Source organism: Halomonas sp. AOP5-B2-8, from assembly GCF_052376475.1.
Lineage (GTDB): Bacteria > Pseudomonadota > Gammaproteobacteria > Pseudomonadales > Halomonadaceae > Vreelandella > Vreelandella casei.
The window spans coordinates 517,185-574,855 of record NZ_JBQSVS010000002.1 but is presented as its reverse complement, the minus strand read 5'-3'; the positions used below and the strand labels follow the sequence as shown (position 1 = coordinate 574,855).

The window sequence follows — 57,671 nt, the reverse complement described above, 5'->3', positions numbered from 1 at the left end:
TTACTTTGCAGATTTCTCACGCAAGATTGAGCACGAGCATATGGTGCGTATTGTGCAAAAGACTTGGCGAAAAATGTCGCCCCGTGCCCACGCACTGGCCTTAACGCTGCCTATGTCAGACGCCTCGTTAGCACTGGTCAAAGAAGCATTGGGTGCCGAATAAGATGCCTGCAAGAAATTGGGTAAATCATCACGTTAAGATGCAGCTAGGCAGCCGCTGCGGTAAAGTAGCCGACTTCCTTTATTGCACCCCCGGCACTGACGGCTTAATCACCTATGATTGCACCCCTGGACACGCGTTCCGCTCCGTTTGAGCGTTTAGGTAACGCCTATGTACGTTTTCTCGAAGCTCTCAAAACACGCGGCTTTGAAGGCGACATTGCCCCTGATTACGCTCACCGCACGGTATTGGCAACCGACAACTCTATTTACCAGCGCCTGCCCCAGGCAGCGGTTTACCCCAAGCATGCCGAAGATCTAGAGCGCCTAGCCAAACTCGCCGCACAAACAACTCATCGAGGCGTTGTATTGACACCACGTGGGGGCGGCACCGGCACTAACGGCCAGTCACTGACCGACGGCATTGTGGTCGATGTCTCTCGCCACATGAATAAGATCCTTGAAATAGATACTGAGAACCGCCGGGTGCGCGTACAGGCCGGGGTGGTAAAAGACCAGCTCAATGCCGCTTTAAAACCTTACGGGCTGTTTTTCGCCCCGGAGCTTTCGACCTCCAACCGCGCCACCATCGGCGGTATGATTTCAACGGATGCCAGCGGCCAGGGCAGCTGCGAATACGGTAAAACCCGCCATCACGTATTGCAACTGGATACGGTCTTACTCGGCGGCCAGCACCTGCATAGCCGCCCGCTGAACTCGGACGAAGAGCACAGCGAACGCCAAAAAGAAGGTGTTTTAGGCCGCGTGCATACCATCGCCGCCGCGATTATCGACCAGCAGCGTGATTTGATAGAGGCAAAATTTCCGCCTCTCAATCGCTGCTTAACCGGCTACGACCTGGCCCACCTGCGCGATGACGAAGGCCAACTCAATCTCAACAGCCTGCTATGCGGCTCGGAAGGTTCGCTGGGCTTTCTAAACGAAGCGGTGCTGAACGTGCTGCCGATTCCCAAGCACTCCACCCTGGTCAACGTGCGCTATACAAGCTTTATGGATGCCCTGCGGGATGCTAAAGCACTGATGGCGAGTGCCGCACGGCCCACTTCGATTGAAACGGTCGATGATAAAGTGCTCCAGCTCGCCATGGAGGACTTTGTTTGGGATAGCGTGGCCGAGTTTTTCCCTGCCACCGGCAGCATGCCGATTCGCGGCATTAACCTGATTGAATTCAACGACGATGATGAGAAAACTCTCGCCGACCGCGTACGGTTATTTACCGACTATCTAAGCCAAGATCCAACGGTAGAAAGGCTAGGCTTTACCCTGGCAGAAGGACGCGCCCAGATTCAGAAAGTTTACGGCATGCGCAAACGCTCGGTGGGACTGCTGGGCAACGTCCAAGGTGAAAAACGGCCGATTCCGTTCGTGGAAGACACCGCCGTGCCGCCAGAACATTTGGCTGACTTTATCGCCGAATTTCGTGCCGCGCTGGATGCCCGCAATCTCACCTATGGCATGTTCGGCCATGTGGATGCAGGCGTACTTCACGTGCGCCCCGCCATCGACATGAAGGACCCGGAGCAGGAAACGCTGATTCGCGCCGTCTCCGACGAAGTAGCCGCTCTTACCCAAAAATATGGCGGCCTGCTATGGGGTGAACACGGCAAGGGCGTGCGCTCAGAGTACTCGCCTAAGTTCTTTGGCGAGCTCTACCCTAGCCTTCAGCGTGTAAAAGCTGCGTTTGATCCTTACAACCAGCTCAATCCGGGCAAAATCGCGACGCCGCTGTCCACGGCGTCTGAAGACGTGGAGGCAACGGCCACGCGTGAGCCTAGCCAGCTAATTGCCCGCGAGCGTGACCCAGAGCTGCTGACCATTGATGGCGTGACGACGCGTGGCCAGCTTGACCGCACCATCGATGAGCGAGCATGGCAGGCCTATGACGCCGCGGTATACTGCAACGGCAATGGCGCCTGCTATAACTACGACGTTGACGATCCTATGTGCCCTTCCTGGAAGGCCACTCGGGATCGCCGTCACTCGCCTAAAGGCCGCGCCAGCTTGATTCGCGAATGGCTGCGCTTACAGTCCCAGGCGGGCATTGACGTCGTGGAAGAGTCACGCAAGAAAAAGGCCGAAGGCGGCTGGGGATTTATCAAAAGCTTTCCGCGCCGGATGGCCAATAGCCTAAGCCGCAAACAACATCACGACTACTCTCATGAAGTTTACGATGCCATGGCAGGCTGCTTGGCCTGTAAATCGTGCGCAGGACAGTGCCCGATTAAGGTCAATGTTCCCCAGTTCCGCTCGCAGTTTTTAGAAGTTTATCACGGCCGCTATCTGCGCCCGTTGCGCGACTATGTCATCGGCGGCACCGAATTCATGCTGCCCTCTCTGGCCAAAGCCGCTCCGCTGTATAACGCCGTGATCGGACAGCGCTGGATCGAAAAGCTGATGGGCCAACAGCTGGGCATTAGCGATTCGCCAGCGCTTTCACCGTCAAGCGTTAAAAAGCAGCTACGGGCCTGGGGAGTGGCCGAAGCAACGCCCGCAGCGCTTGCCATCCTCACCGAGCAGCAGCGCGCCAACAGCGTGATCATTGTTCAAGATGCCTTTACCACCCATTTTGAAGCCACATTGGTCATGGATATCGTTGAGCTACTCTCGCGGCTTGATCTACGGGTATTCGTAATGCCCTTCTCTGCGAACGGAAAACCCCTTCATGTGCAGGGATTTCTGGGTGCCTTTGAGCGTACCGCAGCCAAACAGGCCAAACGGCTGCGTACATTGGCACGCTTTGACATTCCGATGGTGGGCATTGATCCAGCGATGACCCTGACGTACCGTCAAGAGTATGTGAAAACGTTTGGGGATCAGGCAGTGCCCGATGTAATGATGCTCCAAGAGTGGCTAGTGACTCGCCTTAACACCTTAGCGCCTAACCAGCTAACGCTCACCGACCCGGGCTTTAAGCTGCTATCCCACTGCACCGAGAAAACCAATGCGCCGGCCAGCCCCAAGGCCTGGCAGCAGGTGTTCGCGGCGTTTGGTTTAGAGCTTGAATTGATGGCCACCGGCTGCTGTGGCATGTCCGGCACCTATGGTCATGAAACCCGTAACGTGGCGACCTCAAAGGTTATTTATGCTCAGTCTTGGCAGCCGCAGGTGGAAGAACCGCACAATACAGGCAGGCTGTTAGCGACCGGCTACTCCTGTCGCAGCCAGGTGAAACGTTATTCCAGCCAAACCCTGCGCCACCCGCTTCAAGCGCTGCTTACGCTCTTACGCAGCGCTTAACGGATCGATAGCCAACAGGCTCGGCGCTGAAACTCAGAAGAAAAGAGTCTTCAGCGCCAGGCCTGGGTCACTTGCACGCATAAAAGCCTCACCGACCAAGAAGCCGTTAACGCTATGATCACGCATTAGCTTAACGTCATCGCGGGTATGAATACCCGACTCGGTGATCACCGTGACATGCTCAGGAATCCGCGATAGCAGATCAAGCGTGGTGTTCAGGCTAGTTTCAAACGTATGCAAATTACGATTATTAATGCCTATCAGTTTCAGGTCGAGCGCCAGGGCGCGCGTCAGCTCATCGGCATCATGCACTTCCACCAGCACATCCATCCCTAGCTTGTTGGCCTGCTGATGCAGATCGCGTAGCTGACTATCATCTAACGCAGCAACAATCAGCAAAATGCAGTCTGCACCAATTGAGCGAGCCTCTGACACCTGATAGCCGTGAGTAATAAAGTCTTTGCGAATCACCGGCAGTGAGCAGACATCACGAGCGGCAATCAGATAGTCTTCATGGCCCTGGAAAAAATCAGCATCGGTGAGCACGGAAAGGCATGCTGCACCCGCCTGCGCATAGCTTTTAGCAATATCCGAAGGATGAAATTCTTCACGAATCACGCCTTTTGAGGGCGAGGCTTTTTTCACCTCAGCGATAATGGCCGGGTCGCCTGTCGCAATGCGCGCATTGAGAGCGTTAATAAAACCGCGCGGTGCGCTTTGCTGCTCACCTAGCGCTAGCAGATCCTGTTCTGAAACTGCTTGACGGCGCTCAGCCACCTCTTGGTCTTTACGGGCCAGAATGCGCGTTAAAATAGTCGGCGTTGCCTGTTGAGTCATGGTGATCTCTTCGTGTTTAAAGCTTATCTTGTTTAAGAGCCTACGGCTTAAAAACGCTGGTAAAGTGCGAAAGCTCTTTAAGCTTCTCAAGCGGCAGTTTGGACGCTTGTGCATCCTGGGCCACCATTACGCCTTCTTTTAACGTGTCCGCCACCCCAGAACAATAAAGCGCTGCACCGGCGTTCAGCGCGACGATATCCGCAGCGGCGCCCTCACCGGCCAAGGCTGCTTTAACTAAGCGCAGGCTATCTTCTGCATTGTTGGCTTTAAGCGTGGCAAGGCTCTGACGCTCAATGCCCAGTTCTTCGGGTGTCACCGTATATTGGCTAATTTCGCCATCTTTGAGCTCCGCAACCAGAGTGGGGCTCGCCAGCGAAATCTCATCCAAGCCATCTTCTGAGTGCACCACCATAACGTGCCGGCTGCCCAGCGTTTTAAGCACTTCGGCCATTAGCGGCACAAGCTCCGGAGCGTAAACGCCTAGTACCTGATTAGGCGCACCGGCGGGGTTCGTTAACGGACCTAAAATATTAAACAACGTGCGAACGCCCATCTCGCGGCGAGGCCCAATAGCGTAACGCATAGCCGGATGATGGTTAGGCGCAAACATAAAGCCTACCCCCACCTGCTCGATGCAGCGCGCTACCTGCTGGGACTTAAGATCAAGATAAATGCCCGCCACGTCGAACAGATCAGCACTGCCAGACGATGATGAGACGCTGCGGTTACCGTGTTTGGCCACATGAGCACCCGCTGCGGCGGCGACAAAGCTAGCAGCGGTCGAAACGTTAAACAAATTGGCACCATCGCCGCCAGTCCCCACTATATCTACCACGTTATCAACGTTCAGCTCGACACGTTTCATTAGCTCGCGCATTACCTGGGCAGCGGCGCTAATCTCTAGCGCGCTTTCGCCTTTCATGGCTAACCCCATCAGCAAGGCGCCAATTTGCGCATCGCTGGCATCGCCGGTCATGATTTGGCGCATCAAAGCATGCATGGTGTCGAAAGAGAGGTTTTCGCGGCGCATTACCGCATTAATCGCATCGCGCATTTGCATGAGCAGAGGGGCCTCTAAAGCGTGTGAAACCGGCAATCAGCCGCGTTTTAAAAAATTGGCCAACAGCTCATGACCTTGGCGGGTAAGAATCGATTCGGGGTGAAACTGTACCCCCTCGATATCCAGCTCACGATGGCGCAGCCCCATGACTAAATCCGGCGTGACATCATCATCGCCTGTCCAGGCAGTCACTTCTAAACAATCGGGTAGGCTCGTTTTATCGACCACCAAAGAATGATAGCGAGTCACTTGCACGGGGTTCTCCAGCCCTTCAAAAACGCCGTGATTATCGTGCCATACGTCTGACGTTTTGCCGTGCATAACCTGCGGGGCACGAACCACTTTACCGCCATAGACTTGGCCAATGGCCTGATGTCCGAGGCAAACGCCTAAAATAGGCAGCTTGCCGGCAAAGTGTTCAATCGCCGCCATGGAAATACCTGCTTCATTGGGCGTACAGGGGCCGGGCGATACCACTAGGTGCGTAGGCGCCAGCGCTTCAATCTGCTCAATGCTGATTTCGTCATTACGATGGGTGATCACTTCAGCACCCAGCTCTCCCAAATACTGCACGATGTTAAACGTGAAGCTATCGTAATTATCGATCATTAAGACTTTTTGCACTGACTGTCCTTTCGCCATTGCCCCGCTTACTCCCTCGCCTTATGAAACTGCTAATAAAAACGTTGGACTCGATGATACCGCAACCAAGCACTTCCTTGCAGGGGTTAAGTGTGGCCCTTCATCAACAGTGCTTGAAAAGAATAAACCGTTCCGTTCAGTATAATGCACGCTATGCTTAGGAATGGACCATTTTTCAGACTAATGGCTCCTTTCTCTCTACATAGGCCGCTGCATTGGAACTGGCAACGGGCCACCGCAGTCTTTATTATCTGCCATCTTTTTTCGCTAGTTTTTAAGTTGGTTTTTCAAGTTCGTTCTTCAAGTTCGTTAGGAGCGTGGGATGTTAAAGCGGGTTACCTGGATGAGTGCGCTCTTATGCGCTGCGGTGTTAAGCGCTGCGCCAGCCTATGCCAACCCCACAATAAGCGTTATTGCCTCGTTTTCTGTCATGCAAGATCTGGTTAAACGAGTCGCCGGTGATACGGTTAGCGTCAACGTGATTGTACCTGCAGAAGAAGATGTTCACCGCTGGGAGCTAACGCCGCCCAACGTGCTCGATATGGAAGATATCGATATCGTGTTTTATAACGGACTGGGGTTAGAGCCCTGGATGCACCATGTTGAGGCGATGTCAGGTGACCGTCTCACGTTAATAGAGGTAGCCGCTCAAGCGGATTACGCGCCGATAACGATCTCTACCGGGCTGCATAAAGGCGAGCCAGACCCCCATATGTGGATGGACCCTCAAGGCGCTGCCGCCTACATTGATGTCATTGCTGACGTGCTGGCCGAACATCTGCCCGACCAGGCCGATGCGTTTTATGCGCGCGCCGAAGAAGCAAAGAAAGCGCTCTCGATCATTGATCAGGCGGTGAAAGAGCGCCTTGATGGGATTCCGCAGATTAATCGCACGCTGGTTACTAGCGAGGCGGGCTTTGGCTACTTTGCACGCGCTTACGCATTTCAGGCGTTTGGGGTATGGGGAGTGAATCATGAGACTCAAGGCAGCGCGCTGGCGATGGCTAAGATGAGCGAGTATCTTGCCGAAAAACGTCCCTTAGCGCTGTTCTACGAGAGCACCACCCCGCAGATACACATGGATGCCTTGTCACGCGAAACATCACTCCCTCTAGCAGGCCCCTTGTACGTCGATGCACTAAGCAATACCGATGGCCCGGCAGCTAACTACTCAGCCATGCTGCGCCACAATGCGGAAGTGCTGCATACCGCGTTAGGAGGCGCAACGGCCGAGTAATCGGCCAAGAGTTAAAGGTTGTCTAAACCACGCTCAGCCATGGCCACTGCACTGAAAATCGCGCGTCCCTTATTAAGCGTCTCCTGCCACTCCATTTCAGGAACTGAGTCAGCCACAATGCCCGCCCCGGCCTGAACATGCAGCTGGCCGTCTTTAATCACCGCGGTACGGATGGCGATCGCAGTATCCATATTGCCATGCCAAGACAAATATCCTACCGCTCCGGAATAAATACCCCGTTTAACCGGCTCAACCTCATCGATAATTTCTAATGCGCGAATTTTAGGCGCCCCGGAAACCGTGCCAGCGGGGAAAGTGGCACGCAGCGCGTCCATCGCCGTCAGGCCCGGCTTCAGCTGTCCGGTCACGTTGGAAACGATATGCATCACGTGAGAATAACGTTCTACAACCATCTGGTCGGTGACTTCAACGCTACCGGTTTGGCAAATTCTACCGACGTCATTGCGCCCTAGATCAATCAGCATGAGGTGTTCTGCGAGTTCTTTAGGGTCCGCCAGTAGCTCTGCTTCTAAGGCATCGTCCTCTTCCTCATTTTTGCCACGCTTGCGAGTACCGGCAATCGGTCGTACGGTCACCTCACCGTCTTCCATCCGGGTTAGGATTTCCGGTGACGAGCCCACTACGTGATGATCGCCCAAGTTAAAGAAAAACATGTAGGGCGATGGATTCAGGCTGCGCAGCGCGCGATATAGATCGAGCGGTGATGCCTGATAAGGAATCGACATACGCTGGGAAGGCACGCACTGCATGATGTCCCCTGCCAGCACGTACTCTTTGATTTTATCAACAGCGGCTTTAAAGCCGTCTTCGGTAAAGCCTGAGTTAAAGTCGCTCTCCTGCACGGGCTGTCGGTCGCTGCCGGCATTGTTGGGGCTGATGTGCGCTTCGCGCAGGCGGATCTCAACATGTTTCAAATGCACTTGAGCCCGCTCTAGGGCATCTGGCTTGGCAGGATCAACGTGGGTCCAGATCGTTAGTCGACCGGAAAGATTGTCGAATACCACAAAGTCATTGCACACCATGAGCAGAATATCTGGCACGTTCAGCGGGTCAGGCTTATCTGCGCCGCCGCGCAGGCGCGGTTCGATATAGCGAATAGTGTCGTAGCCAAAGTAACCGACTAGCCCGCCGTCGAAACGCGGCTGATCGTCTAATTTGGGGACTTTGAAACGACTCTGGAATGTTTCAATCCACGCGAGGGGATCGTCCACTTCAGTGACCCCAGCGGCTTCACCCTCTTTAATATGGTGCACCGTAAAACCACGTACTTCGATACGCTCATGGCTAGGCAGCCCAATCATGGAGTAGCGGCCCCACTTTTCACCACCTTGCACGGACTCAAATAAGAACGTCCAGGGCGTATTGGCGAGCTTTAAATAGGTCGATAGCGGCGTATCTAAATCTGCCAGCACATCACGCGAAACAGGGATTCGGTTGTAGCCTGCCTGGCTAAGCTCTTGAAAACGTTCCGGGGTCATCATTAAGCGGTCCTTGTCGCATGGGGTGCAGTCATCAGCAATTCGGTTAGCGAACTGACTATCAGATCGGGGTGACTGTGTTCAATCGGCTCGCCATGATTATAACCATAGGGCAGCGCAAGCGTCGTAAAGCCCGCTGCTTTACCAGCAGCCACATCATGGCGCGAGTCGCCAACCATCACACACTCAGAAGGGGATATTTGACACCTATCAGCAGCGTGCAGCAGCGGCAACGGGTGAGGTTTCTTTTCTGCCAGCGAATCACCGCCAATCCAAAGCGTGAAATAATCGATTAGCTTGAAATGGTTGAGTAACGGTTCAATAAAGCGCTCAGGCTTATTAGTGATTAATACCAGTGTCATGCCGTGCTGATGCAGCGCCTGGAGCGTTTGGACAACTCCCGTATAAAGCGTCGTGAGGGCATTGGGCGCGGCGCCATAATGCTTCATAAAAGCCTCATACGCGCACGTTTCAAGCGCTGGCTCTGCCGCCTCTTCCCGCGCCCAGGCCAAAGCTCGCTGCACTAATACAGGCGCCCCGTTACCCACCCAGTTGCGCACCTGGTCTTCACTCGGTTCACGCAGCCCTAACTCACGTAAGGTAAGCATGACAGCGACAGCAAGATCCGGCACGGAATCAATCAACGTGCCATCCAGGTCGAACGCAATCAGTCGCTTGCCCTGTAGCACTGAATGTAATGCCGAGTGTCGTATTGAATGCACCTTGATTGCCCTCTCACTTCATTCGCTGCTGAAAAATCTTTCGTTAGCCACCCATCTTACCCGCTCTAGGCCAACTTTCGCATTAGTCAGAAGCTGAAGAAACTTCTATGCTATGGCTAATTTAGCCATGGAGGTAATAATGACCACTCCCACCATTGTGATTGTCGGCGGCGGCGCGGGCGGCTTAGCCCTCGCCACACGCTTAGGACGTACCTTAGGTAAGCGAAAACGCGCAGAAATTGTGTTGCTAGATCGCGATACCACACATGTTTGGAAGCCGCTGCTCCATGAGCTGGCTACCGGCGTGCTTAATTCCAGCATGGACGAGGTGGACTATCGCGGGCATTCGTCTGCCCACTTTTATCGCTATCAACGGGGCTCATTAACGGGCATAAACCGAGAGGAACGACGGCTGCAGCTAGCGCCGATTCAGGATGAGCACGGCCTTGAAGTATTGCCCGCCAGGGAGCTCTCGTATGACTATTTAGTGATGGCGCTGGGCAGCATTTCAAACGACTTCGGCACCCCCGGCGTTGCTGAGCACTGCCACTTTATCGATTCGCCGCAGCAGGCTAAAGCCTTCCAGCGCGACATGATCAACACCTTTTTGCGCTACACCGACCCGACGCTGCGCCAGCATACTCAGCTAACCATCGGCATCGTCGGCGGTGGCGCAACCGGGGTTGAACTCGCAGCGGAGCTGTTTGATGCCTCGCGCATGTTGAATGCCTACGGCGTCACGTCATTAGATCATCAGACAATCAGCGTTCACTTATTGGAAGCGGCGCCGCGCTTGCTGCCAGGCCTTGCTGAGCGAATCAGCCAGACGGTTAAAACTGAGCTTGAAAGCATGGGGGTGACCGTTCACACCAACACCGCCATTAAAGAAGCCCAGGCGCACCAGCTGGTAACCAATGACGGCGAAGTGATCGAAACGGATATCAATGTGTGGGCAGCCGGCATCAAAGCACCGCCCTTCCTGGCGGAGCTAGGATTAACGACCAACACTAAAAACCAAATCAACGTAGCCACCACGTTACAAAGCGTCGATGACGAGAGAATCTTTGCTCTGGGCGACTGCGCAAGCTGCCCGATGGGTGAAAGCGGTACCGTGCCACCCCGTGCACAGGCGGCCCACCAGCAGGCAACGCTACTTGCCAAAAATCTGGCCAATCACTTAGCGGGCAAGCCGCTTGCTGACTTCCGCTACCGTGACCATGGCTCGCTGGTATCACTTGCGCGCTACGACGCGGTGGGCAATTTAATGCGCAGTTCGGCCTCCAAAGGATTGTTTTTAGAAGGCTGGCTGGCTCGTCAGGCATACGCCTCGCTGTACCGCATGCACCAGCTGTCTATTCACGGGGCGCCGAAAACAGGACTGTCTTGGCTAGTAGACAAACTCAATCGCTATTTAAAACCGCGCATGAAGCTGCACTAAACACCCCGCTATTTTGTCGATTACGCCTTTGCCAGCGCTGCGCGCAGCTGTTTGATAACCGTATTGTAGCCGTGCGGATCGCTGGCCTGGTGAGCACTGAAGATAGCTGATCCGGCAACAAAGGTATCGGCGCCGGCGGCGGCAATATCGGCAATGTTGTCTACCTTCACACCACCATCGATCTCCAAACGCATAGCATAAGGAGAGGCATCGATGCGCGCCCGCGCTTCGCGCAGCTTATCCAGCGTTCCAGGGATAAAGGACTGGCCACCAAAGCCTGGATTGACGCTCATTAGCAGCACCATATCGACTTTATCCATCACGTAATCGAGGTAGGAAAGCGGCGTGGCCGGATTAAATACCAGACCCGCCTTACATCCACCGTCACGGATTAGCTGCAGCGAGCGGTCCACGTGCTCAGAAGCTTCCGGATGAAAGGTAATGTAGCTGGCACCCGCTTCGATAAAATCATTAATCATACGATCGACCGGCTTGACCATTAAATGCACATCAATAGGTGCCGTCACGCCGTGCTTACGCAGCGCTTTACACACCATGGGCCCAATGGTCAGATTGGGCACGTAGTGATTGTCCATCACGTCAAAGTGAACCACATCCGCACCGGCAGCCAGTACGTTATCCACTTCCTCACCCAGCCGGGCAAAATTAGCCGATAAAATAGAAGGGGCAATTAAAAAATCCTGCGCAGCGGTCATATTCCAATCCTGCTTATTAATCAGTAGACGAGATTAGCTCCCGAATGCCTGTGGGCACAGGCAAGAAAGCATAGCCAGCGACCTATCTTACCAGAGCCAAACCCAAGCCACTTACTAAGCAGCAGCATAGGCCGCCAGGCATATATTCTTAAATAGAATATAAAGCATGATTGTAATTCCACATTGATAGATTTAATCTTGCCAATATTGCGCTGCTAAGCGCCTACCGCTCGAAGGAGTTTGTCCATGTCAATGCCAACCATTTTCAGCCGCAGCCTGATTGCCATCGCGCTAGGCGTTACCGTGAGTGGTGTTGCGGCAGCGCAAGAGCGTGAACTGCTTAACTCATCGTTCGATGTGGCTCGAGAACTGTTTGCCGCCATCAATCCAGAGTTTCAAGCGAAGTGGCAAGAAGAGCACGGCGAAGAAATTGAGATTAGCCAGTCGCACGGCGGCTCTTCTGCCCAGGCTCGTGCCATTCTGCAAGGTTTACGCGCCGATGTGGTCACATTTAACCAAGTAACCGATGTTCAGGTGCTCGCGGATGCCGGGCTCGTTGCAGAAGATTGGCAGCAGGCCTTCGAAAACAATGCGTCGCCCTATTACTCAACGACGGCTTTCCTGGTCCGCAAAGGCAATCCAAAAGGTATTGAAAGCTGGGACGATTTGGTAAAAGAAGACGTATCAATGGTCTTTCCGAACCCCAAAACGTCTGGCAATGGTCGCTACACTTATTTAGCGGCATGGGGTTTTGCCGATAAAGAGTTTGATGGCGATGAAGAACAGATCGAAGATTTCATGCGCACGTTCTTAGCCAATGTCGCCGTATTTGATACCGGCGGTCGTGGCGCAACCACTAGCTTTATCGAACGCGACATTGGCGATGTGCTAATTAGCTTCGAGTCTGAGGTCAACAATATTCGGCGTGAATATGGCAGCGACGATTACGAAGTGATCGTACCGCCGATCAGCGTTTTAGCTGAATTTCCTGTCGCCGTGGTAGAAGAAAACGCCGAGCGTAATGGCAACAGCGACTTAGCGCAAAGCTACTTGGACTATCTTTACACTGAAGAGGCTCAGCGCCTGCTAGCGGGCTTCAATTACCGCGTGCATAACGAGACCGTGGTAGAAGAATTCGCTGATCAATTCCCAGAAATTGAGTTATTAAAAGTAGAAGACGTGTTTGGTAGCTGGGATGACGTTATGGGCACTCACTTTGGTAGTGGTGGCATTCTTGACCAGTTACAGCGTCGCTAATAACTCTCTATGAGTAAGCCTCAACTATGAGTCAACTCGCATCTTGGCGAACCGGTAGCACACGCGTGCTGCCGGGCTTTGGCCTGTCTATGGGTATCAGCGTGCTGTTTATATCGCTGGTGCTAATGCTACCGATTACCGGTCTGTTCGGCCAGTTAGCGAAGCTTAGCCTTGCCGAGTACTGGGCCATCATTACGGAAGGTCGCGTGGTGGCAAGCTACATGGTCACCATTGGCGCAGCTGCAGTGGCGGCGCTGATTAACGCCGTGTTTGGGCTGTTACTAGCATGGGTGCTGGTGCGCTATGAGTTTCCCGGCAAGCGCTTACTAGACGCGCTGATGGATCTGCCCTTTGCGCTACCGACGGCCGTTGCCGGCATTACGCTGGCCACGCTTTACGCCAGCAGCGGTTGGATGGGCCGATTACTCGAGCCACTGGGCTTTCAAGTCGCCTACACCTGGGTAGGCATTGCGCTCGCCATGGCATTTACCAGTATTCCGTTTGTTGTTCGTACCGTACAGCCAGTGCTGGAAGATCTGCCAATTGAAGTCGATGAAGCTGCTATGTCGCTGGGTGCAACCGATGCGGTCGCCTTTCGTCGCGTCATCATGCCCCACCTTTGGCCTGCGTTAGTCACCGGCACGGGGCTCGCTTTTGTGCGCTCGCTAGGCGAGTTCGGTGCCATTATCTTTATCGCTGGCAATATGCCTTACGAAACAGAAATCACCGCGCTGATGATCTTCGTCAAACTGCAAGAATATGATTACGCAGGCGCATCAGCGATTGCGTCAGTGGTGCTATTTGTATCGCTGGCCCTGCTGCTGGCTATTAATATTTGGCAGGGCCGTTTTGTGCGCCGCCTGCACGGAGGTAAAGGGTAATGCGTCGAATTGGGGATTCGCCATTTATCCGGCGCCTGCTAGTGGGTGCAGCCCTACTGCTATCAGCGCTTTTTTTGCTATTGCCACTGATTGCCATTTTTGCCCAGGCGTTTTCGCAAGGCGTGATGGTGTTCTGGGCGAATGTCGGTAACACCTTCACCTTGCATGCGATTGGCCTCACTCTGATGATTGCGCTGTTAACCATTCCAGTCTGCCTAGTGTTTGGGGTTGCGCTGGCCTGGCTGGTCACTCGTTTCAGCTTTCCTGGGCGGCGCATTCTGCAAACGTTAATCGACATTCCCTTTGCAGTATCGCCAGTGGTCGCCGGGCTTATTTATCTGCTGCTTTATGGCCGCAACGGTTGGATCGGTAGCTGGCTCGATACTCACGACATTCAATTGATGTTCGCGTGGCCCGGCATTTTGATGGTGACCATTTTTGTCACCTGCCCGTTCGTTGCCCGAGAGCTTATTCCACTCATGCAGGCGCAGGGCTCTCGTGAAGAAGAAGCGGCCGTCACGCTTGGTGCTTCAGGTTGGACCACCTTTCGCCGCGTCACGCTGCCCAATATTCGCTGGGCGCTGCTTTACGGCGTCATTCTTACCAACGCCCGTGCAGTCGGCGAATTTGGGGCCGTCTCCGTGGTCTCAGGCGCTATTCGTGGCAAAACGAATACCCTGCCACTGCATCTTGAGCAGCTCTATCAAGATTACAACGCCGTGGGCGCATTTGCCTGCGCAGCGTTACTCGCATTCATTGCCCTACTCACGCTCGCGGCCAAGGCTGGGCTGGAATGGCGCGCATCGCGCCGGGAGGCATTTGCATGAGCATCCGTTTACATAATATTGCCAAGCATTTCGGCAGCACCCAGGCCCTAGAACCTATCAATTTAGATATTCATGAAGGCGAACTGGTCGGCCTACTGGGACCATCAGGGTCAGGCAAAACCACCTTGCTGCGCATTATTGCGGGCTTGGAAAATGCCGATCATTCTGCACAGCCGGGTAAAATTTTGTTTGGCGACCGCGACGTGACGAATGTACATGTGCGCGATCGGCGCATCGGCTTCGTGTTTCAGCACTATGCGCTGTTTCGCCATATGAGCGTGTATGACAACGTCGCGTTTGGGCTTACCGTTCTGCCGCGCAAACGCCGCCCTAGCAGCGGCGAGATTCGCGCCCGGGCGTTTAGATTGCTAGAAATGGTCAAATTGGAGCATCTAGCAAATCGCTACCCTGCGCAGCTTTCAGGTGGTCAGCAGCAGCGCGTTTCGCTGGCTCGCGCCCTGGCGGTCGAGCCTGAGGTGCTGCTATTGGATGAGCCGTTTGGCGCCCTAGATGCCAAGGTGCGCCAAGAACTTCGTCGCTGGCTGCGCCATTTGCACGATGAACTCAACTTCACCAGCGTATTTGTGACCCACGATCAGGAAGAAGCGTTGGAGTTGTCTGACCGCGTCGTGGTCATGAGCAACGGCCGTATCGAGCAGATTGATACGCCTGATGAGCTTTACCGCGCCCCCAAGAATCGCTTTGTGTTTGAGTTCCTGGGCGACGTCAATCACCTAGAAGGTAACGTCAGCAATGGCGTATTAACCTGCGGCGACGCCTATTGGCACGTTGACCTGCCGGATGGACATGAGGAACTACTGCTACGACCCCACGAAGTGCGCCTAACCGAGCAGCCCACATCAGAAAGCCACCTGCCGGTCACCATCACTGCGATTTCGCCCGTCGGGGCTGAAGTGCGCGTAGAGCTAGAGGCAGATTGGCTAGCCCAACCATGGCTGGCCACCGTGCGTCATACTGACTTTGAGCACTTGGCATTGCGCCGCGGGCAGCGCTTATTCGCCCATCCGCGCCACTGGCGACGCTTCCCTAAGGTGGCGTTGAATACAGCGGCACAAACACACCTAGCTTGAGCATACCACCAACGCTCAGGGCGCGTTATACTGGTATTTTAGCCACCGTGGAGGAAGACCATGCTTCGGCGTCAATTTATACGCATGTCAGGTGTACTGCTTGCCAGTGCATGGCTAGCCGGCTGTGCTAGCCCGCAATATTTGCAGCTCAGCCCTGAGCGCAACGCCGATGTGCCGCAAACTGGCTCAGGCCAACAGGTCACGGTGATTGCTCAGGATGGACGCGACAGCGACATTATCGGCAATCGCGCCGGCGGCAATATGTCGACGGCGCAGATTACGGTTAGTAGCCACGAGCTGATTCCGCGTTTGCAGGAAGAGGCCGAGCGCGCCGTGCGTGACATGGGCTTTAGCCCGACCACCGAGCCGGCCAACGGGCGCCCAAGCCTAACGCTAGAACTGGCCAACCTGAACTACGCCCGAGGCGAGAGCGGCCAGCCGTTAGTCGATGAAGCGCGTCTGGAAGGCGTATTTCGCGCTATCGCGAAAAATAAGGGTACCACCTACACCGGTACCTATACATCACGCCGCACCCAGGGATACGCGCTTAAGCCTGACGCCGACAGCAATGCGCGCATGCTGAGCGATCTACTCAGTGATGGAATGAATCGTGCCTTTAGCGACCCTGAGTTAGGTCGACTGCTGGCTCGCTAATCTGCTTGTCTTGCCTAGCGTTATTGATACGGGCCACGCCGCTATAGGCGTGGCCCGCGTCGTTCTAGCGCCCATATACTTTCTGTTCGACCACGCTCATCCGGGCTACCTTCCTCCAAAAACGTTAGCGTGAAGTTAGCTTTGAACAGGTTTTCAATCTCGCTGGCCGGCACACTGTAGGGTGGCCCAGCCCCCTCTTCGCTGTGTGACAAACTAATCAACAGGCCTTTGGCACCTGGCGGCACCAATTGAGCAAGATGAAACGCATAGCGCTGACGCGTCGCTGGCGGCAGTGCAATCAGCGAAGCGCGATCATAAAACGCCCCAATCTCAGCAGCCTGTTGAATGTGCAGATGAAAGAAGTCGCCACACCATAGTTCGACGCTGCCTTGCCGGGAAACGGTAAAACCCGCCTGGCTATAGCGTGATACCGCAGTGCTGCGCTGTAGCAAAAACTGTTCGATAGCCTCGGGCGCAAACTCAATACCCAGCACTGAATGGCCTATATCGGCCAACCAGCGCATATCGACACTCTTACCACACAGCGGCACCAGCACTTTAGTGTCGACATCAACATCCAGCGAGGCCCAATGACGCAGCAACGCCGGATGCGCTTGCTGCAGATGAAAACCAATACGCCCTTCCTGCCAGCGCTTGCGCCATTGCTCGCTCATTATCTAGCCGCCTTGCTGCTTGTGATCACTCAAACGCTTATCCGTAGCGAATTAGAACCAGCGGTCACGCTTTTTACGCCGACGCGGCAAGTGTGGAACAATCAGGCCCACCAGCAAGCCCGCGCCCGCCACACCGCCGCCATACATAAAGTAGCGCATCAGAAGGTCTTCTTCCTGCGTTTCTAAGCGGGCCTGAAGCCCCCTTACCTGCTGGCGAGACGTTTCTGATTGGCTATCGAGCTCTTGATTGCTGGCTTCAAGCTCCGCAATCCTACGCTCACGCACGTCTAGCGTTTCAGTCATTGAAGAAACTCGCTGCTCCCAGGTGTCATTAATGCCATCGAGTTCAGCGGTTAATTCTTCTACCTGCGACTCTAACGCGGGCAACTGTTCGACCGCACTAGGGGTTTGCTGAAGCTCATCGCTCAACACCCAAACCGCATTGCCATCACCGTTGCGAACCCGCGTGTAATTGCCGCTGGTCTCCAGCACATCGACCTGTTCACCGGCATTAAGCGTACCAATAATGCGGTAGCCATCGGTCGGACCGCTACGCACGTAGGTGCTAAGCTCATCGGTTACCCACGCCTGATTATCAGACTGGGCAGTAGCATTAATACTCGCCACACTGAGCAAAACACCGGCCGCAGCGGCGTAATAATGAATACGAATTTTATTTACGTGCATGACATCATGTCCTAGTTAAAAACGCTGCGAGGCGGACGAAGCCAACAGCGCTTATCGCTTAACTTAGCGGTGCGCTTATCTTATACGCTTAACCTTCTCCGCGCGGTGGCAACGGAAAGGGACGGGGGAACTCTGCTACCCGCGCATCGGTTTTGACTGCTTTCAAAGGGCCTTCGCGCTCTACTTCATCGATGCGAACAATAGCATTCAACGGCAGATAACTTCGCTTAACGCCCTCGAAAGTTCGCTGTAGCTTCTCAGTCGTAGGATCAACCACTACACGGCTAGCATCGTCAAAGACAAACTCCTCGACTTCAATAAAGCCCCAGAGTTCGCTTTGAAAGATTTCTCTGACGTATAAATCCCATATTTCACCCTGCTGGTGAACCACTACACGGTAGATCGGCTTGGCCGCCATCTTGGCCTATTCCTCTTGCCACTTGTACATGAAGTTGAACCGCCTAGCTTACCATAGACACCCCTCTACGCCTTTAGCTATCCCAGCGTTAATGGTTTAGCGCGCCCCATTAGCCGAGCCTAGCTGCCTTCGTGTATGGTGATGTACGTAGTTTGGTAATTCTGTTCGTTAACCAAGTAGGAGCCATCAACATGCAAAAGGATCCAAATAAGGGCTATATCGCCCTGTTAGGCTGGAGCCTCAATGCGATTGAAGCGGCCGAAAATTTTGACCGTCGCTACATTGTCGTTGCACCTGATTGGGCTGAAGAGTATTGCCAACAACACAATATTCCCTACGTGCCCTGGAACTTTGAACGCCTCAATGATCGCTCCATTGAGATTGCCGAGACACTCAAAGAAAAAGGCGTTGATGTTGCCATTCCGCTCTACGAAGAAACCGTTGAGTGGGCGGGCGCTATCAACTCTTTGCTGCTTGATAATCCGCGCATTTACGGTCAGTCGCTACTGCTCCGCGATAAGGCACTCATGAAGCGCCGTGCACAGCTAGGCGGCATCCGCGTAGGTATCTTTGAAGAAGCCCACGACAAAGAAGACGTTGTGCGCTTTCTCAAGCGGGTTAACCAAACGCTGCTTAAGCTAGATGGTGACCCCAACGACCCGATTCACCTCAAGGCCTTTGATAAAGCGGGGTGCCTAGGCCACCGTGTTATTCGTACGCCGGATGAAGTAGATACCATCCCCGACGAAGAGTTCCCGGTGCTGATGGAATCACACCTGGACGGCTGGGAATTTGCTGTCGAAGCGTGGATTCATGATGGTAAAATCGCCTTCCTGAACATCTCTGAATACGTGACATTGGGCTATTCAGTGTTTGTGCCCGCGTCTCCAGAGCTTGAAAAATACCGAGAACAAATTACTCAACAAATCGAAAAGCTTATCAAAGCCTTTGATATTGAGTTTGGCTTGATCCATCCGGAATACTTTGTCACTAGCGACGGTGAAATGTACTTTGGCGAGGTTGCCTACCGCCCGCCGGGCTTCAAAGTATTTGAACTGCTTGAGCGGGTTTACGGCTTCAATGCCTATCAAGCCTCTATGCTGGTATTTGACCCGAAAAGCAGCAAAGAAGAAGTGGCAAACTTCTTCCCAAAAGAAGTGGTCGATGCCAATGGCTTTGCCGGTTGCTTTGGCGTTTACCCACGTCGCCGAGTGGTCAGCCGCCTGGAAATCCCGGAAGAAACGGAAGATCACCCGTACTTTGAGTCTCATGAGTTAACCTCACCGGTAGAAGAAACCGTGACCAAGCGCACCGCGTTTGGTACCCATTGGGGTCTGATCTACTTTAAAGGCGAGGACGCGCATACGATTCGCGATCTGCTAAAACGCCAAGAAGATCTCGACTTCTATGTATAATCCCTGCTAATGCTGGGATAAGGAGTCACCGTGAAGACAGATCAACTCGCGTCTTCTCAGGAAGATAGTAAGCTCAGTGCACTATTGAGCAAATTTGATGATGCTGTGCGCCTGCTTACGCAGGCGCCCGCGTTCTCAAAGCCCGCTAAGCTGCCGCGCGTACTCGACACTGCGCGGCGCGTGCTACTACAGGATGGCGGTTGTGATGCGCTAGAATCTCGCGCGAAAGCGTATGAGGATGCTGGCATATTCTTAGGCTCGGATTGGGAAACACCTCAATATTTAGTGCCTACGCTGACAACCTTCGCGCTAAAAAGCGCGGATGCCAATGTCCTCGTGATTGAGGCATTAAGCGAGCTCAGGCTCCTCGCTGTGGCCAAGGGCGATGTCGAACATTCGCTCATTTCCAAAGAGAATGCCCACCATTATCTGACGCAAGTCATGGCCATCAATCTGTGGCTGCTTTTTTTGGCACCGAGCGAAGCGGAGCGCGAAACCCAAGGCCGGCTGGCCACTATTCCCCGCCAGCTTTTCCAGCATTTAGCCGACAGAATTGGCTACGAACACATCATTGATCAACTGATTGAAGAGATTTGGCGCATTTTGAAGCAGCGTCCGATCCAAGTTGATTCGATCAAACAGATGATTACCCAGATTGCACTGTGCCAGGCTAATCCTGCGATTGATCTTGGCATTAGCGGCCAAGGCGCCGATCGGCTGGTCAGTTCTCTCTATGGCACCACCCAAACCTGTCGCGAAGATCCCGGTGTCGACGTTTATCGCGAACGACTTGAACACATGGATCAAGCCGCTTTACAGGCTGAATCCACCGGCTTTGCCCGAGCGATGCATGATACCGGGCTAGTATCGCCTTACCATACCGTGCTGCTCAGACATTTGCTGGAAGAAGGCGACCACTTGCTTTCTGAAGCACTGGGCCTTTCATCTACCGGCCGCGACTGCCTGTTGTGTTACCGCGAACTGGTCCAGGCGCTGATTCGTGGCGGCGTTTATCCTGCTACGGCGCAGGCGGTCTATGGGCTTGCGTTAATGTTGGAGCGAGGCATTCTTTACCAGCCGCCGGTCGCGCCAGCAATGTGGCGCCAGCTGAACTTGCCGCTATCTGAGTGGGCGCAGTCTCGGCTTAACATCGCTTACGGCGACAGCGTTTCTCCTCGAGCGCGTCTCATTGAAGGCGTGCTGTGCATGCTGGGATTGCCGCTGGGGGTTGGCCAGGGTAATAACCCCACCTGCCAATCTGCCCGCGCACTTTCGATGTGGGCCTATAACGACCCCGACTATTTGCTACAGATGGTGGCGTGGGCAGCACGCGATGACGAAATCATTATGCATTTTGAGGGGCAGGCCATCTCATCAATGGAAAGCCTGTCTGGCGTTGCCACTGAGCTACCGATGGATCTCGATCCGGTGTCGCTGATTGTGGTGCCCCACCTGGATCGTATCTATGCAGAAATGGGTCGTCGTTGCATTGGCCGAGAAGGCGACCCTCACCGCTGGGTAAACCCTGAGTTCCACGGCTGGTGGTCGGGGCGTGGTTTTCGTATTAATGTCGATGTAGCGACGGGCCAGCTAATCGATGTGGATGATTTCGTGCGCCATTTCTACGCCTGCTATCATCCTTATTACAATGGCAATCAGCCGCTGATTCATCCGCAGCCTGCGGGTATTGCCATTACCGATAGCGCAGCGCGCTTCATCGGCTGGCATGCGATTACTATATTGCGTGCGTCTCTCGATCCTTCAGACGTCATGCGGATTTATTTCTATAACCCCAACAATGACAGTGGGCAGGACTGGGGTAACGGCGTTCTCGTCAGTACGTCTGGCAACGGTGAGCGCTTTGGCGAAGCATCGCTACCTTTTGAGCGCTTCGTCTCGCGGCTGTATATTTATCACTATGATCCTCTAGAGCGTGGTGAAATAGTCTCTGTGACGAGCGAGGAGCTTGAAAGCGTCAAACACTACCTACACCGTAGCTGGGGCGCTGCGCGCTTGCCGCCTACCGAACTCCAGGCAGATGCTGGACCAAATGCATCTTTAGCCCCCAATGCACCCTAGGCATGGGATAACCGAGCTGCTTAACGACACCCCATATACTCATGATACGACTTGATCAACTGTTGGTCAGCCTAGGGCTGGCCAACTCACGTACGCGCGCCCAACGACTGATTCGCCATGGCCGGGTCAGCCTAGCTAACAGTGGCAGAGTACTCACTAAAGTGTCTGAAAAATGGCCCGACACTACTCGCTTTATCGTTGAAGATGACCCCGAGGAGCGCTACGTATCCCGCGCAGGCTTGAAACTGGAAGGAGTGCTTACAGCGCTTGGCCTTCGCTTTGACGGCTGCGTTGTTTTGGATATTGGCCAGTCAACCGGTGGCTTTACTGACTGTGCGCTACGGTTCGGTGCTCGCCATGTCATTGGCGTGGAGGTCGGCCATGGCCAGCTTGCAGAACAGCTGCGTACTGATCCACGCGTTACCTGTCTGGAAGGCCTCAACGCACGGCACATGAGCAGCGCAACGCCGCTCATTCACGTTCTTGCGGACCAGCCAATACACGTTGCCATAATGGATGTTTCGTTCATATCCCAAACGCTAATTTTGCCCGAGGTTGCCGCGCTATTACCGCCTGACGGGCAGTTAATCTCACTGGTTAAGCCGCAGTTTGAGTTAAGCCCCGGCGCGTTGGACAAACGCGGCGTAGTGCGCGATGCGACACTTTTTGCCGATGTAGAGGCTAGCATTCGAAGCGCTTGTCACGACTGCGGGCTCACCATACGCCACTGGCAGGAGAGCCCTATCACCGGCAGCGACGGCAATCGCGAGTTTCTTTTACATGCAGCGACAGAAGCTTAGCTTGGATCAGGGCGTAGCACGTTTGAGGACGGCCGCGCTGCAGACTGTACCTTAACCGCATCGCCCTGATCTCGGTGTAACCATACATCCATCTGCTCAAACGCTACGCGAACATTCTCTTCACGGAATAGCTCATCTACCCGGCAGTTGACTTCATCGGCGGCAAACAGGCGGTCGACCAAGTCATTAACAAAAATACGCAGCTCAAAATTAAGGCTGTGCTGCCCGTAGTTTAAGCAAAAAACCTGCGGCTCCGGGTCGGTTAACACTCGGTGGTTTTCATCGGCAGCCTGGCGCAGTAGTTGGTGCACCTTGGGCATATCCGAGCCGTGAGCCACGCCATAGGTGAGCACCACGCGCGTCACGTTATCCGACAACGACCAGTTAATCAGCTGGTCGGTTACAAATGTCTTATTGGGAATAATGATCTCTTTACGATCAAAATCGGTAACCGTGGTCGCACGGATACGAATACGGCTGACAGTCCCATGTAGATTACCTATCGTGATGGTGTCGCCTATCCGTATTGGGCGCTCAAACAAAATGATAAGCCCAGAGATAAAGTTGGCGAAAATCTCCTGCAGTCCAAAGCCTAACCCCACACTCAATGCTGCCACGAGCCACTGCAGTTTATCCCAAGACACGCCGAGCGTGGCCAGCCCCATCACCACCCCAGTGCCCACAATGGTATAAGAGAGCAGCGAGCTAATTGCATAGGCGCTGCCCTGTTTCAACGACAGCCTGGATAGCACCATCACTTCCAGCAGACCGGGCAGGTTACGCGCCATAATAAAGGTAATAGCGACGACCAGCAGCGCAGTAAAGACGTCGGAGATTGACAGTACGCTGTCGACTAAATCACCCTCTTGAGACTCCCAAAGCGACACATGGTCTAAATAGCCAAGCACTGACAATAAGTCTGCCCACACTAAATAGAGCAGCGCGCTGAAGCCAATCAGTACAATCAACTTAGAAAGCCGTAAGGATTGGCTGTTAATTTGCTCCATATCGAGCGGCGGCTCTTCGACTACCTCCAGCCCGCCTTCCGCACCCTCCTGCACCTGAGCACGACGGCGAGCCAGCGCACGGCGATAAGCGAGGCGTCGAGCAGCTACGGCCAAGCTTCTCACCAGCGTCGCTTCCACCACCACCCACAACCCCAGCAGATAAAGCGTAATGGCAAACCTGCCCACTAAGCGCAGCGCGGTATATTCGTACCCCAACACCACAAGGCCAAGCAGCATCAGCGGAACCGCTGCCATCGCAAGCCCCAGCAATAAGCGAAACAGCCGCACACCAAATACAGGGATATGCGCCAGTATTAACTGCGCTAGCCACCAGCTCATGGCTAATAAGCCAAACGACAATAGCGCAAAAGCGACGGGGCGCAGTGCTAACGGCGTTTCCATTTCATCCGACATCGTCGCAATCGCAATGACCGGCACCAGGGCAACGCCGAATCCTCCCAGAAGTTGACGCAACCGTGCGGTATATTGCGGCGACCAGGTAAAGTGGCGCTCTGCGACTCCATCCGCGACCAGCAGCCTGCGCACCCATGCCACCACGCCCCAACTTAAGGCCAACTGAAGCAACCCTGGCGCAACGCTAGTGGCTAAAGGCCCAGCCACTTCAAGCAGCCCAATGCCAATGCCGGCTAGCGCGAGCGGGCCCGGAAGAGCCAGCAGTGCATTAAACAGCACTGCTTTGGGAGTATGTAGCTGAGTGTCGCTTTTCAGCCGACCAATTTGCGAATGTATGTCGGCCAGGCGCGTTTTGATTTTGCGCCGCAAGCCCATTAGTACGATGCCAAGTAAGAAAATCGGCGCTCCCTTTAATACTTCCCAAGAAAGTCCCTGCCAGCGGGTAGGCAAAATAGCGCGCCACTCTCCTTCACTCCACTCTAACAACAAATTGTGAGGCAATTGCCGCAGCCAGCCAAAGTCCAGCGGGCGGCTATTGGCGACCCAGAAAAGCTGCTCATCAATCGTTTCGCGCAGCTCGCTGGTGGTAATAAGCAACTGCTGCTGATTCAGTTGAAGCTCAATCGCCGCGCTTAACAGGCTTCCATAGGATTGCTCTAACTGTTCAACCAGTTCACGGCGCGACTGATACAGTCGAGAAAGTGAGTCTACCAGCCCCGGGGTTGCCTCTATGCCCGCCTCTTCTAAGCGCGTCTCGGCAAACTGTGCGCTCTGACGAAGCTGGTCTCGCTGACGTACCAAATCAAACTGCTTTAAACGCAGGTCCGCTATTTCATCCTGCAAGTCTCTCCGCACTGATAGCGGCGGTAGCGACTGGCGCTGTTCGCGCAGAATACGCGACAGCAGCTGACTACCGCGTATCGCATCAATCTGCTCATTGAGGCTGCGCTGCAGCTGTCGCACATGCTCTAGCTGGCGCTGGGCTTCTATGTTTTCGCGCACAATGCTGTTAGCACGATCCGTTGCGCGCAATAACTCTTGGCTTAAAGTTTGATTGGTTTGCTGTACTTGCAGCACCACTGGATGCCCGGCGGCAATTAACGGGTCATCTCGCGCGGCGTCAGCGATGGCCTGCTCAGAGGCCAGGCGTCGCTGCTGATCTATCACACCTTGCAGCATGCCCAACTGCTGTTCTTGGTAATCGATCTGCAGCATCAGTACATCGCGGCGCTGTTGAGCTAGCTCACGTAGCCGGCTATTAGCGCTTAGCTCTCGCTGATTAAAACTCACTTCACGATCGGCCAGTATTCGCTCAAGGCGCAGCTGAATCAGGGCCGCATCATTCAGTGCGGAAAGCTGTCGATCTGCTAACAAAGCCTCGCGCTCATCGTGCTGTCGGCGTAAACTCTCGGCGCGCTGAAGCGTTTCAGCAATATTTTGCTGAGCGCGCTCTGGGAGCGTCTGGGCAGCAAGTAGCTGTGAGTTCACTTCGGCTAACTGGCTTTGCAGTTGCTGAAGCTTGACCACTGCCTGCGTTTGCATTGTTTCTAGCTCATCTAGCGGCCGATCGCTTAAATTAGCCACTGAAAGCTGCTGCGAAGCTTCTTGAGCATCGCTTAAATCACGCTGTAAACTTGCCAGCAGCTCTGGGGCCTGCTCAACACGGGAGTCTAAGGCATTCAATCGCTCATCGACGGACACCAGCCTTTCGTACGCATCTAGTGCCGCCTCTAAGGCTTTTTTATCGCTGGCCTGCTGGTTCGTTAACGCTCCTTCATTTGATTCTAATTGAGCGAGCCTTGATGCCAATTCAGCTTGTTCGGGCACGCCATCCAGCGCATCGGCCTGAAGCGAGGCATAAGCTTGAGAAATAGCAGTGCTGCTGATGGCCAGCAGAAACAAACACGTTACTAACCATTTACCGGCGTATCTAACCACGTTACTTATGCCTCGTTGACATCGAAAGCTCCGCAAACACGGATAATTGCCCCATTGTCAGACGTTCTGATAGCTAGCGCAATCAGAGGTATTGACTTCACGATGTAGCGTGATAGAAACAACCTTGGCATTTGCCTCTTTTAATCATTTTGCGAGCCACCTTGATGGTCATCCGAAAACGGTCGTTGCGAAAACTTATTACGCTGCTCAGCCTCGCCACTGCTGTGAGCGCCGCGAGTGCAAATGCCTTTGCTGACTCACAGGCAGAAATTGAGGCGCGTATTAATGCCCTCAATACCGAGCTTTATGAGCTTCGTCAGCAGCTTCAGCAAGTAACAAGCCCCGAAGACGCAGCGCTTGGCTTACCGGTGGAGCCGCTGCCGCAGGAAGTGGCGCTGGAAGACTTAAGCGAGCGCCGGCTGCTTGAACAGGAATCGAGCCAAAACCCATTTTCGATCACAACGCACCGTACGAATTATCTGTTCCCGGTCAGCTATAACGCCAACCAGAACCGCGAAAATTTTCGCAATATTACTGAAGATGCTTCAGTGGATAGCGTGGAATTGAAATTCCAATTCAGCGCCAAGGTTAATCTCGCCGAGCAGGTATTTGGTAATTATGGTGATGTCTTTTTTGGCTACACTCAGCGCAGCTGGTGGCAGGCCTACAACACAGATGCCTCATCGCCCTTTCGGGAAACTAACTATGAGCCTGAAATATTCATCGACTTTAATAATGCCTGGAGTGCACTTGGTTGGGTGAATACCCTCAACCGCGTATCGTTTAACCATCAGTCTAATGGCCGCTCAGACCCGCTGTCCCGTAGCTGGAACCGGGTCTATCTGGAAAGCACCTTTCAGCGCGGTGACTGGGCCTTCACCGTGGCGCCGCACTGGCGGGTACCGGAGTCGCAAGAAGATGACGACAACCCAGACATCGAACGTTTTATGGGTTACGGCGACATCCGCCTAGCGAAACGTCTTAATAATAACCATGAAATGAGCGGCCTGCTGCGCGGCAATCCAAGCGCAGGCAACTATGGCACCCAAATTGATTATAGCTGGCCAGCGTTTAATACGCTGAGGGCGCATGTGCAGTATTACTACGGCTATGGTGAAAGCCTGATAGATTATGACAATCGCGTTCATCGCCTGAGTATTGGTTTTAGCTTAAATCCATTATTTAGTGCGACAGGGCTGAACCGATAGCAGCATTTACTTGTCTCTTACGATGTGGCTGCTATGCTTACAGCAGCCTTAATCATTCACTCGTCAAAGGAAAGACACCATGGCTAAACGTCAACTCCCCTTCTCTTCTCAGTCAGATCAACTTAAAGACGACCTGCGTCATTTGAGTGAAACGGTTGAAGAACTTATGAACGCGACGGCAAAGGACGCTAGCGGTGAGATGAACGACCTTCGCTCGCGTGCCGAGCGCCGCCTTAAAGATACTCGCGCTCGTTTGGAAGAACGCGGTGAGCGTATCTATGATGAAGCGCGTGATTCACTGAACCACCAAGCTGATGCTTGCGACCGTTACGTCCATGACAATCCTTGGACAAGCATTGGTATTGGCGCAGCGGCAGGCCTAGTTGTGGGTATGCTGCTCGGTCGTCGCTAATGGCCTTGGGTCCTACCCAACGCGTCTTCTCTGCCGCCAAACGCTTGCTGAACTCGCTGATTGCTAATAGCGAAACCCGCCTGCGTTTGGCGGTACTTGAATTAGAAGAAGAGCGTGCTCGCCTAGCAGTTCTGCTTCTTTTGGCAGGGGCAAGTTTGGTTCTGCTGTTATTAGGCATTGCCACCCTGACCGCACTGGTAGTCGTGCTATTTTGGGATACCTACCGCTTAACGGCTATTGCCGTTAGTGCCGCCGTTTTGATAGGCGCCAGCGTGCTATTTGCTGTTATTGCGATTCGCCAATCGAAGCGCCACTCGCTCTTGAAAGAAACGCTTAAACAGCTTACGGCTGATAGAGCATTGCTTGAGGAGCATGAGGATGAAACCCGCAAAAACAGCTAAGCCGTTAGTTCAGCCTTTAAGCCGCTCTCAGCGCAAGGCACAGCTACTTGCTGAGCTGGAACAACAGCGTGTGGACATCTTGATAGAAAGTGCATTTTTACAGCAGGCAACGTCACCGCTAGATAAAAGCTGGAAAAGCTTCAAACTTCCGCTTTATTTCATTGGTGGCGTTGCTGCGCTGAAGCTGGTACGCCACCCAGGGGGCGCCATGGCAGCAGGCAGGAAAGCGCTTGCGGGCTATATGCTCTTCAAAAAACTTAAACTATTAGCCAAAGTGGCGACTTAAAACGATAGCGAGCAGTTGATCGGCGTGAACCGCTGCCAATGCCTCGTGAATTGAATGAAAAACGAGGCCTTGGCACCGATTTTTACCATGCCATGGCTTTGGCGCAGTTAGTCTAGTCAGGTCCTAGCAAGATTGCCCACAGGCTACCCCACTGGCCCACGCCCACTGAAAGTTGTACCCCCCCAGTTCGCCCGTTACATCCAAAACTTCACCGATAAAACGCAGTTGAGGCAAGTCCTTAACTTCAAAGGTCTTTGACGACAGCTGATCGGTATTAATCCCCCCCATTGTCACCTCTGCAGTGCGCCACCCTTCGGTGCCAGATGGCTTTAGTTGCCAGGCATTTAACCTTTGCGCCCAGGTATCCAAGGCCTGATTAGAATAGTGAGCCAAGGGCCGTGCAGCATCATCCTCGGGATACCACTCTAATAGTGCTTGGGCCAAGCGCTTAGGAAAGCGTTCGCCCAGCCATGTGGAAAGCTGACGTTTGGGCATATGCTGACGAGCATCACGCAGGGCACTAGCCGCATTTTCACTCGGGAGTAAATTAATACTGATGCCTTGCCCCGGCTGCCAAATACTGGATATCTGTAGTATGCCGGGGCCGGATAAGCCGCGGTGGGTAAATAACATGGGTTCTACAAAACAGCGATCACCGGCACTTACTGCCACCGATGCACTGACGCCTGAGAGCTGAGCCGCGCGGTCTTTCCATGTATCGCTGAGCGTAAAAGGCACTAGCCCAGGCCGCGTCGCTAAAACCTCTAAACCAAACTGGCGAGCTAAGTCATAGCCAAAGCCTGTCGCGCCCATGGTTGGAATCGAAAGCCCTCCGGTTGCCACCACTACCACGCCAGCATCAATCGCTCCCGCCGACGTGCTAAGCCGCATAGCGTCGCCTTTTCGCTCTACGGCGCTGATTTGAGTACTCAGCTGGATATCAACCCCTGCCCATTCGCACTCGGTTATCAGCGTGCGCACTATTTCTTTAGCCGAGACTGCGCAAAATAATTGGCCTGGTGTTTTCTCGACGTACTCCACTCCGTGTCGTTCTATCAACTCAACAAAGTGCTCAGGACGGTAACGTTGAAGCGCCGAAATGCAAAAGTATGGATTTAACGAGTAAAAGTGCTGTGGCGTAGTGCCAAGATTGGTAAAGTTGCAACGGCCGCCGCCGGACATCAAAATCTTTTTGCCCGCTTTATTCGCATGATCTAGTACTAAGGTACGTTTGCCGGCATAGCCCGCTTGAGCAGCACACATCAATCCAGCCGCTCCAGCACCGATAACGACAACGTCATAAATCATAAGAAACTGCTCATAAAAGGGCCACTTACTCTGTACAAACAAACATTCTAACAGGGTCAGGCCTTAAAATTATCGACTAACACTGAGATAACTATGCATTTTCCCTTTCGCCGACGGCTATTTTCGCGACTCATCCTAGTTACTCTCACTCTGTTGCTATCCAGTCTAACGTTTGCTCAATTACCGCCCTCAGTCATCGGCACGCGTGCGGTTATGACCACATGGTCTGATCCTTTAGAGGCGCTAGGAACGCTCAGTGCGGAGGAAAGCGTCGTGCTATCCACCACGGTGACTGAGATAGTGGCCCAGATCAATTTTGAAGACGGTGAGCAGGTTGAAGAGGGGCAGCTACTCATCCGCTTAGATGATACAGAAGAACAGGCTCAACTAAGATCCTCTCAGGCGTTGCGCGATGAAAGACGTAATGCCTCGAACCGCGCCTCTCAATTACAAGAACGTAACCTAGCAGCCAGAGCCGACGTTGAAGATAGCCAATCGCGGCTGCGCCAAGCAGAAGCCGATATTCAAGCCATAGAAGCCCGGCTGGCAAATTACCGGCTGCGCGCGCCCTTCAGCGGCCGCGTTGGATTTCGCAATATCAGCATCGGCGCGCTGGTAACACCAGGAATGGATTTGGTGACGCTCGATAAACTGGATGTAATGAAGCTCGACTTCAGTGTCCCAGAAGTGTTTCTTGGCCGAATCTCACCAGGCCTAATGCTACATACCGCTACCGCCACGTACCCTGACGACATCTTTAATGGTCAAATCGCCACTATTGGCACGCGCGTGGACCCGGTTACGCGTAGCGTTAATGTGCGCGCAGTACTCGACAATACCGATGGCCGGCTACGGCCGGGGATGTTAATGCAAGTCATTGTTCAGCAGCGGGTTCGCGACGCGGTAGTGATTCCTGAAGCCGCCATTGAGCCCAGCGGTGACCGACACTCAATCATGCTTATCGAGCAAAGCGAAGATAGCACGCGCCTCGCCAAGCGGATTGTTTCGATTGGCGAGAGACGCTATGGCGAAGTTGAAATTTTGGAAGGGTTAGCCGCCGGCGAACTCGTTGTGGTTCACGGACTGCAGTTGGCCCGCGATGGCCAGGAGGCACGTCTGCTTGGTATCGCTGACAACGAAACCAGCATTCGAGCGCTGCTAGAGGCCGACCGTTAATGCGATTATCGGATATTTCTGTTCAGCGCCCGGTACTGGCGATGGTGATCGCGGCACTCATTATTGCCTTTGGCTTAATGGCGCTTAACCGCCTACCGCTACAAGAATATCCGACCATTGATCCACCCGTGGTCACGATTGACACCCGCTACCCTGGCGCGTCCGCAAGCGTCGTTGAAACGCGCATTACCCAGGTGCTTGAAGACCGCATTGCCGGCGTGGAAGGCATTGATCTAATTACCTCACAAAGCGAGGATGGCCGCTCTCGGATTGAAATAGAATTCTCGTTAGACATGGATATCGATGCCGCCGCCAATGATATCCGCGACCGCATTTCCGGGGCGCTGCGCAACCTGCCCGATGACGCTGACAACCCTGAAGTCACCAAAGCCGACAGCAGCGAAGAAATCGTTGTGTGGATGAGCCTTTCTGGCGAAGACTACTCCATTACCGAGCTGACCGACTATGCGAACCGCTTCTTGGTCGATAGCCTTTCTGTGCAGCCAGGCGTGGCACGCGTTCGTGTCGGTGGCGGCAGCGACTACGCCATGCGCGTGTGGGTTAATCGCAATGCGCTGGCCGCGCGTGGATTAACGGTCAGTGATATTGAAGATTCACTACGGGCAGAAAATGTCGAACTGCCGGCGGGCTCGATTGAATCACAGGATCGTCAGTTTATTGTTCGCCTTCCACGCAGCTTTGCAAGTGCCGAAGACTTTCAGCGCCTCGCGCTCAATCAAGGTGACAATGGCTATCTTGTGCGCCTTGCTGACGTTGCCCGCGTTGAAGTTGGCGCCGTTGAAGACCGTACAGTATTCCGCTCCAACGGAGTCCCCATGGTAGGTCTTGGCATGATCATGCAATCGACAGCCAACGTCATTGAGCTATCTGATGCGGTAAAAATAGAGCTTGAACGCCTGCAAGGCACTCTGCCAGAAGGAATGTCGCTGAGTTTAGATTACGATGCTTCGCTGTTCGTCTCCGGTGCCATCGACCAGGTTGTCATGACGCTCTTTATAGCCATGGCCCTAGTTGTGGTCGTGATTTTTCTTTTTTTAGGTAATCTACGCACGACATTGGTGCCCGCCGTCACCGTACCTATTGCGGTTATTGGTGCGTTTACCGCCCTTGCCGCGATGAACTTCTCGATCAATCTACTCACCCTGCTTGCCCTGGTGCTGGCGATTGGCCTGATTGTGGATGATGCCATCGTGGTGCTTGAGAACATCAATCGTCGTATGCACGACTACGGTGAAACGCCCCTCGTCGCGGCCTTTCGCGGCACTCGGCAAATTGCCTTTGCGGTGATTGCCACCACTCTCGTGCTCGTCGCCGTTTTCGTTCCACTCAGCATGTTGCAAGGTGATATCGGGCGACTGTTTTCCGAATTTGCGCTGACCATGGCCGCGGCCGTCGTTATCTCAACGTTATTAGCGCTGACGCTAACGCCAATGATGGCTTCAAAGATTCTTAAGCCCGGCATGCACGATAGCCGTATTGGTAAGTCAGTACAGTGGCTGCTTAACGGCACGCAGCGCCGCTATCAAACATCCTTAGAGTGGATGCTTAGGATGCGCTGGCTGGTCGTGGCTATGTTTATCCTGCTGATTGCCGCCACCGCTTGGCTCGCCACGGCGCTGCCGAATGAATACACGCCACAGGAAGATCGCGGCAACTTCATCGTCTTAGTCAACGGGCCAGAAGGCGCTACCTTCAGCTACATGATGGATTACATGGACGAAATCGAGGCGCGTTTGGCCCCGCTGGTAGCCAGTGGTGAACTGGAGCGCGTGGTAGTTCGTGCCCCACGCGGCTACGGCAATATTGAGAACTTCAATAGCGGCTTTATTATTGTCAACATGGCCGACTGGGGAAGTCGCCGCAGTGCGTGGGAAATTATGGCCGAGGTGCGCCAAACCCTCAGCACGCTGCCGGGCGTACAGGCCTTCCCAGTCATGCGCCAAGGCTTTGGGCAGCGCACTCAAAAACCGGTGCAGTTTGTGCTGGGAGGCGGTACTTACGAACAGCTTGCCCGCTGGCGCGATACGCTGATCAACCACGTGCGTGAAAACAATCCGAACTTAATGGCGCTAGAGAGCAATTACAACGAAACACAGCCTCAGCTGCGTGTGGATATTAATTACCAGCGAGCCGCTGCGCTAGGCGTAACCGTCACTGAAATAGGCCGAACGCTAGAAGTATTGCTGGGTGGGCGCAATGTCACACGCTACGTTGACAATGGTGAAGAGTACGATGTGATCTTAGAGGGTGATCGCAGCAGCCAAAACAGCCCACGCGCGCTGGACAACATTCAGGTGCGCTCGGCACGCTCAGGCGCACTCATCCCGCTGGCCAGCCTTGTCACGCTCTCTGACTTTGCGGGCGCCAGCACGTTGAATCGCTTTGACCGCATTAGATCAATCACCATTGAAGCCAACCTAGCCGACGGATATCCCCTAGGTGAAGCGTTAGCGTACCTGGAAGAAAGCGCTGCTGAGCTGCTGCCAGTCGAGGCGCAAACCAATGTGGCAGGCGCCTCGCGCGACTTCCAACAGGCCAGTGGCGCCACTGCCTTCCTGCTGATACTCGGTGCGCTAGTGGTCTTTTTAGTGCTAGCGGCGCAGTTTGAAAGCCTTATTCACCCGTTTGTAATCATGCTCACGGTGCCATTAGCCATGAGTGGCGCTTTGCTTGCCCTACTGCTAAGCGGGCAGTCGTTGAATATTTACAGCCAGGTGGGGCTAGTGCTATTGATTGGCTTGGCGGCTAAGAACGGTATTTTAATTGTCGAGTTTGCCAACCAGCTGCGCGATGAAGGCCATGCGTTTAGAGCGGCGTTAATTGAAGCTTCCGTGACGCGCCTGAGGCCCATTTTGATGACCGCGGTGACCACAATGGCCGGCGCTATTCCGCTGATAATTTCAACCGGGCCGGGCGCAGAATCGCGTCTTGTTATCGGCACCGTGATCATGGCGGGCGTGGGCTCTGCTACGCTGTTTACACTCTTTGTCGTTCCCGTGGCTTATGACCTGTTGGCACGCTATACAGGCTCGCCAGGGGCAGTCAAACGCCAGCTAGAGGATGAGATCGCCGGCGCATCGAACACCCTGAACTCAACCAGCCAGTTACAAAGCGAGCCGCCGGAGCGTTAACAGGCGCCGAAAAAAGGGCGTCCCTTAACGGAACGCCCTTAATGCTAAGCACTTCAAGACTGAGGCACTTCAAAACTGCTGGCACTTCAAACCTAGTGGTGCTTCAAATCTGATGGCACTTCAAGCCTGGCGGTTATTCACACTCACCGACGTGCTCGCCTTCAATGACCGTATTCATGCTCAGCTCACCCATTGGAGACTGAGTAAGGATATCGACGCTGCCTTCAATGAGTTCGCCCATAAAACGCATTTCGCCGTCGATCGTCGCTTCACCGCCTTCTGCACGGCATACCATGCTATACGTTAGGCCATCCGCGGTCATATTCTCGTCAAGTAACTCACAGCCTTCTTCTTCTTCGATAAAGCCAAACTCTGAGCCTTCAAGCTCTTCTTGAGTAATGCACTGACGCTCGGTTTCCGTTTGATCCGGAATGTCCATTTCGCCACTAATACTGGTGGTGCTCACAAATTCCCACTCACCAGGCTTCACGTTGGGGGTCTCAGCCAACGCGACCATCGGAAAGGCCACCAGGGCCGCTACTGCCATGTTACGTAACATCATCGCTACTCTCACTGCGTTGCTTTAGGAACCTGCGAATATCCTACCTGATTCCATTCGTCGATGCCTCACCTAGCCATCAGACTGCTACACTTAAGCATTTTGATACACCCGCTTAAAAGGTAGTTAACGATGCATGACGACGCCCTGATTAATTATGATTTCCACTGCCCTTACTGCGATTCACCGCTGACCTTCGTCATTGATGTCTCTCAGGGCAGCCACGACACCTGGGAAGATTGTCATCAGTGCTGCTCGCCTATCCAGCTGCAGATTATCGTCTCCCCTATGAATGGCGAACTTGAAAGCGTCGTAGCGGGCCGCGATGACGACGTTATGTAATGATAGCTAAGCCGTATCGCCCTGCTTAACGGCCAGTTTGCGTTTAGTTTCACTGCGCCGCATAAAGAACCACGCTAATAAGGTCGCAAGCGACACTACCAAAATAATCAGCGTCGCCAGCGCGTTAATCTTCGGCGACACGCCTAGACGCACCGATGAAAACACCACCATCGGTAGCGTGTTTGCCCCAGGGCCCGAGACAAAGCTGGCAATTACCAAATCATCGAGCGACAGCGTAAAGGCCAATAGCCAGCCTGCAGCCAGCGCTGGCGAAATAATCGGCAGCGTGATGAAAAAAAACGTTTTCAACGGCGGTGAGCCTAAATCCATGGCGGCTTCTTCAATTGAACGATCCACTTCTCGCAGCCGAGCAGCGACCACTACTGCCACATAGGCACTGCAAAAGGTCGTATGGGCAATCCAGATAGTCGCCATACCCCGATCGGCAGGCCACCCGGTAATCTGCGCCATTTGCACGAACAGCAACAGCAACGACAGGCCGGTAATCACTTCCGGCATGACCAGAGGCGCGGTGACCATACTGGAAAGCGCCGTTTTACCTCTAAAGTGCCCATAGCGCGTCATTACAAAGGCCGCTACGGTGCCCAGGCAAACCGCCATGCTCGCCGCGAAAAAGGCGATTTTCAGGCTTGTCCACACGGCCGATAAAATCTGCTGGTCCCGGAACAGCTCGCCATACCATTTCGTTGAAAAGCCAGACCATACCGTGACTAGCTTGGATTCATTAAATGAATAGACAACCAGCACCACCATCGGCAGATAAAGAAACAGCAGCCCAAGCACTAACATGACCGTCGAAAAATTAATTCGCCGCACAAACCTCATTCTTGATAACTCATTATTCATCACTCATTATTCAAACATCCACTATTCAAGTTCGCGCGACTGATAGCGATGGAACCAGACGATTGGCACCAACAGCAGCAATAACATGACAATGGCTAACGCCGAAGCGACAGGCCAATCACGATTAAGGAAAAACTCCTCCCAAAGCACCTTACCAATCATTAACGTATCGGGGCCGCCAAGCAGCTCAGGAATGACAAACTCCCCTACTGCCGGTATAAACACCAGCATTGAGCCTGCCACAATACCGCCCATCGAAAGCGGCAGGGTCACTTTGATGAAGGTATTCAGCTTACGCGAACCAAGGTCGGCGGCGGCTTCAAGCAGCGAGTTATCCATCCGCGTGAGATGGGCATACAGTGGCAACACCATAAACGGCAGGTAGGCATACACAATGCCGATAGTGACCGCAAACTGGGTATTCATCATGCGCAATGGCGATTCTATGAGCCCAAGTCCCATCAGCAAATTATTAATGAGACCGCTGTTACTTAAAATACCCATCCAGGCATAGACGCGAATCAAAAATGAGGTCCATGACGGTAGCATCACAAGCAGCAATAAAAGCAGTTGCCAGCGTGCTGGCGCCCGCGACATTGCATAGGCCATCGGATAGCCAATCAGCAAGCAGGCGGCAGTGGATATAAAAGCGGTTTTTACTGAGCCCCAATAAGCAGCGATATACAGCGAATCGGAGAGCAGAAAAATATAATTGCCCACATTCAGAAATACATGCAGGGTTTGATCAGCATATTCCAGTAACGGGCCATAAGGTGGAATGGCTACCGCCGCGTCGGAAAGACTGATTTTGAGCACCAGCGCAAAAGGCAGCAAGAAAAACAGTGCCAACCAAACTAGCGGCAACGCAATCACCGCCCGACGCCCCAGCTGCCAGCGTTTGAGCAGCGCTGAAGAACGAGATGGCTTCATTTAAGGCAATTTCCTCGCAGTAAAAAGTGCACCCATCTAACGGTTCAACACAATGATACTGTGGTCTTCCCAGTAGACATACACGCGGTCTTCCCAGGTAGGCCGATCACCACGACGCTCGGTATTAGCCATACTGACCTTAATCATCTGGCCGGAAGGTGTGCGCACGTAATACAGCGAGAACCCACCTAGGTAAGCAATATCGTCAACCCTACCTTCTGCCCAGTTATATTCCGTCGTAGGCTTTTCACGCGTTAACCAAATTTTTTCAGGGCGCAGTGCAACCCACACTCGCCGGTCCATCGCCTGGGTGGTAATACCATGGTCGATATAAATAGGCCGCTCGAGCGCGGGGGCAGTAATTCGGCAATGATCAGCGGCATCTTCGATGATCTCGCCTTCAAAGACATTCACCGTGCCGACGAACTCAGCCACCATGCGGCTAACCGGACTTTCATAAATATCCACCGGAGAGCCCACCTGCTCAATCCAACCATCGGCCATAATCGCTACGCGATCCGCCATGGTCATCGCCTCTTCTTGATCGTGAGTCACCATAATGCAGGTAACGCCTACCTGCTCGATGATCTCGACGACCTCTAGCTGCATCTCAGTGCGCAGCTTTTTATCCAGTGCGCCCATGGGCTCATCTAGCAATAAAATTTTGGGCCGCTTAGCCAGCGAGCGCGCCAACGCCACTCGCTGACGCTGACCGCCCGACAAATGGTGTGGCTTGCGCTTGGCAAAGCGCTCCATATGCACCAGCTTGAGCATTTGCGCTACGCGGACATCAATATCCGCTTTAGAAAGCTTGTCCTGCTTCAAACCAAAAGCGATGTTTTGCGCTACCGTCATATGCGGAAACAGTGCATAAGACTGAAACATCATGTTAATAGGCCGCTTATGCGGCGGCATCGCGGTGATATTGTCACCGTCTAATAAAATGCGGCCTTCGGTAGGTGTCTCAAAACCCGCGAGCATTCGCAGCAGAGTAGATTTACCCGACCCGGAACCACCTAGTAGCGCGAAAATTTCGCCGCGCTTAACCTGCAAGTTGACATCATCCACCGCCAGCGCATCATCAAATCGCTTGCTTAAGCGTTTGACTTCCAGCACGACATCTTCAGCAAACCGTGGGGCCTTGCCCTGGGCGCGTGGTGCAGTCGTGCTGATAGGTGGGGTGGATGAAGCCTCGTTCGACAGGGGCGTAGTGACCATTCGCCACTCCCATCAAAAGCCCGAAAACCCGAGCGTTTAAAGACAAACAGCGAGACAAGCACGATGCTTGTCTCGCCGCCAGACGATGCAATTATTAATGCCCTGATTTAACGCGATTCCAGGTGCGTGTCAGGACGCGCTGAACGTTTTGCGGCTTTTCCAAGGGTACAAATGAATTCTGTAACACCTCGGCTTCCGGGTAGATAGCTGGATCATTAATGATCTCGTCAGAGAGATAGTCATTCGCCGCCAAGTTTGGGTTGGCGTAGCGAACGTATTCAGTAATTTCAGTCGCTATCTCGGGGTCAAGAATAAAATTGATAAATGCGTGTGCGTTCTCAGTATTGGGTGCGTCAGCAGGTATCGCCATCATGTCAAACCACAGCTCAGAGCCTTCCTTGGGAATGCTATAAGCGACAGTGAAATCACGCCCCGCCTCTTGTGCGCGCTCGGCGGCCTGAAAGATATCGCCCGAATAACCGGCCGCAACGCAAATATCGCCATTCGCTAGATCGGCAATGTAACGTGAGGAATGAAAGTAGGTAATGTCGTCGCGAATGCGGGTTATCACCTCGCCTGCGGCTTCCAGGTCGTCGCTATCATTACTTTGTGGGTCGAGTCCCAGGTAGGACAGCGCTGCTGGCAGCATTTCGATACCAGAATCCATTAGCGAGATACCGCAGCCCGCAGCGCTCAGCGCACCGGTAATTTCTGGATCAAACAGAAGCGCCCAGCTGTCGACAGGGGCGTCTTCGCCAAGAATTTCTTCGATACGATCGGCGTTATAGCCGATACCGTTGGTTCCCCACATATAAGGGACTGCATACTCATTCGCTCCGTCGATGTGTTCCAGATTAGCCATCAAATCTGGATCAAGGTTGCCAAGGTTGCTCAACAACTCATGGTCAAGGGGCTGATAAACGCCCGCACTCAACTGACGCGTGAAATATTGGCTAGAAGGCACGACCACATCATAGCCAGAACGGCCGGCAAGCAAGGCGGCATCAAGCGTTTCGTTGCTATCGTAAACATCATAGGTCACGTCAATGCCGGTGCGCTCGGTAAATTTTTCAAGCGTTTCCGGAGCAATGTAATCTGACCAGTTAAACACCCGCACCTCATTGGCGTAGGTAGTGCTAGCCGCTGCGGCGAACGAAATAGCCGCAACGGCCGCGGAAAGTTTGTGAATGTTCCCCATATTACTGCTCCTATTATCTATATCTAGCTACGCGATCTTTTCAACACGGTTCTAAGCGATTATTGTGCCACGTATTCCCCGTGGCGAGCTGTCTGCCACTCAAACAGCGTAGGCCATCATACTAGCCGTGCGAATTTTGCGGTGCGTGAGCCCCTATCGCAAGACAATGTGAAAAATTCTTGTATTCCGCACCATCGGCCCCACTTAACAGCAGTGCGGCGACGCCGGCCAGCCCGCCAATAGCTAAATACTATCAAACGAATGGCTATTCTTAATTTTATTCATTATCCGTTAGCCCTTAGTATTATCATCACTTCTTAACCCTTTGTTCATCAATCACGGAGATTACCCGAATGTCTTTAATCAACACTGAAGTTAAGCCATTTAAAGCAACAGCTTATGTTAACGGTGAATTTGTCGATGTTACTGAAACCGACATACAAGGTCAGTGGTCTATCTTTTTCTTCTACCCAGCTGATTTCACCTTTGTATGCCCAACTGAGCTTGGTGACCTAGCCGATCACTACGCTGAGTTTAAAAAACTGGGCGTTGAAATCTACAGTGTTTCTACTGATACCCACTTCACGCACAAAGCATGGCACGACAGCTCTGACACCATCGGCAAGCTGCAGTACCCCATGATCGCTGATCCGACGCTGCGCATTTCACGCAACTTTGAAGTCCTGATCGAAGACGCTGGCCTTGCTGAGCGCGGTACCTTTGTTGTCGATCCTGACGGCAAAATCCAGATTGTCGAAATCAATGCTGGCAACATCGGCCGTAATGCCGAAGAGCTACTGCGTAAAGTGAAAGCCGCTCAATACGTTCGCGCTAATCCGAACGAAGTTTGCCCGGCTAAATGGAAAGAAGGCGAAGAAACGCTGGCGCCTTCTTTAGATCTGGTAGGCAAAATCTAAACCGCCTATCGATCTAACCAGCCGCCAAGCTTAGCTTTGGCGGCTAGTGATACCTCAGCACCCGGGTCCTGCCCGGGTGTTCTGTTTCTGCTCAGAGTACTGCGAGGAAGCTACTGTCATGCTGGACGCCAATTTAAAATCCCAGTTGAAAACGTATCTGGAGAAAGTGACTCAGCCGTTCGAGATCGTTGCGTCCCTCGATGACGGAGCCAAGTCACAAGAACTGCTGGGTCTTTTGGAAGACATCAGCAGCCTAAGCGATAAGATTACCCTGCACAGCGACGGTCAAGATGCCCGCACGCCGTCGTTTGCAATTAACCGCTCCGGCGAAGACACCGGCGTAGTTTTCGCTGGCATCCCGATGGGCCACGAATTTACCTCGCTGGTTCTCGCGCTGCTGCAAGTAGGCGGCCATCCGCCTAAAACCTCTGACAAACTGCTGGATCAAATCAGGGCACTCGACGGCGAAATGCTGTTTGAGACCTACTACTCACTTTCCTGCCAGAACTGCCCAGACGTTGTTCAGGCGCTTAATCTCATGGCCATCTTTAATCCCAACGTCCGTCACGTTGCGATTGACGGCGCGCTGTTTCAGGATGAAGTTGAGTCTCGTGAAATCATGTCGGTGCCGAGCGTGTATCTGAATGGCAAGCCGTTTGATCAGGGCCGCATGACGCTTGAGCAGATTTTAGCCAAGGTCGACACCGGCGCGGCTGAGCGCGATGCCAAAAAGCTCAGCGAAAAAGCGGCCTTTGACACGCTCGTGATTGGCGGTGGCCCCGCGGGTGCGGCGGCAGCGATCTATTCAGCCCGTAAAGGCATTAACACCGGCATAGCCGCGGGACGCTTTGGCGGTCAGGTGGCCGATACCATGGGGATTGAAAACTTCATCTCCGTTTCGCATACCGAAGGCCCTAAGCTTGTCAGCGCGCTTGAAGAGCACGTAAAAGATTATGAAGTCGATATCATGAATCTGCAGCTCGCCACTAGCTTTAAAGCAGCTGAGGCTCAAGGCGGCCTGCATGAAGTGTCGTTTGATTCCGGCGCGACACTTAAGAGTAAAACGCTCGTGCTCGCGACCGGTGCTCGTTGGCGCGAAATGAACGTTCCCGGCGAGCAGCAGTACCGTAACAAAGGCGTTGCCTACTGCCCTCACTGCGATGGCCCGCTGTTCAAAGGCAAACGCGTTGCCGTTATTGGCGGCGGCAACTCTGGCGTTGAAGCCGCTATCGACTTAGCGGGAATCGTCGGCCACGTGACACTGATCGAGTTTATGGGCGAGATGCGCGCCGATGCAGTGCTGCAGAAAAAGCTTAAGAGCCTGACCAACGTCGATATTATTCTTAATGCACAGAGTACTGAAGTCACTGGCGACGGCAGCCGGGTCAACGGTTTGATCTACAAAGATCGTACCAACGATGAAAGCAAATCCATCGCGTTGGAAGGTATTTTTGTACAAATTGGACTGGTGCCCAATACCGAATGGCTTAAAGGCTCGCCGATTGAAATGACGCCACGCGGGGAGATCATCGTCGATGCACACGGCATGACGTCGGTACCCGGCGTCTTCGCCGCTGGCGATGTTACCACCGTGCCCTACAAGCAAATCATTATTGCCATGGGCGAAGGCGCTAAAGCATCGCTCGGCGCGTTTGACTATCTCATTCGTAATTAACGATTGAGAAATCCAAAAAAAGCCCGCTGGGTTGAACTACTGTTGAGGGTCAGCTCAACGTCAGCGGGCTTTCTTATGATCGTCAGCAGCAGTTACGGCGTCGTCGGTATTTCTCCTAGCACCTCAGGAATGGTCATCTTGACATAGCGCCCTGGTGCCGGCTCGATGATGGAAAGTGCGCCATCGCCAGGTTGGCGCACAGGTACCATTTTCTCGCTGTCGGCATAGCCATTGTCAGTCATCCACGCCTGCCAATGAGGCCACCATGAGCCCTCATGCTCACTAGCGCTTTCCAGCCACGCTTCATGGTTTTCCGGCAATGCATCGTTGGTCCAGTATCCATACTTGTTCTTACTGGGCGGATTAACAATACCCGCAATATGCCCTGAACCGCCGAGCACAAAGGTTGCCGGCCCCTTGGGCAGCAATGCCCCGTAGTAGGTGCTGTTCCATTTAGCGATATGGTCTTCTTTAGTCGATACAAAATAGCTGGGCGTTGATATTTTGCGCAGATCAATCTTCACGCCATCTAATTCAATGCCGTTTGGTTCAACCAAGCGGTTCTCCAAATACATATGACGCAAGTACCATGCATGGGTACCTGCAGCCAAATTGGTGCCATCGGTATTCCAGTAAAGCAGGTCAAAAGCGGCAGGCGTTTCACCCTTCAAATAGTTACTGATGTAGAACGACCAAAACAAATCATTTTCACGCAGTAAATTAAAGGTATAGGCCATTGAACGGCCGTCCAAATAGCCTTTCAGCTGCAGCGTTTGCTCAATACCTTCAACCACACGCTCGTTGAGAAAGACGCCGATATCGCCAGGATCGCGAAAGTCCTGCAGCGTTGCCATATAGGTCACCGACTTCACTTTCCGCCCACGCCGAGTACTCGTAAGGTAAGCCACCGTTGAAGCCGTTAGCGTACCGCCAACACAATAGCTAAGTAGGTTCACCGGCTTCTCGCCACAAGCCTGCTCAATGGCATCCATCGCACTAATGGGCCCCATTTGCATATAGTCGGCCCACGTGATATCACGCTGCTCAGGGCCAGGATTACGCCAGGAAATCAAGAACACTGTATGCCCTTGCCCTACTAGCCACTTGACCATGGAGTTATCGTCACGCAGATCAAGAATGTAATACTTATTGATCCACGGTGGCACCATCAGCAGCGGCGTTTTAAACGTTTTCTCTGTGGTTGGGGTGTACTGAATTAATTGGATTAATTCATTTTCATACACCACCGCACCGGGCGTCACTGCAATGTTGTGACCCACACCAAAAGCGCCGCGGTCCGTCATGCGGACATTGATTCCCTCGGCGGAGTTGGCCAAATCTTCACGTAAACTCGCTAAGCCATCAACCAAGTTCTGGCCACGCGTTTCCAGCGTTTTACGCATGACCTCGGGATTAGTGGTCATAAAATTCGTCGGCGCCATCGCGTTCACCAACTGGCGCGCGTAAAACATCAAGTTGCGCTTATGGGTTTCATCCAAGCCGCCCAAGCTTTCAACCAGCTCTTCAACGACCTGCGAAAACAGTAAATACTGCTGCATGATCGCCATGTAATACGGCTCGTGGGTCCACGCACTGTCTTTAAAGCGACGATCATTTTTTGCAGGGGTTATCAGTGGTGAGACTTGTTCGCCGGCCATGCCTCGCATCGCCTGCTGACACAACAGCCACTGGTCTTGTAGTAAACGTGTTTGGGTTTCAAGCAACAGAGTAGGATTTTGCATCAGCGACTGCGCCCCAGCCTCAAAGCTTTCACGCATATCGGCATAGATAGAGTCGGCAGCTTCGCTGGGTGCAATACGGGAAAGTAAGTCCTGCATCAGTCCCTGATACTGGTCGCTAATATCGCTAAGCTGGATAGTCCAAGCATTGGCTTCCGCTTGAGAAAGCCCTTCAGAGAGTTTTTGAGATATAGCCTGAAACGGATTCTGCCACGCTGACTGCATACTTACTCTCCCTACGCCTACTCTCAGGCGCACCAAACGCTGTCGACCGGCGAGGCCATAAATCAGGATGATAAAAGCATCGCGGCGCCCTAAGGCGCCGCGATGGTGATCTCACTCAGCTTTTACGCGACGCCTGACTAGAGGCTTTGGCCGATTGCGCGCCTTTAGTCGCAGCCTTGGCTTGCCCGGACATTTGCTGCCCGGCTTCGCTAAACATCTTTTCCACTTCAGATTTGAACTGCTGGCTCATCTCGCTCATTGCCCGCGCGTCTTCCTGCATCTGCTGGGACACTTCGTTCATCATTTCTGCTTGCTTAGTACTAAAATCGCGCAGGCCTTCGGCATCTTTGATTTCAGTAGCGCTGCGCATACGCTCGGTGCCCATTTGGCTATAGCGTTGCATTGCTTCCAACTGATACTGGGTCATTTTTTCCATATTGTTGAGCATCAGCGAATTGATTTTGCGCATAGGCTCAAACATTTGACGCGTTTGGGCGTTAAAGGCGTCCGTCATATTATCTTGCATAGTGTCTGCTCCTCTCGATGGATCCCTGGCATGAGCCTTAGGCTACACATGTAAAACGCCTGGAGTGACTCATGGTGACGTAGCATTGCTGCACTGAAAAACGCACTGCAAAAACGAGTAGCCGCTGACATACGGGGTTGCAAACTACTCTAGAAAGTATCCTTACCTTCTAACCTTTCGCTCGAGATCGCGAAGAAGCGGTTGTTTTCGCCTTCGCGCCCTTCTCGCTTGAACTGCCTGAGCCCGGCGCTCCTGCCGACGATGTGTCTTTACGCGATGCACCTGGGCTGGCCTCTTCATCCACAGTAGAAGAATCATCAGACCCAGCAGCATTACCCGCTTGACGCAGCATATCCAGCATCATTTGCTGGTAGGTGCCGAAGTTCGCTAAACCTTGGGAAAGCCCCTTGGAGAGTCCTTCTGAAAGCCCTTGCTGCATCATCGGCTGTTGTAAGAAAGGCCGCATAAGGCTCATAGGGTCATAGCCTTCAACACCGGATTCCATTTGCCGCTGAATATTTTCTAGCAGATGCTTTTGGAATTCCTCTACATCAGGCAGCCCCAGTGATTGGCGAAACTCATCAGGGGTAAGATCAAACTCAACGTTAATCTTCATAGGCGGCTCCTGCCAAGTTTTACCGGCACTCACTTTTTCGATACTAATTTCACCGACACCGGGGTTTTGTCTGAGTGTAGCAGCGATAAGCCAACTTCACCGGGACTTTAAAGCTGCTTTAAACGTGGTGTATCAACGCTAACGTCACAATTTTGGCCTCGCTGGCGTAACCAGTGGTCCAACAGCGTTATGGCCATCATCGCTTCAGCAATAGGCGTCGCACGAATACCCACGCAGGGGTCGTGTCGCCCTTTTGTGATCACGTCGACCGCTTGACCATGCACATCAATAGAGCGGCCCGGGGTGGTAATGCTCGACGTCGGTTTTAGCGCCAACCGCGCAACGATTGGTTGGCCGCTGGAAATACCGCCAAGCACGCCGCCTGCATGATTAGACAGAAACCCTTCGGGCGTCATCTCATCGCGATGTTCGCTGCCGCGCTGGGCAATACACCCAAAGCCTGCACCGATTTCAATGCCCTTTACGGCATTGATGCTCATCAGGCCATGCGCAAGCTCAGCGTCCAGGCGGTCAAATACCGGCTCACCCAGCCCCACGGGAACACCTTCAGCAATCACGGTAATTTCAGCGCCCACTGAGTCTTGATCACGCCGCAGTTGATCCATATAGGCTTCAAGCTCGGCTACGCGCTCCGGGTCAGGGCAGAAAAAAGCATTTTGCGCTACCGATTCCCACTGTTTGAAGTCAATTTTGATCGGCCCTAGCTGACTCATATAGCCACGAATCTGTACACCTTGAGCCGCCAAATATTTCTTGGCGATGGCCCCAGCGGCTACCCGCATAGCAGTTTCTCGTGCGCTGGAGCGCCCGCCGCCCCGATAGTCTCGGTGGCCATATTTATGATGATAGGTGTAGTCCGCATGCGCGGGCCGGAACTGATCTTTAATTTTCGAGTAATCGTTAGATCGCTGATCGGTGTTTTCAATCAGTAAACCAATCGACGTACCGGTCGTTTTACCTTCAAAAACGCCTGACAGAATCCGCACCTGATCCGGCTCTTTGCGCTGGGTCGTATGTCGCGAGCTTCCCGGCCTGCGGCGATCCAAGTCGTGCTGCAGGTCCGCCTCGCAAAGCGGAAGCCCTGGCGGGCAGCCATCAACGATTGCGCCAAGCGCGGTGCCGTGGCTTTCACCAAAGGTTGTGACACTGAATAATTTGCCAAACGTATTGCCAGACATGGCCGTTAATTCCTTACACGAAAGACGCCGCATGGGCGTCGAGTTCAGCGGCGCTCAGGACAAACACGCCCTGGCCGCCACGCTCGAATTCAAGCCACAAAAAAGGAACATCCGGAAATGCTGCTTTCACATGGCAATCTGAGTTACCAACCTCAACGATCAGCCAGCCCTCATCGGTCAAATGTTGCCGCGCTTCACGCAGTATACGCCGCACAATATCCAAACCGTCACTACCGGCACCCAGTGCCAATGACGGCTCATGGCGGAACTCAGCGGGCATCAACGCAAGATCACGCGCATCCACGTAGGGCGGGTTAGAGACAATCAAATCAAAGCGCTGGCCTTCCAGGCTATTAAAGACATCCGACTCCAGCGCGCGCACGCGATTGCCCACATCGTGGCGGGTAATATTTTGCCGCGACACGGCTAAGGCATCTTGGCTAATATCCGCCAGCGCTACTTCGCAGGTGGGCAAATACAGCGCCGTGGCAATACCAATACACCCAGAGCCCGTGCATAGGTCTAGCACCTTAGCGGGAGGCTCTTCTGGAAACCAAGCCGCAAAGCCATCTTCAATGAGTTCGGCAATCGGTGAACGTGGAATCAGCACGCGCTCATCAACGTGAAACGGATGGCCGGCAAAAAAACTTTCACCCAGCAAATAGGGCAGCGGCCGACGCGTGGTAATACGTTCGCGCGCTAAGCCAATGATACGCAGGCGCTCAATGGGCAGCAGCCGCGCCTCTAATACCCCGGGGTCAACGCTCCACGGCAGATGCAAAGCGCCCAAACAAAGCGCAACGGCCTCGTCCCAGGCGGAGTCGGTACCATGGCCATAATGCAAACCGGCCAGATAAAACTCGCTGGATACCCAGCGCAGGTAGTCACGCAGTGTGAAGAGTTCGCTCACCAGCGCCGACTCTGGCAGGGAAAGGGTTGAGTGAGAATGCTCAGCGTTGAGATGCGTGGTCACAGCGACTCCTGGGTTAACGATAATCTTGGATGCAGCCAGGCCATGCCTGATAACGCTTTATCCACATGACGAATAAAAGATTGTACCTTTCACGCCGCCAGGTTCACAGCAACGCTCAGCCCGCTATACTGTGCCTCTTTACGCTGACTTACCGTTTTGACACCTATTTTTCATACCTGAGCCTGCCATGACGCGACGCCGCCACCTTCCCAATGATGATGATATCAGTGCCTTCCGTGAAGCGTTAACAGCGGCGGGCGTACGCCGTATCGCGACCAATCAGGCCGATCCAGGCAAACCTAAACAAGATGGAAAGGCACATGAGGCGCGCCGCCACGCGGCGGTGCAAAGCGATGCTAAGCAGGTCAGCGGGCGCACGTCGGATGGCCGCGTGGAGGCCGTACGCCCGTCTGAATATCTGGAGTTCAGCGTTGTTGACCTGCCGCTACGTACCTTCAGCCAGCTAAAACGCGGCCAAACCGCGTGGCAGTCGGGGTTGGATTTACATGGCTATACGCTAGAAGAGGCGCGTACGGAGCTTGAGAGTTTTCTACGCGATTCAGCCAGCCAAGGGCTGCGCTGCGTACTCGTGGTGCACGGCAAAGCATGGGGCACCACGTCTGATTTCCCCGTACTCAAAAGCCACACCAATACATGGCTGCGCGAATGGCCAGGGGTGCTGGCATTCTGTTCGGCGGTGCCCGTCGATGGTGGCACCGGCGCCGTGTATATCCTGCTACGTAAACGTGGCCTTTAGCCGCTACTCAGCGGCATCCGAAGCAATGCTTGGCATTCGCCGCTCTAACGCCTGATCCGCCAAGTGACGACCTAAGCGGATCAAATCTCTACCGCGATGAAATTCATAGGTGCTACAGACGGTCTTGGGTATTTCAATCAGCACATCGGGTGGGTAACCCGCCACTTTATATTTAGCCAGCGCCGCCTGGGTAATATCAAACGACTCCAAAATCATATCCAGCTTGCTCCACTCACGCTTACCGCGGGCTTCCGTGGTCTCATCAGGCTCTTCATCCCCGTTGGCACCCAGCCCACCCCAAAGTTTACGCGTCGCCGCACGAACATCGCCAATCCACTTACCCATACTTTGGTCACGCTCGCGCTCATTTTCACTGCGGCTATCGGTGGCCTCTTCTTCTTTGGGAAGCAGTTCCTCTAATGTAACCGGTAGCGGGCTGTGCGCGGTGACGTTAACCGCTACGACAAAATCCGCCTGATGGGCAGCGACCACGGGCATAATGGGTAAAGGGTTGAGCAGCCCGCCGTCGACCAAGACTTGCTCACCAAGATGAACAGGGGTAATAACACCGGGCACTGCGATAGACGCGCGAATAGCGCGCAAAAGAGAGCCCTTTTGAAACCACACCTCGCGTTGGCGCACTAAGTCAGTCGCCACGGTTGTCACCGGAATCGACAAATCTTCCATCAAAATGTCGCCTACCAGCGCTTCTAGTTTACTCATCACTTTGCTGGCACGCATCGCGCCCATAGGGCTCCACGTCACATCAACCAGTTTGAGCACATCAAAGTAATCCAGGTTACATACCCACTCGCGGTACTCCGGCAGCTTACCCGCGGCGTAAATACCGCCGATCAGCGCGCCCATTGAGCAACCAGACACGGCAATAATCTCAAAACCACGGGCTTCTAATGCTTCAATAACACCAATATGCGCGTAGCCACGCGCACCGCCGCTACCCAGCACCAAGGCAACTTTGTTGCCGCTGGCCAAGTGAGCCAATTCATTCATGCTAACGTCCTTCCTTAGCGATTATCGGTCTTGTCCCAGTGACCGCCAATAATCGTCGCGACTTGCGCCACTGCACGAGGCTCCAGGTGCAAATGATGGCCGCCAATGAGCACGTGGCGGTGTAAATCTTTGACTGCCTGCCGCGCTTGAGCGGCCCACTCACGTTGACCCAGAATGCCGCTATCGCCTTCAATCAAGAGAACCGGAGCATTAATATCTGCCAGCAATGACAGCACTTGCTCCGGCGTAAAACGCACCAGCGATGGCTTCAGTAGACGGCCGTCAGTACGCATTTGCACATGGCCATCGGCGGTAGGCTGCGTATTGCGCTCCACAAGCGGCGCGGCCGTTATACTATCTAGCGGCGTCACACCGCCCGCCACACGCGCAGCGATCGCGCTTTCTATATCCGCATAGCGTGGGGCCCGAGAACGCGGCCGTCGATAAGCTGCCAGTCCTTTGCGCAGTTGGCTGGCGGTCTCCTCCAGCGGTGTGTTGAGCGCGCCTAATCCGTCAATCAAGGTTAAGCGCACTACCCGCTCAGGCAACGCCGCGGCCACCAGACATGCCACTGCCGCGCCCATTGAGTGGGCCAGCAAGCTGGCTTGCTCTAATCCGAGCGTGTCCATGACATCGAGCACGTCGTGACAATAGTCCCACAATGCATAGTCGACGCCTTCAGGCACATGTGAAGAGTGCCCATGCCCCCGAAAATCCACCGCTACAATGCGGATACCTAGCGCCTCAACTAGCAGCGGTGCCAAGCGTGAAAAACTGGCTGCGTTATCTAACCAGCCGTGCAGCGCCAGCCACGTGGGAGCATCCGAGCGCCCCCAGCTCAGCGCGGCAAGGCGGCCTTCGGCAAGCAAAAGCGGCTGCGGCGCAAAAACGCGGGAAGCCGTTAGATCAGAGTGGTACATAAGCTAAAAGTCCTGGGCCAATAACGCTGCGTGAAGGCAGTCAAGATGACGACGCGGGCAACAAACGGTACCATGCCCGGCGTAATACTTTTGCTGCTTTTCTCTCCACGCTTATTTTGGTGTTGCCATGAAACCACGCCGCGATACTCGCGCCCGTAATCTTGTCTTTCTCATTGCTGTTATCAGCGCCGCCGTGGTCGGCTTTTGGCTCGCACGCTAAGACGCAGCGATACCGCTACGCCTCCCCGAGAAGCCCTAAGCTGGCCGCTGGGGCTTGGCGACGCAAGCCACGTGATAGCGCGTGGCCGATCACGCCAATCAGCACAGCCCCGCCGAGTGGCAATAATAGCCATAGCCCTAGGTGGAAGGTTGGCGTGAGATCTAGCCAGTAAATATACAGTGCTGCCGTGGCAAACTCTGCCAATACCGCCCCCATCAAACCACTGGCAAAGCCTAGCAGCGCATACTCGGCTCCCTGCACGCGTGAAATCATCCGGCTGCCTGCCCCAAAGACACGCAACAAACCGCTTTCATGGGCGCGCACAGGAAGGCTTGCGGTTAACGCCGCATAAAGCACGCTAACCCCGGCTAAGAGTACCAGCGCAAGCACCAACTCCACAGCACGCGTCACTTGGCTAAGCACGTCGCGCACTTGGCCTAAGATGGCATCCACATTGAGCAACGACACACCGGGGAAATCGGTAATCAGCTCCCTAATCAGGCCACTTTCCGCTTCAGGCAAATGAAAGGCCGTAATGTAGCTGTGGCCAAATTGCTCCAGCACGCCCGGCGGAAAGATAACGAAAAAATTAGGCTGAAAGCTGTCCCAGTGAAGGCTACGCAGGCTGGTAATCTGTGTCGCTATCTCGTCGCTACCGACTGAGAAGGTGATCTCGTCGCCAATGCCTAGGCCTAACCTTTCAGCCAGCCCATCTTCCATCGAAATAGGCACAGGGGTTGCTTGCGGCGTTGCCTCAACTGCACTCATCCACCCCTGCCTTGCGTCGCTTGCTTGCGCTGTTGAAAACCATTCTCCGGCGACTAACTCGTTACCATCGGGCAGCTCTGCTTGCCAGGTGAGGTTTAACTCACGGCGTAGCGAGCCATCGCCACGCGCATCCTGCGGCACGGCATCCTCAGGGGGCTGATCATTAATAGCAATAACGCGACCGCGTACCATTGGGTACAGGGTGCTTTGAGTTTCTACACGCGGTGAAACGACCGCTTCAAAAGGATCTCGCTCGGAGGGTTGAATGTTGATAGCGAAATAATTAGGGGTATTTTCAGGCAGCTGATCTTGCCAGGTGCTCAACAGATCACCGCGCACTAATACAATCATCGCCATCGCAAAGAAAGTCACCGAAAATGCTAGCAGCTGACCCAGTCCTGCCTGGCGTCTGCGAGCCAACTGACGACCGCCTAAACGTAGCGCCTGCGACCACTCATTGCTTCCCGTTACTCGTTGGACACCACGCAACAAAGCGCTGAGTAAAAAGGCGCTAATCAGCCACAGCAAACCGAGCAGCATCGCCCCGCCGATTAATAGCGCAATCGCTAGCACCAGGCTGCCCGAGTAAAGCCATAGCAACCCGCCAAACACAATGCCCGCCACCCCCACCACCAGCCATGCAGAAGGTGGCAACGGATCGAGCTCGCGGCGCAGCACCTTCAACGCGCTAACTTGCTTAATACGCAGCAAGGTTGGCCCAGCAAACCCGACTAACACAGCAAGCGCTGTGAAAACGCCCAGCCCTAGCGGCATCAGCCCCGGTGGCGGGAGCGTCATGGGCAAAAAGCTCACCAGCAACCGGAGTAAAACGGCTTGTCCAACAAGCCCAAGCAGCGCTCCAATCACCGCTGCGACCAGGGCTAGCCCGAGTAGTTGAAGAGTAAAAATTGATACTAACTGGCGCTGACTGGCGCCAAAGCAGCGCAGCAGCGCGGCGGTGTCTAAGTGACGCTCGACGTAGCGCCGGGTCGACATTGCGACAGCCACGCCAGCCAACAGTACGGCGGCTAGCCCGGCAAGCCCTAGATAGCGTTCAGCGCGCTGTAAAGCGTTCCCCAACTGAGGTCGATCGACTCGCACGTCGCGAACCTCGACGCCGTCGCGGCGGAGTTCCGCCAGCAGGCCTTGAACCCGCTCTAGTGCCGCTGACGAGCCTGCCGCTAATATTTCAAACTCTATACGTGAGCCAGGCTGGATTAGGCCAGTCGCTTCAACATCCGCGGTGTTCATCATTAAGCGCGGGTTAAAGTTGCTAAATCCAGCGGACTGGTCTGCCTCACGCTCTACAATACCCGTCACGGTAAGCTCGGTTTGGCCTACCTGCACTTGATCACCGAGCTGTATCTCGACTAACTGCATTAGCCGCGGGTCAGCCCATGCTTCGCCGGGCGCGGGACCTGATGCAACCTCCTCAGTGCCATCGCCAAAATCTACGTGTGATACGCCGTAATGAGGATAAACATCATCGACAGCTTTGAGGCTCGCGGGCTGAAAGCGCTCGCCGCGGCTAATCATGGAAACGAGATCAACCTGATCACTTAACGTAAAGCCGGCATTTTCCAGAGTGGCCCGCAGCTCTTCGGAAAAAGGATCGCGCTGCTCTAACACTAAGTCGCCGCCCAGCATTTGGCTTGCCTGACGTTCCAAGCCACGTTCTAAACGGTCCAAAAAGAAAGCGATCATCGTCGATGCCGCAACGGCCAGTACCAGAGCGATAAACAGAGCGCGCACGTCGGCAGCGCGAAGGTCTCGTTTAAGACTGCGCATCGCTAAGCGCCAATTCACATCGCTCATTGCGTCCCCTCATCTACCGAGGCGGCTACTGGCACAAAAGGTTCTAATTTGCCTTGATCCAGGCGCAGACAGCGGTCACAGCGACGGGCCAGAGCGTGATCATGGGTAACCAAAATGAGCGTAGTGCCCGCTTCACGGTTCAAGGTAAAAAGCAGATCAATAACTTGAGCGCCGGTATCCGGGTCAAGATTGCCGGTTGGTTCATCGGCAAACACCAGCTCAGGGTCAGTGACGAAAGCGCGAGCCACCGCCACCCGCTGCTGCTCGCCGCCAGAAAGCTGTTTAGGGAGATGATCGACGCGCTCGCCAAGCCCCACGCGCGCTAACCACTTAGTCGCGGTTTGTGTTTCGCCGGCACGGGGGGAAAGCTCCAATGGCAGCATGACGTTTTCCAGCGCACTCAACGTAGGTAATAACTGAAAATTTTGAAACACGAAACCCACTCGCCCCGCCCGTAGTGCCGCACGGCCATCCTCATCTAATCGGCTGAGCGCTTGACCGAACAGCATAAGCTCACCATCACTGGGTGTATCCAGACCCGCCAACAGCCCCAACAACGTTGATTTACCCGCACCGCTTTTGCCTAAAATCGCAACGCTTTCACCCGCTTCTACGCTTAGCGACAGGTCGTGTAAAATAGTCAGCGAGCGCTCTCCGCTGGTGACTTTTTTCGAGAGCCTGTCGGCATGTAGAACGGGGTGTCCGGCAACGCCATGAGGAACGTTATGCGCCGCAGGGGTGTCTGTAAGAGGGCGGCGGGCACCATTTGAGTGTTCGGTCGTTGACGAGGCGTGTGCAGCTGAGTTTTCAGTTTGATCAGAGGAGTAAGGCATGAAGCATGGCATCCCTAAAGCTTGGTGTGGGCTGAACCGTATGGTAACCGTATGGGTGCTAGTACTGGTAGCCGCCTGGACCTCAACCTCAGTCAACGCAGAACCTGTCAGTGAAGACACGCGCCCCACCCTACTGGTAATGGGCGACAGCCTAAGCGCCGCTTACGGCATTGAGCGTGAAGAAGGCTGGGTGAGCTTACTGGCCGAGCGCCTAGACGATAAAGCACAGGTTATCAATGCCAGCATTAGCGGTGAAACAACGTCTGGAGGGCTACAAAGATTCACTGACATAATCGGACAACGACAGCCGGATATTGTTCTCCTTGAACTGGGCGGTAATGACGGCTTGCGTGGCTTGGCACCTAATCAAATGCAGGCAAATCTAGCCAGCATGATTGAGCAGAGTCAAGAAGCCGGGGCGCAGGTGCTGCTGCTGGGCATTGATATTCCGCCGAACTATGGCCAAGCGTACCGCGATGCGTTTACGGGCGTATTTCACTCATTGGCGGAGGAGTACGATGTGGCGCTAGTGCCCTTCTTACTTGAAGACATCGCCTTGGATGCACAGCTGATGCAAAGCGACGGTATTCATCCTACTGCTGAAGCACAGCCGATTATTTTAGACAATGTATGGCCTGAGCTTGAGTCACTTCTTGAAGAATCCTCAGTCGATGCCCATCTGTCCTAAATTCTAACGCATGTCCTCAGCCATATGCGCCAAAAGCAAAAGCGTCGCTGAAAAATAATCGTCTTCTGGTTGGGGCCTTGCGCTGGGTAGTTTTTCGCCGCTCGCATAGGCTCTAATAGCATCCACGCCGCGCGAAATTGGGTATTCTGCACGCTCGTCACTCATTACATCGGCCCATGCTGACGGAGGTTGATGCGCAGGGTCATTCCAAAAAGCAGTTATACTGCCGATGGCGCGCGCTTCATCGCGTCCACCCCAGGCAAAATAGAGCGGAATACGCACAGCGTCAAAGCTAAACCTAGGCGCCCAGTTGGATGCCGGGGCAACCTCGCCTTGTTGATTAATAACCACCCAATCAGTGGGTAATAGATAAGCACCAAAGCGTGCCTCATCCAGCACGGCAACGCCGTCATCAATCAGGCGCTGCCAGGGTTGTTCAGGTTCAATGTCAGCAAAATCTCTTAGTGCCGGTAAAAACCAGTAAGAAAGGTTGATGTCGACCTCTTGATCACGTCGAAATCCTTGTATAGCGGGCAGAAGCACTTGGTAACCCGCAATCTCATAAGTCAGGTTTTCTAATACCGCGCGGCGAATACTTCGAGAGGCACTCGCGTAATTAGCGTTGTTCCAGCGTTCTGCGGCCAGATACAGCGCCCAGGCGATAAATAAATCGCCATCCGTCGCATTGTTAAGGTCACGCACCGCAGGCTTATCGCGGGGATCGTAACGCCACGAGAAGAGAGAGACATCTGGCCGACTCAAGTGCCGACGAGTCCATTGCCAAAGCTGATCAAACGTTTCTTGATCATTATGATGTTGAGCAAGCATCATGCCCCACCCCTGTCCCTCCGAGTGGCTGATATTATTATTGCCGGTGTCAATGACCCGCCCATTGGCGTTGATGAAGCGTTCTTTATATGCGCTCCAAGGCGTATCTGCCTGAGCTGCACAGGCACCCGCCAACATACAAATAATAAGCCCAGTGCTTAACATAAGCCGACGCAGCATAATGAGTTATCCCTTAAATGCGCAGTTCCACTATCAGAAACGGCTAACGTCCATAAAGAAAGGTGCATTCACGTTGCTCAGCATTACGGCTAATGCAGGTAATAGGCACCTCCATGTCCCCACCCTGCTGGCTTAGCCACCCTTTATACAATCCTTCTAACAAGGCAGACATTGCTAGCAAACCGATGTCGATACGCTCTTGTGAGTCGCCTGGGATAGGGCATGCAGAATGGCAAATCCGCATTTTTTGATGCTCAGCAATGATGCTGGCATATCCCCAATCTAGTAGATCTAATGCCTCATTAATGGCCTTCTCAAGGCTTTCTAAGGTAGCGCACTCGCCCATAGGCATTTCTATTGCCATACGGCTGCCAATGTGACGCCAGAAACCCGAAGACTCTTCTTTGCCTGCACTATTGAAAAGCTCATCAAAAACCAGTTCTAGGAAAAGCCGCCACTGGGTGCTGCAATGCCGCTGAGCATAATGCTCCATGTGTTTGGAATGATTATCTGGCTCGTTCACCGCTATCTCCAAAGGTATAGTTCATAAACATGCTAGCGGATGTATCGTTGTAATCACCGAAGCTGTTGAAATCCACTCGTCCGCCAAGAGCAAGATCAGGGGTCATTTGGTACTCCATAGCACCGCCAAAAGAAAGCCCTATCCCACTTTCACTTTCTCCTGAATAGCGTGATGCCGGCGTAGCCCCGAGAGCAGAAAACACATCAAGAAGTGCCTGCGCCTCTGGGTCTGTCGGGAAATAGTCGCTGTCATCGGTGCTATAACTTTGGAAGCCCGGCGCCACATAGCCGCCCAGCGTAAGCTGGTCGGTGAAATTCTCACGATAGTTAATAGGAAAAGCGACGCTGACATAATCTTGGGGGCTGAAATAGCCACCGTGGCCATAAGTGAAATGGCTCAGGTCATCATCGAAGGCCATGGCGGAAACATGTACACCGGCTTGCAACTGGCGGCGCTCATTATTGACCGGGCGAGCATAGCCACCTAAAGAGAGATTGTAAGACTGGTTATCAGCGACGTTATGACCGGCGTAGCGATAGGTGCCAATATCCGCATAAAGGCCACCCTCATCAGTGTCATAGTTAATGCCTGCGCGACCGCCGGTTCGTACAACGCCCCCCCACGTATCACCACTATAGGCATCGTAAGCGCCCGCATATGACAGCACGCTATCTTTTACAGCCCTTCGTTCCGCGGTGAAATTCAGCGTTGTATTCTCAGCGATCTCCGGTTGCCAATGAATGCCACCCACTAGGTTAGTTTCTTCAAACCCAAGGGGCGTACTGCCAATATCAAGATTGACACTGCCATTCTCATAGCTCAGCGCTAGCCCCGCACCGCTGTCACGTAAACTGGATGGTCTGGCTGACTGTGCCGTCGACTGCAGCCGGCTCTGAATGCCAGCGAGGGCCATTTCTATTTGCTGGCGGCTCTCGACAAAGGCACTCAGCGACTCTCCGTCAAAACTTAATGCCTCAAAATCGACACTATTGCCTGCTAGATATTGATTGAAAAGCTCGCGCTGCTGATCGGTAAGGCTTGCGACCGTCAAACCAGCTTCAAACAAAGGGTTACGCTCAAGGGCGGCATCGTAAAAACGCCTAGCCTCTTCTAACACAGCCGCCAAGCGTACCCGCTCTTGCTCATTAACCGCAGCATCCAGATTACTTTGGGCCGTGAAGAAATTAGTAACGGTAGTCTGAATTTGGTCCAGAATCGGAGTCACACCGCTAAGCGATTCATTGAGAGAAGCAGCACTTTCCGCGAGCCCGCTACGCCCGTAGCGACGCAAAGCATCGCCTTCAGGCATGCCGGCGGTTACCTGAGTTGGGGTTACGGCTATCTCAAAACGCCCTTCTCCAAACGGCATTAGTGAAAAGCGCACGGGGGCTTCGACACGGTCCTGTCGACTAAGGCCGCTCTCGCCATCACGCAGGTTAAAGGCGAATTCAGTGGCCACCGTTGGCGCTCTCTCACGCCTGATCTGGCGAGAAAGCTCATCTATCTGCTGGCTGGCAGATGGCGTCAACGCTTCCGGTTCAGTCATTGCGATGTCATAACTGACCTCACGACTAGCGCCCGGCAACCAGTTAGGTCGTTGTGACGCACGCGCACCTTGCGATCTGTCGGTAAACGGGTTTTGCCTCTGTACAAGGGCCGCCGCACCGTCTTCTTGTCCACTTAACCGCTGGCGAGCTTGGCTGAGTAAGGCGAGCGCTTTTAAGCTTTCGCCATTAGCCCTAGCGACCTGGGCGCTGAGCAGTAAGGTATCGGGGGTTTGTTGCTCGGGTCCATAACGACTCAGAAGCTGACTTGCTTGGCGCGAGCGATTGTTAGCAAGTGCCGTCTGCACCGCTCCCTGCAACGCCTGCTCACTTTCAGGGTGACGCGTGAGCACATAGGTATATATCTGCTCAGCTTGGGCTTGACGATCACCTTCAGCGTATAAACGCCCCATCGCCAACAACAAGTCCTCGTCATCTGGCGACTGCTGCATCGGCTCTGCCAACACGTCATAAGCGCTGGCTAAACGGCCACTCTGACGCAACTGATCGGCTTTAATAATGGCTAAACCACGCTCAGCGGCCAAGGCGTTGGAATCCTCACGCCACTGAGGAGAAGCGGCTAAACGATTGAGCAATTGCTGGGCAGCGTCAGATCGACCGGCCTGAGCCATCACCAGCGTATGATTGATATAATCATTGGGTATTTGTTCATCAATACCACGTGCTAAATCGCGCTCTACCCAGCGTAAAGCCTCACTTTTAGCACCCGCTTCTGACAAAGCCCCCGCAATCTGACTAACCTGGCTAGGCGTAAGGCCGGCCCCTTCAGAACGCAGATAAAGTTGCTGCAGTGAGGCAATCGCTGCAGACTTATTTCCTTGCTCTAGCTGCGCTAATGCCTGATTCAGAGGCTGCTGGATCTGAGCCCGTTGCTGCAGAGACGTCATCTCAACTGTTAGCGAATCTGACGGTATATTCGACAGCAG

Annotated in this window: 51 protein-coding genes (2 of these 51 cut by a window edge); 23 read left to right on the top strand and 28 right to left on the bottom strand. The window is 53.8% G+C overall.

Annotated elements, in window-relative coordinates:
* Together ACT3RP_RS07275 and ydiJ are read left to right on the top strand one after the other, a co-directional pair.
* A protein-coding gene (locus ACT3RP_RS07275) for a DUF4202 domain-containing protein (RefSeq protein WP_441684225.1) crosses the window boundary here: on the top strand, positions 1-163 show its 3' portion. The gene continues 428 nt to the left of window position 1, outside the view; the window shows 163 of its 591 coding nt (coding positions 429-591); its start codon lies beyond the left edge, outside the window; its stop codon occupies positions 161-163.
* Positions 164-276: 113 nt separating this feature from the next.
* Positions 277-3,417: a D-2-hydroxyglutarate dehydrogenase YdiJ gene (gene ydiJ / locus ACT3RP_RS07270; RefSeq protein ID WP_483393540.1), complete on the top strand. Its 3,141-nt coding sequence runs from the start codon at positions 277-279 to the stop codon at positions 3,415-3,417.
* Positions 3,418-3,450: 33 nt separating this feature from the next.
* On the opposite strand, the gene trpC is transcribed toward ydiJ, so the two are convergent.
* From trpC to ACT3RP_RS07255, 3 genes are read right to left on the bottom strand one after another with little or no spacing between them, the layout of a single operon-like run.
* Positions 3,451-4,254: an indole-3-glycerol phosphate synthase TrpC gene (gene trpC / locus ACT3RP_RS07265; RefSeq protein ID WP_444625364.1), complete on the bottom strand. Its 804-nt coding sequence runs from the start codon at positions 4,252-4,254 to the stop codon at positions 3,451-3,453.
* Between the two features lie 40 nt (positions 4,255-4,294).
* The gene (gene trpD, locus ACT3RP_RS07260) at positions 4,295-5,314 is read right to left on the bottom strand and encodes an anthranilate phosphoribosyltransferase (RefSeq protein ID WP_441684228.1); all 1,020 of its coding nucleotides are present in this window, start codon (positions 5,312-5,314) and stop codon (positions 4,295-4,297) included.
* A gap of 36 nt (positions 5,315-5,350) precedes the next feature.
* Positions 5,351-5,956, bottom strand: coding sequence for an anthranilate synthase component II (locus ACT3RP_RS07255; RefSeq protein WP_096279118.1), 606 nt, complete (start codon positions 5,954-5,956; stop codon positions 5,351-5,353).
* Between the two features lie 322 nt (positions 5,957-6,278).
* Here ACT3RP_RS07255 and ACT3RP_RS07250 point away from each other — a divergent pair, with 322 nt between their 5' ends.
* The gene (locus ACT3RP_RS07250; protein ID WP_483393539.1) at positions 6,279-7,193 is read left to right on the top strand and encodes a metal ABC transporter substrate-binding protein; all 915 of its coding nucleotides are present in this window, start codon (positions 6,279-6,281) and stop codon (positions 7,191-7,193) included.
* Between the two features lie 11 nt (positions 7,194-7,204).
* Here the strand turns inward: ACT3RP_RS07250 and trpE are convergent, their stop codons facing one another.
* Entirely contained in the window at positions 7,205-8,692 is a 1,488-nt protein-coding gene (gene trpE, locus ACT3RP_RS07245) for an anthranilate synthase component I (protein WP_483393564.1), read from the bottom strand.
* A gap of 2 nt (positions 8,693-8,694) precedes the next feature.
* Positions 8,695-9,420: a phosphoglycolate phosphatase gene (locus tag ACT3RP_RS07240; RefSeq protein ID WP_483393563.1), complete on the bottom strand. Its 726-nt coding sequence runs from the start codon at positions 9,418-9,420 to the stop codon at positions 8,695-8,697.
* Positions 9,421-9,553: 133 nt separating this feature from the next.
* Between ACT3RP_RS07240 and ACT3RP_RS07235 the strand changes: the two genes are divergently transcribed.
* Complete coding sequence (locus ACT3RP_RS07235) at positions 9,554-10,852, top strand: NAD(P)/FAD-dependent oxidoreductase (protein ID WP_096279112.1); 1,299 nt, start codon at positions 9,554-9,556, stop codon at positions 10,850-10,852.
* A gap of 20 nt (positions 10,853-10,872) precedes the next feature.
* Here ACT3RP_RS07235 and rpe read toward each other — a convergent pair whose 3' ends face one another.
* Positions 10,873-11,568 carry a ribulose-phosphate 3-epimerase gene (gene rpe / locus ACT3RP_RS07230; RefSeq protein ID WP_441684230.1) on the bottom strand — a complete coding sequence of 232 codons (696 nt, stop codon included), beginning with the start codon at positions 11,566-11,568 and terminating at the stop codon, positions 10,873-10,875.
* Between the two features lie 246 nt (positions 11,569-11,814).
* Between rpe and cysP the strand changes: the two genes are divergently transcribed.
* The 5 genes from cysP to ACT3RP_RS07205 are packed head-to-tail and all read left to right on the top strand — an operon-like array spanning position 11,815 to position 16,278.
* Positions 11,815-12,825: a thiosulfate ABC transporter substrate-binding protein CysP gene (gene cysP, locus ACT3RP_RS07225; RefSeq protein WP_483393538.1), complete on the top strand. Its 1,011-nt coding sequence runs from the start codon at positions 11,815-11,817 to the stop codon at positions 12,823-12,825.
* A gap of 26 nt (positions 12,826-12,851) precedes the next feature.
* Positions 12,852-13,706 carry a sulfate ABC transporter permease subunit CysT gene (cysT, locus tag ACT3RP_RS07220; RefSeq protein WP_096279106.1) on the top strand — a complete coding sequence of 285 codons (855 nt, stop codon included), beginning with the start codon at positions 12,852-12,854 and terminating at the stop codon, positions 13,704-13,706.
* Entirely contained in the window at positions 13,706-14,533 is an 828-nt protein-coding gene (cysW, locus tag ACT3RP_RS07215; RefSeq protein ID WP_441684231.1) for a sulfate ABC transporter permease subunit CysW, read from the top strand. The genes cysT and cysW overlap by 1 nt, the downstream gene beginning before the upstream one ends.
* Positions 14,530-15,624 carry a sulfate/molybdate ABC transporter ATP-binding protein gene (locus ACT3RP_RS07210; protein ID WP_096279102.1) on the top strand — a complete coding sequence of 365 codons (1,095 nt, stop codon included), beginning with the start codon at positions 14,530-14,532 and terminating at the stop codon, positions 15,622-15,624. The genes cysW and ACT3RP_RS07210 overlap by 4 nt, the downstream gene beginning before the upstream one ends.
* Before the next feature lie 60 nt (positions 15,625-15,684).
* Positions 15,685-16,278, top strand: a complete 594-nt coding sequence (locus tag ACT3RP_RS07205; protein WP_096279100.1) for a YajG family lipoprotein — start codon at positions 15,685-15,687, stop codon at positions 16,276-16,278.
* 41 nt (positions 16,279-16,319) lie between these two features.
* On the opposite strand, the gene ACT3RP_RS07200 is transcribed toward ACT3RP_RS07205, so the two are convergent.
* The 3 genes from ACT3RP_RS07200 to ACT3RP_RS07190 all read right to left on the bottom strand — a co-directional run bounded on the left by ACT3RP_RS07200 (position 16,320) and on the right by ACT3RP_RS07190 (position 18,057).
* Positions 16,320-16,952: a class I SAM-dependent methyltransferase gene (locus tag ACT3RP_RS07200; RefSeq protein ID WP_096279098.1), complete on the bottom strand. Its 633-nt coding sequence runs from the start codon at positions 16,950-16,952 to the stop codon at positions 16,320-16,322.
* A 51-nt stretch (positions 16,953-17,003) separates the two neighbouring features.
* A complete protein-coding gene (locus ACT3RP_RS07195; protein WP_096279096.1) occupies positions 17,004-17,639 on the bottom strand; it encodes a TIGR04211 family SH3 domain-containing protein in 636 nt (211 codons plus the stop codon).
* 88 nt (positions 17,640-17,727) lie between these two features.
* Entirely contained in the window at positions 17,728-18,057 is a 330-nt protein-coding gene (locus ACT3RP_RS07190) for a DUF1820 family protein (protein WP_096279094.1), read from the bottom strand.
* A 191-nt stretch (positions 18,058-18,248) separates the two neighbouring features.
* Here ACT3RP_RS07190 and ACT3RP_RS07185 point away from each other — a divergent pair, with 191 nt between their 5' ends.
* The 3 genes from ACT3RP_RS07185 to ACT3RP_RS07175 are packed head-to-tail and all read left to right on the top strand — an operon-like array spanning position 18,249 to position 22,351.
* Entirely contained in the window at positions 18,249-19,472 is a 1,224-nt protein-coding gene (locus ACT3RP_RS07185) for an ATP-grasp domain-containing protein (RefSeq protein ID WP_096279092.1), read from the top strand.
* Positions 19,473-19,502: 30 nt separating this feature from the next.
* Complete coding sequence (locus tag ACT3RP_RS07180) at positions 19,503-21,551, top strand: hypothetical protein (protein WP_096279090.1); 2,049 nt, start codon at positions 19,503-19,505, stop codon at positions 21,549-21,551.
* Positions 21,552-21,592: 41 nt separating this feature from the next.
* Positions 21,593-22,351: a TlyA family RNA methyltransferase gene (locus ACT3RP_RS07175; RefSeq protein ID WP_096279088.1), complete on the top strand. Its 759-nt coding sequence runs from the start codon at positions 21,593-21,595 to the stop codon at positions 22,349-22,351.
* On the opposite strand, the gene mscK is transcribed toward ACT3RP_RS07175, so the two are convergent.
* Positions 22,348-25,710, bottom strand: a complete 3,363-nt coding sequence (mscK, locus tag ACT3RP_RS07170) for a mechanosensitive channel MscK (protein WP_483393537.1) — start codon at positions 25,708-25,710, stop codon at positions 22,348-22,350. The two genes, ACT3RP_RS07175 and mscK, sit on opposite strands and share 4 nt — an antisense overlap.
* Positions 25,711-25,874: 164 nt before the next feature.
* On the opposite strand from mscK, the gene ACT3RP_RS07165 reads away from it, so the two are divergent.
* The 4 genes from ACT3RP_RS07165 (at position 25,875) to ACT3RP_RS07150 (ending at position 28,017) form a co-directional block, all read left to right on the top strand.
* Positions 25,875-26,918, top strand: coding sequence for a phospholipase A (locus ACT3RP_RS07165; RefSeq protein ID WP_441684237.1), 1,044 nt, complete (start codon positions 25,875-25,877; stop codon positions 26,916-26,918).
* A 79-nt stretch (positions 26,919-26,997) separates the two neighbouring features.
* A complete protein-coding gene (locus tag ACT3RP_RS07160; protein WP_096279081.1) occupies positions 26,998-27,330 on the top strand; it encodes an ElaB/YgaM/YqjD family protein in 333 nt (110 codons plus the stop codon).
* Complete coding sequence (locus tag ACT3RP_RS07155; RefSeq protein ID WP_483393536.1) at positions 27,330-27,731, top strand: phage holin family protein; 402 nt, start codon at positions 27,330-27,332, stop codon at positions 27,729-27,731. The genes ACT3RP_RS07160 and ACT3RP_RS07155 overlap by 1 nt, the downstream gene beginning before the upstream one ends.
* Complete coding sequence (locus ACT3RP_RS07150) at positions 27,709-28,017, top strand: YqjK family protein (protein ID WP_483393535.1); 309 nt, start codon at positions 27,709-27,711, stop codon at positions 28,015-28,017. The genes ACT3RP_RS07155 and ACT3RP_RS07150 overlap by 23 nt, the downstream gene beginning before the upstream one ends.
* Before the next feature lie 123 nt (positions 28,018-28,140).
* Here the strand turns inward: ACT3RP_RS07150 and ACT3RP_RS07145 are convergent, their stop codons facing one another.
* Positions 28,141-29,325 carry a BaiN/RdsA family NAD(P)/FAD-dependent oxidoreductase gene (locus ACT3RP_RS07145; protein WP_483393534.1) on the bottom strand — a complete coding sequence of 395 codons (1,185 nt, stop codon included), beginning with the start codon at positions 29,323-29,325 and terminating at the stop codon, positions 28,141-28,143.
* Positions 29,326-29,418: 93 nt separating this feature from the next.
* Here ACT3RP_RS07145 and ACT3RP_RS07140 point away from each other — a divergent pair, with 93 nt between their 5' ends.
* Together ACT3RP_RS07140 and ACT3RP_RS07135 are read left to right on the top strand one after the other, a co-directional pair.
* A complete protein-coding gene (locus tag ACT3RP_RS07140; protein ID WP_483393533.1) occupies positions 29,419-30,501 on the top strand; it encodes an efflux RND transporter periplasmic adaptor subunit in 1,083 nt (360 codons plus the stop codon).
* The gene (locus tag ACT3RP_RS07135; protein WP_483393532.1) at positions 30,501-33,653 is read left to right on the top strand and encodes an efflux RND transporter permease subunit; all 3,153 of its coding nucleotides are present in this window, start codon (positions 30,501-30,503) and stop codon (positions 33,651-33,653) included. Before ACT3RP_RS07140 ends, ACT3RP_RS07135 begins: the two co-directional genes overlap by 1 nt.
* Before the next feature lie 133 nt (positions 33,654-33,786).
* Here ACT3RP_RS07135 and ACT3RP_RS07130 read toward each other — a convergent pair whose 3' ends face one another.
* Positions 33,787-34,215, bottom strand: coding sequence for a DUF3617 domain-containing protein (locus ACT3RP_RS07130; RefSeq protein WP_096279069.1), 429 nt, complete (start codon positions 34,213-34,215; stop codon positions 33,787-33,789).
* A gap of 129 nt (positions 34,216-34,344) precedes the next feature.
* Between ACT3RP_RS07130 and ACT3RP_RS07125 the strand changes: the two genes are divergently transcribed.
* Positions 34,345-34,554, top strand: a complete 210-nt coding sequence (locus ACT3RP_RS07125) for a zinc ribbon domain-containing protein (RefSeq protein ID WP_096279067.1) — start codon at positions 34,345-34,347, stop codon at positions 34,552-34,554.
* Between the two features lie 6 nt (positions 34,555-34,560).
* On the opposite strand, the gene ACT3RP_RS07120 is transcribed toward ACT3RP_RS07125, so the two are convergent.
* From ACT3RP_RS07120 to ACT3RP_RS07105, 4 genes are all read right to left on the bottom strand, one after another.
* Positions 34,561-35,400 carry an ABC transporter permease subunit gene (locus tag ACT3RP_RS07120; RefSeq protein ID WP_096279065.1) on the bottom strand — a complete coding sequence of 280 codons (840 nt, stop codon included), beginning with the start codon at positions 35,398-35,400 and terminating at the stop codon, positions 34,561-34,563.
* Between the two features lie 42 nt (positions 35,401-35,442).
* A complete protein-coding gene (locus tag ACT3RP_RS07115; RefSeq protein WP_096279063.1) occupies positions 35,443-36,351 on the bottom strand; it encodes an ABC transporter permease subunit in 909 nt (302 codons plus the stop codon).
* 36 nt (positions 36,352-36,387) lie between these two features.
* Complete coding sequence (locus tag ACT3RP_RS07110; protein ID WP_096279061.1) at positions 36,388-37,569, bottom strand: ABC transporter ATP-binding protein; 1,182 nt, start codon at positions 37,567-37,569, stop codon at positions 36,388-36,390.
* 94 nt (positions 37,570-37,663) lie between these two features.
* Entirely contained in the window at positions 37,664-38,767 is a 1,104-nt protein-coding gene (locus tag ACT3RP_RS07105; RefSeq protein WP_483393531.1) for a polyamine ABC transporter substrate-binding protein, read from the bottom strand.
* 353 nt (positions 38,768-39,120) lie between these two features.
* On the opposite strand from ACT3RP_RS07105, the gene ahpC reads away from it, so the two are divergent.
* Together ahpC and ahpF are read left to right on the top strand one after the other, a co-directional pair.
* Positions 39,121-39,684 (top strand): alkyl hydroperoxide reductase subunit C, encoded by a 564-nt coding sequence (ahpC, locus tag ACT3RP_RS07100; RefSeq protein WP_096279057.1) that lies wholly within the window; start codon positions 39,121-39,123, stop codon positions 39,682-39,684.
* 118 nt (positions 39,685-39,802) lie between these two features.
* Positions 39,803-41,359 (top strand): alkyl hydroperoxide reductase subunit F, encoded by a 1,557-nt coding sequence (ahpF, locus tag ACT3RP_RS07095; protein WP_096279055.1) that lies wholly within the window; start codon positions 39,803-39,805, stop codon positions 41,357-41,359.
* A 92-nt stretch (positions 41,360-41,451) separates the two neighbouring features.
* Here ahpF and phaC read toward each other — a convergent pair whose 3' ends face one another.
* The 5 genes from phaC to prmB form a co-directional block, all read right to left on the bottom strand.
* Positions 41,452-43,323, bottom strand: a complete 1,872-nt coding sequence (phaC, locus tag ACT3RP_RS07090; protein WP_483393530.1) for a class I poly(R)-hydroxyalkanoic acid synthase — start codon at positions 43,321-43,323, stop codon at positions 41,452-41,454.
* A 115-nt stretch (positions 43,324-43,438) separates the two neighbouring features.
* Positions 43,439-43,849, bottom strand: a complete 411-nt coding sequence (locus ACT3RP_RS07085; protein ID WP_096279051.1) for a phasin family protein — start codon at positions 43,847-43,849, stop codon at positions 43,439-43,441.
* A 169-nt stretch (positions 43,850-44,018) separates the two neighbouring features.
* Positions 44,019-44,465 (bottom strand): hypothetical protein, encoded by a 447-nt coding sequence (locus tag ACT3RP_RS07080; protein ID WP_483393529.1) that lies wholly within the window; start codon positions 44,463-44,465, stop codon positions 44,019-44,021.
* A gap of 107 nt (positions 44,466-44,572) precedes the next feature.
* A complete protein-coding gene (aroC, locus tag ACT3RP_RS07075; protein ID WP_483393528.1) occupies positions 44,573-45,664 on the bottom strand; it encodes a chorismate synthase in 1,092 nt (363 codons plus the stop codon).
* Between the two features lie 13 nt (positions 45,665-45,677).
* Positions 45,678-46,637, bottom strand: coding sequence for a 50S ribosomal protein L3 N(5)-glutamine methyltransferase (gene prmB / locus ACT3RP_RS07070; protein ID WP_096279044.1), 960 nt, complete (start codon positions 46,635-46,637; stop codon positions 45,678-45,680).
* A 187-nt stretch (positions 46,638-46,824) separates the two neighbouring features.
* Between prmB and ACT3RP_RS07065 the strand changes: the two genes are divergently transcribed.
* A complete protein-coding gene (locus ACT3RP_RS07065) occupies positions 46,825-47,394 on the top strand; it encodes a Smr/MutS family protein (protein ID WP_441685794.1) in 570 nt (189 codons plus the stop codon).
* Positions 47,395-47,397: 3 nt separating this feature from the next.
* On the opposite strand, the gene ACT3RP_RS07060 is transcribed toward ACT3RP_RS07065, so the two are convergent.
* From ACT3RP_RS07060 to ACT3RP_RS07045, 4 genes are all read right to left on the bottom strand, one after another.
* On the bottom strand, positions 47,398-48,405 hold the full coding sequence (locus ACT3RP_RS07060) for a patatin-like phospholipase family protein (protein ID WP_096279040.1): 1,008 nt from the start codon (positions 48,403-48,405) through the stop codon (positions 47,398-47,400).
* A 14-nt stretch (positions 48,406-48,419) separates the two neighbouring features.
* Complete coding sequence (locus tag ACT3RP_RS07055; protein ID WP_096279038.1) at positions 48,420-49,325, bottom strand: alpha/beta fold hydrolase; 906 nt, start codon at positions 49,323-49,325, stop codon at positions 48,420-48,422.
* A gap of 235 nt (positions 49,326-49,560) precedes the next feature.
* Positions 49,561-52,128 (bottom strand): ABC transporter permease, encoded by a 2,568-nt coding sequence (locus tag ACT3RP_RS07050; RefSeq protein ID WP_483393527.1) that lies wholly within the window; start codon positions 52,126-52,128, stop codon positions 49,561-49,563.
* Positions 52,125-52,961, bottom strand: coding sequence for an ABC transporter ATP-binding protein (locus ACT3RP_RS07045; protein ID WP_444625351.1), 837 nt, complete (start codon positions 52,959-52,961; stop codon positions 52,125-52,127). The genes ACT3RP_RS07050 and ACT3RP_RS07045 overlap by 4 nt, the downstream gene beginning before the upstream one ends.
* Between ACT3RP_RS07045 and ACT3RP_RS07040 the strand changes: the two genes are divergently transcribed.
* The gene (locus tag ACT3RP_RS07040; protein WP_444625350.1) at positions 52,960-53,649 is read left to right on the top strand and encodes an arylesterase; all 690 of its coding nucleotides are present in this window, start codon (positions 52,960-52,962) and stop codon (positions 53,647-53,649) included. The genes ACT3RP_RS07045 and ACT3RP_RS07040 overlap by 2 nt on opposite strands.
* 3 nt (positions 53,650-53,652) lie before the next feature.
* Here the strand turns inward: ACT3RP_RS07040 and ACT3RP_RS07035 are convergent, their stop codons facing one another.
* The 3 genes in view from ACT3RP_RS07035 to ACT3RP_RS07025 are tightly spaced (at most 43 nt apart) and all read right to left on the bottom strand, a layout consistent with a single transcriptional unit that may run on beyond the window.
* Positions 53,653-54,657: a family 8 glycosyl hydrolase gene (locus ACT3RP_RS07035; protein ID WP_483393526.1), complete on the bottom strand. Its 1,005-nt coding sequence runs from the start codon at positions 54,655-54,657 to the stop codon at positions 53,653-53,655.
* A 43-nt stretch (positions 54,658-54,700) separates the two neighbouring features.
* Complete coding sequence (gene bcsD / locus ACT3RP_RS07030; RefSeq protein WP_441685806.1) at positions 54,701-55,180, bottom strand: cellulose biosynthesis protein BcsD; 480 nt, start codon at positions 55,178-55,180, stop codon at positions 54,701-54,703.
* A protein-coding gene (locus tag ACT3RP_RS07025) for a cellulose biosynthesis protein BcsC (protein WP_483393525.1) crosses the window boundary here: on the bottom strand, positions 55,164-57,671 show its 3' portion. 1,644 nt of this gene lie beyond the right edge of the window; only the last 2,508 of its 4,152 coding nucleotides appear in the window; its start codon lies off the right edge, out of view — the gene reads right to left on this strand; the stop codon is at positions 55,164-55,166. Before ACT3RP_RS07025 ends, bcsD begins: the two co-directional genes overlap by 17 nt.

Excerpts from the sequence above, each read along its gene's own strand:
- ydiJ (WP_483393540.1), top strand. The coding sequence starts at position 277 with ATGATTGCACCCCTGGACACGCGTTCCGCTCCGTTTGAGCGTTTAGGT.
- trpC (WP_444625364.1), bottom strand. The coding sequence starts at position 4,254 with ATGACTCAACAGGCAACGCCGACTATTTTAACGCGCATTCTGGCCCGT.
- trpD (WP_441684228.1), bottom strand. The coding sequence starts at position 5,314 with ATGCAAATGCGCGATGCGATTAATGCGGTAATGCGCCGCGAAAACCTC.
- ACT3RP_RS07255 (WP_096279118.1), bottom strand. The coding sequence starts at position 5,956 with ATGGCGAAAGGACAGTCAGTGCAAAAAGTCTTAATGATCGATAATTAC.
- ACT3RP_RS07250 (WP_483393539.1), top strand. The coding sequence starts at position 6,279 with ATGTTAAAGCGGGTTACCTGGATGAGTGCGCTCTTATGCGCTGCGGTG.
- trpE (WP_483393564.1), bottom strand. The coding sequence starts at position 8,692 with ATGACCCCGGAACGTTTTCAAGAGCTTAGCCAGGCAGGCTACAACCGA.
- ACT3RP_RS07235 (WP_096279112.1), top strand. The coding sequence starts at position 9,554 with ATGACCACTCCCACCATTGTGATTGTCGGCGGCGGCGCGGGCGGCTTA.
- rpe (WP_441684230.1), bottom strand. The coding sequence starts at position 11,568 with ATGACCGCTGCGCAGGATTTTTTAATTGCCCCTTCTATTTTATCGGCT.
- cysP (WP_483393538.1), top strand. The coding sequence starts at position 11,815 with ATGTCAATGCCAACCATTTTCAGCCGCAGCCTGATTGCCATCGCGCTA.
- cysT (WP_096279106.1), top strand. The coding sequence starts at position 12,852 with ATGAGTCAACTCGCATCTTGGCGAACCGGTAGCACACGCGTGCTGCCG.
- cysW (WP_441684231.1), top strand. The coding sequence starts at position 13,706 with ATGCGTCGAATTGGGGATTCGCCATTTATCCGGCGCCTGCTAGTGGGT.
- ACT3RP_RS07210 (WP_096279102.1), top strand. The coding sequence starts at position 14,530 with ATGAGCATCCGTTTACATAATATTGCCAAGCATTTCGGCAGCACCCAG.
- ACT3RP_RS07205 (WP_096279100.1), top strand. The coding sequence starts at position 15,685 with ATGCTTCGGCGTCAATTTATACGCATGTCAGGTGTACTGCTTGCCAGT.
- ACT3RP_RS07200 (WP_096279098.1), bottom strand. The coding sequence starts at position 16,952 with ATGAGCGAGCAATGGCGCAAGCGCTGGCAGGAAGGGCGTATTGGTTTT.
- ACT3RP_RS07195 (WP_096279096.1), bottom strand. The coding sequence starts at position 17,639 with ATGCACGTAAATAAAATTCGTATTCATTATTACGCCGCTGCGGCCGGT.
- ACT3RP_RS07190 (WP_096279094.1), bottom strand. The coding sequence starts at position 18,057 with ATGGCGGCCAAGCCGATCTACCGTGTAGTGGTTCACCAGCAGGGTGAA.
- ACT3RP_RS07185 (WP_096279092.1), top strand. The coding sequence starts at position 18,249 with ATGCAAAAGGATCCAAATAAGGGCTATATCGCCCTGTTAGGCTGGAGC.
- ACT3RP_RS07175 (WP_096279088.1), top strand. The coding sequence starts at position 21,593 with ATGATACGACTTGATCAACTGTTGGTCAGCCTAGGGCTGGCCAACTCA.
- ACT3RP_RS07165 (WP_441684237.1), top strand. The coding sequence starts at position 25,875 with ATGGTCATCCGAAAACGGTCGTTGCGAAAACTTATTACGCTGCTCAGC.
- ACT3RP_RS07160 (WP_096279081.1), top strand. The coding sequence starts at position 26,998 with ATGGCTAAACGTCAACTCCCCTTCTCTTCTCAGTCAGATCAACTTAAA.
- ACT3RP_RS07155 (WP_483393536.1), top strand. The coding sequence starts at position 27,330 with ATGGCCTTGGGTCCTACCCAACGCGTCTTCTCTGCCGCCAAACGCTTG.
- ACT3RP_RS07150 (WP_483393535.1), top strand. The coding sequence starts at position 27,709 with ATGAAACCCGCAAAAACAGCTAAGCCGTTAGTTCAGCCTTTAAGCCGC.
- ACT3RP_RS07145 (WP_483393534.1), bottom strand. The coding sequence starts at position 29,325 with ATGATTTATGACGTTGTCGTTATCGGTGCTGGAGCGGCTGGATTGATG.
- ACT3RP_RS07140 (WP_483393533.1), top strand. The coding sequence starts at position 29,419 with ATGCATTTTCCCTTTCGCCGACGGCTATTTTCGCGACTCATCCTAGTT.
- ACT3RP_RS07135 (WP_483393532.1), top strand. The coding sequence starts at position 30,501 with ATGCGATTATCGGATATTTCTGTTCAGCGCCCGGTACTGGCGATGGTG.
- ACT3RP_RS07130 (WP_096279069.1), bottom strand. The coding sequence starts at position 34,215 with ATGATGTTACGTAACATGGCAGTAGCGGCCCTGGTGGCCTTTCCGATG.
- ACT3RP_RS07125 (WP_096279067.1), top strand. The coding sequence starts at position 34,345 with ATGCATGACGACGCCCTGATTAATTATGATTTCCACTGCCCTTACTGC.
- ACT3RP_RS07120 (WP_096279065.1), bottom strand. The coding sequence starts at position 35,400 with ATGAGGTTTGTGCGGCGAATTAATTTTTCGACGGTCATGTTAGTGCTT.
- ACT3RP_RS07115 (WP_096279063.1), bottom strand. The coding sequence starts at position 36,351 with ATGAAGCCATCTCGTTCTTCAGCGCTGCTCAAACGCTGGCAGCTGGGG.
- ACT3RP_RS07110 (WP_096279061.1), bottom strand. The coding sequence starts at position 37,569 with ATGGTCACTACGCCCCTGTCGAACGAGGCTTCATCCACCCCACCTATC.
- ACT3RP_RS07105 (WP_483393531.1), bottom strand. The coding sequence starts at position 38,767 with ATGGGGAACATTCACAAACTTTCCGCGGCCGTTGCGGCTATTTCGTTC.
- ahpC (WP_096279057.1), top strand. The coding sequence starts at position 39,121 with ATGTCTTTAATCAACACTGAAGTTAAGCCATTTAAAGCAACAGCTTAT.
- ahpF (WP_096279055.1), top strand. The coding sequence starts at position 39,803 with ATGCTGGACGCCAATTTAAAATCCCAGTTGAAAACGTATCTGGAGAAA.
- phaC (WP_483393530.1), bottom strand. The coding sequence starts at position 43,323 with ATGCAGTCAGCGTGGCAGAATCCGTTTCAGGCTATATCTCAAAAACTC.
- ACT3RP_RS07085 (WP_096279051.1), bottom strand. The coding sequence starts at position 43,849 with ATGCAAGATAATATGACGGACGCCTTTAACGCCCAAACGCGTCAAATG.
- ACT3RP_RS07080 (WP_483393529.1), bottom strand. The coding sequence starts at position 44,465 with ATGAAGATTAACGTTGAGTTTGATCTTACCCCTGATGAGTTTCGCCAA.
- aroC (WP_483393528.1), bottom strand. The coding sequence starts at position 45,664 with ATGTCTGGCAATACGTTTGGCAAATTATTCAGTGTCACAACCTTTGGT.
- ACT3RP_RS07065 (WP_441685794.1), top strand. The coding sequence starts at position 46,825 with ATGACGCGACGCCGCCACCTTCCCAATGATGATGATATCAGTGCCTTC.
- ACT3RP_RS07060 (WP_096279040.1), bottom strand. The coding sequence starts at position 48,405 with ATGAATGAATTGGCTCACTTGGCCAGCGGCAACAAAGTTGCCTTGGTG.
- ACT3RP_RS07055 (WP_096279038.1), bottom strand. The coding sequence starts at position 49,325 with ATGTACCACTCTGATCTAACGGCTTCCCGCGTTTTTGCGCCGCAGCCG.
- ACT3RP_RS07050 (WP_483393527.1), bottom strand. The coding sequence starts at position 52,128 with ATGAGCGATGTGAATTGGCGCTTAGCGATGCGCAGTCTTAAACGAGAC.
- ACT3RP_RS07040 (WP_444625350.1), top strand. The coding sequence starts at position 52,960 with ATGAAGCATGGCATCCCTAAAGCTTGGTGTGGGCTGAACCGTATGGTA.
- ACT3RP_RS07045 (WP_444625351.1), bottom strand. The coding sequence starts at position 52,961 with ATGCCTTACTCCTCTGATCAAACTGAAAACTCAGCTGCACACGCCTCG.
- ACT3RP_RS07035 (WP_483393526.1), bottom strand. The coding sequence starts at position 54,657 with ATGCTGCGTCGGCTTATGTTAAGCACTGGGCTTATTATTTGTATGTTG.